Here is a 54895-nt window from a genome sequence, read left to right on the forward strand (position 1 = left end):
AAGGAAATGGCCGACAATCCCTATCTGATGGTCGCGCTCGACGCCGGTCACGCCCATGCGATCCCGATGACCGCGCAGCTCGACAAAGACAATGACGGCTATTTCCATTTTTTCCACGCCAAGAGTGGCCGTCTCGCCGCAGGCGGGCGCGCGATGGCGCAATATGTCGCCAAAGGCCATGACCTGTTCGCATGCGTCTCCGGCACGCTGACTCCGGTGACCGACCGTGCGACGATCGACAAATATTGGTCGAAGCCGGTCGAGGCCTGGTACGAAGGCGGCAAGGATGACCCGGACCTGCTGATGCTGCGCTTCGATCTCGACGATGCCGAAATCTGGACCGCAGAGGCCGGGATCAAGGGTCTGTTCCGCCTGATGACCGGATCGACGGTGAAGGAAGGCGAACTCGGCAGCCATGCCGAGGTGGCGCTTTAGGACGAAGAAGCCGCATCGCGCTCGCGGGCCTCGATCCCCATCTCGACCAGCGCATAGAGGACGCGGCGCGCGGCGGCGACGTCCTCGGCGCCGACCCGCGCCGCGAGCTTCGCGTCGATGGCATCGCGCGCCTGACCCTGGATCGTCGCCGCCTCGGCGCCGCGCTCGGTCAGGCGCACAGTCAGTCGGCGCCGGTCGGCGGGATCGGCCTGGCGCTCTAGATAGCCGCGCATGACGAGCGTATCGACAAGCTGCCCCGCCGCCTGCTTCGATATGCGCAGATCGCGGATCAGAGCCCCCAGCGGCACCTCCTCCGCCCCCAGCGCCAAACCGCCGATCACATAGAGCCCGTTTGCCGGGATGTCGTCAAATCCGGCGCGATCAAGCGCCCGGCGCATTGCTCCGCCATAGATGGTGCGCGCATGGCGCAGAAGGGCGGGCATAACGATCTCGCGGTGGCGGGCGGTGTCCGAATTGCTCATTCGGCGAATATTTCCCGCTTCGGCCATTTAGTCAATATAATTTACTATCATTAAAATGGACTAATTTCGCCATTGGCGAAGCTGAAGCCATCGGCGCGATCGCGCGCCAGCAAGGCGGGGCCGTCGAGGTCGACCCATCGCGCCCGCTGCGCGAGCAGATACGCCGGCGCGATCGCCAGGCTGGTCGACAGCATGCAGCCGACCATGATGCTCAGACCCGCCGCGTCGGCGGCATCGGCCAGCTTGAGTGCCTCGGTCAGCCCGCCCGCCTTGTCGAGCTTGATGTTCACGCCGTCGTAAAAGGCCCCGATGCGCGGCACATCCGCAGCGACATGACAGCTTTCATCGGCGATGAACGGCAGCGGGGCATAGATGCCGTCGAGCAGCACGTCGGTGCCGACCGGCACCGGTTGCTCGATCATTTCGACTCCGAGGTCGGCGAGCGCCTCGACCTCAGGAAGCAGGTCGAGCGCGCCCCAGCTCTCGTTCGCATCGACGATCAGGCGGGCGCCGGGCGCCGCGCCCCGCACCGCGGCAACGCGCGCGCGATCTTCGGCGTCGCCGGCCAGCTTGATCTTGAACAGGCGATAGCCCGCCATCACCGCTTCCTCGGTTCGCGCCGCCATCGTGCCAGGGCCGCCGAGCGAAATGGTGAAGGCGGTGACGCGCGGTGCCGGCGCTTCGCAGCCGGCGAGCTGCCACAGCGGGACGGCGCGCTGGCGCGCTTCGAGATCCCATAGCGCACAGTCGATCGCGTTGCGCGCCGCACCCGCCCCCATCAATTCCTGCACCGCTGCCCGCGCGGCCGCCGCGCCCAGTCCCGCGAGATGCGGCATGACGCGCAGCAGAGCGTCGCGGCAGCCGGCCGCATCTTCGCCCTGATAGTAGATCGGCGTTCCCTCGCCGCGCCCGGCGACGCCGTCTTCCTCGACTTCGGCGACGACGACATCGACATGGTCGCTTGCACCGCGGCTGATGACGAATTCGCCCGCGACGGGCCAACGCTCGACGCGTGCGCTTTTCAGTTGGATAGCCATGCAGGAAGACTAATGTGCGACGCGATGACGGGCAAATCCCTTTCCGAACGCATCGGCGATCTGGGCCATCGGCTTTCCGTCGAGGCGCACGCCGCGTGGCTCGCCGCGCGGGACCCGCGGACGCCACTGATTGCCAGGCTGCTGGCGGTCGCCGTCGCTGCCTATGCGCTGTCGCCGATCGATCTGATACCCGATTTCGTCCCTGTACTCGGCTGGCTCGACGATCTGCTGATCGTCCCAGCGGGTCTGTGGCTGGTCCGACAGATGATCCCCGATCCGCTGTGGAGCGAATTGCATGCAGCGGCGGAGCTTGCGAGCGAGCGCCCCTCGAGCCGCGCGGGCATGGCCTTCATCCTTCTGTTGTGGGCAGGGCTGCTCTACCTCGTCTATTGGGCGGTCCGGACCTCGCCTTGGCATTGATGGGCGGGATTCGAAGTCGGGAGGCGGCCGGCGTGCGCATCCTCCGCGCCCTGCGATGCTTCTGCCGCCCCGTTTCTTCGCTGCCATAGCTGGAGTAGGCTGGTCGTCATGGATGCCATCATGCTTGCCCTCGTCGCGGTATTGCTAGCCAACGCCGATGGCCGAACCGGACGTTTGCTGTCGCAGGTGATGGCGGCGCGCGGGGATCGCCGCGCCGTCGTCGCGATTGCCTTCGCCGCCTTTCTGGCCAATGCGACCATCGCGGCGGTCGCGGGGACGGCAGCAAACCGGGTGATCGGTCAGGGTATCGTAGCGCTGCTGCTCGCCTTCGCGTTGCTCGGTGCGGCGGTCGCGCTCGTCTGGCGGGGGCGCCTCGGCCCGGCGGTCCTAAGTCTGGAAGAAGCTCCGTTGCCCTCGCTCGCGGCACGGCTGTTTCTGGCTCAACTCGGCGACCGCAGCCATTTCCTGATCGGCGCGCTGGCGGCGACGAGTGGCGCCGGGCTGTGGGCGGCCGCGGGGGGGCTGATCGGCTGGACGCTCTCGCTGGTCCCGTTCCTCGCTTTTGGCGCCGCGCTCGCCGATCAGGCCGCGGCACGGATCGCCCGGTTGATGAGCGCCGCGATTCTCACGCTATGGGGCCTCAACGCCGCGATGCGCGCCTTCGGTCTCTGACAGAAAATCCGATTATGGCGCCGAGTAATCGATTTTATCGATCACAGCATCGAACAGGCTTCATGGGCAGCTTTGCCGCTACGGCACTATATTGGCCGGGAAGCAGAAAAAGGAGGCTTTCCCATGTCCAACAAGAATCAGCCTGCCGTTGCGGATGCGCTGAACGCGCTGCTCGCCGACAGTTTCGCGCTCTATCTGAAGACCAAAAATTATCACTGGCACGTCAAGGGCCCCAGTTTTCGCAGCCTGCACCTTCTGTTCGACGAGCAGGCAGCGCAGATCCTCGCGACGACCGACCTGATCGCCGAGCGTGTGCGCAAGAATGGCGCAGCGACGCTCCGCTCGATCGGCGACATCAGCCGTCACCAGTCGATCAAGGACGACGACGCAGCGAGCGTCGACGCCGAAACGATGGTGCGCAACCTTGCCGCCGACAACGAGACGCTGCTCGCCCAGCTCAAGGATGCCAAGACGGCGGCCGAAGCCGATGGCGACATTGCGACGAGCGGCCTGGTCGATGGCTGGGCGGACGAAACGCAGCAGCGTATCTGGTTCCTGAAGGCCACCCTCGCCTGAGGGGCTGCGCAGACCACCGGTAACGAAAAAGGGCGGCCCTTTGCGGGGCCGCCCTTCGTTCATCCGGTGGACGCCGAATCAGTCCTGCGTCGGCTGGAGGTTCACCGCGGCGAATTTGCCGCGATCATCCACCTCGATGTCGAAAGCGACGCGGTCGCCTTCTTCGAGGCCCGCCATGCCGGCGCGCTGCACCGCGCTGATGTGGACGAAGGCATCCGCCTGTCCGTCATCGCGCGCGATGAAACCGAAACCCTTGGTCGTGTTGAAGAATTTCACCGTGCCCGACGTGCGTTCGCCGGTCAGCTGACGCCGGCCGCGCGCACCGCCCGCAGCGGGACGATCCTCGCGCGGACGCGGGGCGAAGTCCTCGACAGGCATCGGTTCGCCATCGATCTTGAGATCGATGGCCGACACCTTGCCGTTGCGTTCGACGAGCGTGAAACCGAGCGGCTGACCCGATGCGAGGCCCTGCAGTCCCGCCTGTTCGACCGCGCTGATGTGCACGAACACGTCTTCACCGCCATCGTCGCGCGCGATGAAGCCAAAGCCCTTCGAGGGGTTGAAGAATTTCACTTGGCCCTGGCCTTCGCCGACGACCTGTGCCGGCATGCCGCCGCGGGCACCGCCGCCGCCACCGCCAAAGCCGCCGCGACCGCCGCCGGCGAAGCCGCCGCGATCGCCACCGCCGAAACCACCACCACGATCGCCGCCGGCACGATCGCCGCCACCGAAGCCGCCGCGATCACCGAAACCACCGCGGTCGCCACCGCCAAAGCCGCCGCCGCCATAAGGTGCCGGTTCGAAACTGTCGAAATTGCCGAAGTCGTCGCGCTTGCCGCGTCCGCGATGGCCACGGCGATCCTTGTTGAAACTCATTGCTTAGTAGTCGCTTTCGGTCGTCCACACCCGATTGAACCGGCTCCTTGCGCCGGACGGGGACGCAGTTCACCATGGGCACAGACTCGCCCCGTGCCGCTAACGGCGCAATATATAACCTATATGAACGGCATCTGCGAACAGAAAATTCAAAGCCGCGATCGGCGGATTTCCAAGCTTTGCCGTAGCGCTGGCGCCGAGGGGCGGTACCGCGAAAACCAGTCATTGAGCGGCGCCGCCGCTTCGCCTAAGGCAAGTCGATGACCGTATATTTCCACGAAGAAGATCTGCCGGAAGGCGCGATCGGCCCCGGCCCCGTCGCGATCGACACCGAAACCATGGGACTCAACCCGCTGCGCGACCGGCTGTGCCTCGTCCAGATCAGCGACGGCAAGGGCGACGAGCATCTGGTGCGATTCGGCCCCGGCAGCCGCTATGACGCACCGGTCCTCAAGGCGATCCTCACTGATCCTGACCGGCTGAAACTGTTCCATTTCGCCCGTTTCGATATTGCCGCGATGCAGCAGGCGCTCGGCGTTGTCACCGCCCCCGTCTATTGCACCAAGATCGCGTCGAAGCTGGTGCGCACCTACACCGACCGCCACGGGCTCAAGGAACTGGTCCGCGAACTGCTGGGACAGGATGTATCGAAGCAGCAGCAGTCGAGCGACTGGGGCGCTGCCGAACTGAGCGAGGCGCAGCGCGACTATGCCGCGAGCGATGTCCGCTTTCTGCACGCAATGAAGGAGGTGCTCGACGCCCGCCTCGCGCGCGAGGGGCGCACCGAACTCGCACAATCCTGCTTCGATTTCCTCCCGACGCGCGCCGCGCTCGACCTCGCCGGATGGCCCGAGGTCGACATCTTCGCGCATAGCTGACGGGGAGCCGCCGCGGGTGTCCGAACGCGCCGAAATCGACCGCACGATGCGCCGCCTGTGGGCGGCCAGCGGGTCGCGCCACGACCGCGTGGTGCGCATTTTGCGCTACGGCCTGCCGCTCGTTATCGGCGTCGTTGCGGCGGTGCTCGTCTTTTCGCCCTTCACCCAGCGCAGCGAGGTCAGCTTCCTGCTCGCCAAGGACAAGGTCGAGGTGGCGAAGGAGCGGATGAAGGTCGTGCGTGCCGAATATCGCGGCCAGGACACCAAAGGCCAGCCCTTTGCGCTCATCGCAGATAGCGCGGTGCAGAAAAGCTCGACCGAACCGATCGTGCGGATGAACGGACTGTCCGGGGCAATCAAGCTGGCCGACGGCCCGGCGACGATCGCCGCCGCGAACGGACAATATGACATGGACAGCGAACAGGTGACCGTGCCGGGACTGGTACAAGTCAAGGGCGCCGACGGCTATCGCATCGATGCGAACAATGTCGCCATCGACCTCAAGAATCGCAGCCTCGTCGGCACCGGCGGCGTCAATGGCGCGTTGAACATCGGTAATTTTTCGGCCAACGAACTGACCGCCGACCTTGACCAGCGGATCGTCCGCCTGTCGGGGAACGCCCATCTTCGGATCAACCAGGGAGCGCTCAAATGAAGGGGCTTTGGACCGTGAAGAGCCTGACGCTGGCCGGCGCCAGCTTCGTGCTGACCAGCCTCGCGATTCTGGCAAGCGGACATGGCGGCGGCGCGGCCTATGCGCAGGCGCTGGCGAATCACAACAGCAACGCCCCCGTCGATTTCGACGCGGGCAGCATCGAGGTGCAGGATCGCGCCGACCGCGTCGTACTGGCGGGCGGCGTGCGAGTAACGCAGGCGGGGTTGACCGTGGTCGCACCGCGCATGACCGTCGCCTATACCCGCGCCGGCAACACCGACGTCAACCGGCTCGACGCGACGGGCGGCGTCACCGTCACCAAGGGCAATGAAACGGCAAAGGGCAATGTCGCGATCTACGATCTCGACCGGCGGCTGATCACGATGGTCGGCAATGTCCAGTTAACGCAGGGCGCGAACCGCCTGTCGGGCGGACGACTTGTAATCGACCTCAACAGCGGACGCGCGACGGTCGACGGTCGCGGCGCTGCCCGCGGCCCCGACGGCAATCCGGTCACCGACGGTTCGGGCGGCCGCGTCAAGGGCACCTTCAGCGTACCGCAAAGAAACCAGTAACGCTGTCCGTTAAGCGTCGCGCAAGCCGCGCGCGCAAGAATGGTTTCGGGGACCAGACCCATTGCGGTGCCGGGGGGCGGCCGTGCGATCAAGGCGTGCTCCGATGCGTTATGCCCCCCTGCTTCCTGTCCGCCGCCCGATGTTCGGACGGCGCCACGCGACGCCCGAAACCGAGCCGGTCCGTCCGACCCGCGAGGAGCGAAAACTCGCGGAAGCGGTGATGCATCATGTCGGACCGACGCGACCCCGATAAACGGCCAGTTGCCACTTCAGTCCCGGCCGTTGAGGCCGCGAACCCCGATCAATCGCCCTCGGCTTCGACCTTGGGCTTGCGCATTTCGCTGACCAGCAGCTTGTCGATCTTGCGGCCGTCCATATCGACGATCTCGAACCTCCAGCCGCGATCGGTGAAGGCCTCCCCTTCCTCGGGCAGATGCTTGAGGATCGCGAGCGCGTGGCCCGCGGCGGTCGCATAGTCGCGGTCGTCGTCGAGTTCGATCCCCAGCCGCTCGGCCATCTGGTCGGCGGGCATCGACCCGGCGATCAGCAGGCTGCCATCCTCGCGTTCGACGACGAAGGGTTCGCTGCCGATATCCTGATCGGACGCGAACTCACCCGCGATCGCCGACATCAGGTCGGCGGGCGTCACCAGTCCATCGAAATGGCCATATTCGTCGTGAACGAGCAGCATCGGCACTTCGGCAAGGCGCAGCGCCGCGAGCGCGTCCATCGCATCGATCTGGTCGTGGATGACCGCGGCGCGGCGCATCAGCCGCTCGAGGTCTATCGGGTCGCCACGGAACAGCGCCGCCGCGATGTCGCGCGCTTGCACGACTCCGACGATATCGTCGACCGACCCGCGCGCGACCGGCAGACGGCTGTGCGGCGTTTCGAGCAGCTTGTCGCGCACACCCTTCGCGTCGAGCGTGATGTCGATCCAGTCGACATCCTTGCGCGGCGTCATCACTTCGCGCACCGGCCGGTCGGCAAGCCGCACGACGCCCGAGATGATCGCGCGCTCGCTCTCCTCGATCACGCCCGATTTCGACGCCTCGGCGACGATCAGGTGCAGTTCCTCGGCGGTCACCTGATCGTCCGATTCGCGCTTGAGACCGAGCAGGCGGAACACCAGACCCGAACTGTTGTTGAGCAGCCAGACCAGCGGAGCCGCAATGCGCGCAAGCCAAAACATCATCGGCGCGACGAAGATCGCAATCCGTTCGGGTGCGCGCAGCGCGAATTGTTTGGGGACAAGCTCGCCCGCGATCAGCGAGGCATAAGTCGTAAGCGCGATGACGAGGGCGAACGCAACCGTGCGCGCGGTGTCGGCATCAAGGCCGGTCCATGCCTGCAACCGTTCGGCGACGGGCTGGCCCAGGCTGGCCCCCGAATAGGCGCCCGTCAGCACGCCGATCAGCGTGATGCCAACCTGCACCGTCGACAGGAAGCGGCCGGGGTCGGAGGCAAGCTGACGCGCGATCCGCGCTCCACTGCTGCCGCGCTTCTCAGCGGCCTGCAACCGCGGGTCGCGCGCCGAAACGATCGCGAGTTCGGACATGGCGAAAACGCCGTTGAGCAGGATAAGGATCAGGATGATCGCCACATCCGCCCAGGGAAAAGGGGTCATTGGGCGGTCGTACGGCGCTGGCGCGCCCGGCCCCTGTCAGCTTCGGTCATGCCGGTCCTATAGGCCAAAGCCGCGGTGCTGCACAATGGCGACGACATCGGCACGCTCAGCCAGCGTTCAGCATGAATGACGGAACGGAAAGCGCGATCATATGTTATCCTTGTGGTCGTGGCATCGCATGGACCGGCGATGCCCAAAAAAGGGAGCCAGAAATGAACAAGAGGACGATCAAGCTAGCGGCCGTCGCCAGCCTTGGCGCGCTCACGCTGACCGGTTGCGTCACCGACCCCGAAACGGGCAAGCAGCGCATCTCCAAGGCCGCGATCGGCGGCATCGGCGGCGCGCTCGGCGGCTATCTGCTCGGCGATCTCGTCGGCGGACGCAATGACCGGACCGAAAAGATCCTTGGCGCGGGCATCGGCGCCGTCGCCGGCGCGGGCGTCGGCTATTATATGGATCAGCAGGAAAAGAAGCTGCGCGAACGCACCGCGGGCACCGGCATCGATGTCGAACGCCAGGGCGACCAGCTCGTGCTCAACATGCCCGGCGACGTGACATTCGACCTCAACAGCGCGGTCGTGAAGTCGCAGTTCCGGGGCGCGCTCGACAGCGTCGCCTCGACCCTGTCGGAATATCCGAGCACCTATATCGACGTTTACGGCCACACCGATTCGCAGGGCAGCGAAACCTATAATCAGGGGCTGTCCGAACGGCGCGCGGCGTCGGTCGCCGACTATCTGGCAGGTCGCGGCGTCAACCGCGCGCGCATGGCGACGATGGGCTATGGCGAAACGCAGCTCAAATGCGCACCCGAACGCACGCAGGCCGACTATCAGTGCAACCGCCGCGTCGAAATCCGCATTGCGCCGGTGACGCAGGCGGACGTGGCCGCCGCACGATAAAGTCCATTCCCGTGGAGGATGGAAAGGGCGTCGCCGGGTGGCGGCGCCCTTTACCGTGTCAGGCGAGGCTCGAGAAGCTCGCTTTCAGCCCGTCGATGACGAACTGCGCCGCGAGCGCCGCGAGCAGCACGCCGAGCAGGCGGGTGATGACGGCCTCGCCCTTGTTGCCGATCAAGCGCATGAACGGTCCGGCGAGCAGCAGCGCGGCGAGCGTCAGCAGAAGCACGAGCAGCAGTGCGCCGAAAATCACCAGCGCGCGGTCAAGCCCGCTGTTCTGCGACACCAGCAGCATCACCGACGCAATCGATCCCGGCCCCGCGAGCATCGGCATCGCCATCGGAAACACCGATACATCTTCGACCTCGGGCGTTGCCATCAGCTTTTCGGCGCGCTGTTCGCGGCGCTCGGTACGCTTTTCGAACACCATGTCGATCGCGATGATGAACAGCATGACCCCGCCCGCGATGCGGAAACTGTCGAGATCGATGTGCAGGAAACTGAGCAGCGCCTCGCCGAACATCGCGAAGAAGATCAGGATGAAACCGGCGATCAGTGTCGCGCGGATCGCCATCGACCGGCGCTGCGCCGCGCTGGCTCCCGTCGTCAGACTGGCGTAGATGGGCGCGCAGCCGGGCGGATCGATGACCACGAAAAGCGTCACGAAGGCCGAGATGAAAAGGTCGATCATGGCTGCTTCGGAGCCGCGATGCGGTCATCGATAACGGTCGTCATGTCATGCCCGTCCCACAGCCGCACGGTGATGCTGCGCGATCCGTCGGGGCGCACGACCGAAGTCCAGTTCAGAGTCTGGTCGCGCGACATGCCGACCATCATATCGTCACCCTCCGCGGCGGCGGTCACCGTGACGCCCGGCTTGCCGGTGCAGGTCGCCTGCTTCGATTCGATGAAGTCGGGCGCTACGCGCGGGGTCGCAAGCGCATCGCCCGAATCGAGCAGCCAGCGCATGTCGCCCTTCATCGGATCGCGCGACCACACGGTGGTGAAGAATCCCTGCGCCGCACCCTTCTGCCATGCGCCCGTCGTCACGCCGCTGTTGCCGTCACAGCTTACGAACACCTTGTGCGGTTGCCAGCGCACCGCCTCGGCCGGATCCTTTTGCGTCTTCAGCCAGTCGCGGGCGTTGACCCGCTGCGGCACGAACATCACCGCTTCGGGCGCCGCGGTTTCGCGAAAGGCCGTCCATTGCCCCTTTTCCTGCGCCAGCCGCGCGAAGGCGATTTCCGCCGCGATAAAGCCGCTCGGATTCGCCGAAAGCGGGCGCTTGCGCGCCTCCGGCCCCTGCTGCGCGCAACCGACGAGCGCGGTCAGCACAAGCCCGGCAAGGAGTAGTCGGCGCATCAGAACCCCTCCGGATCGGCGAGGCCGGCGCGGCGGTGCGCGGCGACCAGCGTGTTGCGCAGCAGGCAGGCAATCGTCATCGGGCCGACACCGCCGGGCACCGGGGTGATTGCGCCCGCCACCGTCGCCGCGCTGGCGTAATCAACGTCACCGACGAGCCGCCCCTTGGCCGCGCCCGCTTCGGGCGGCAGGCGATTGATGCCGACGTCGATGACTGCCGCGCCGGGCTTGATCCAGTCGCCCTTGACCATTTCGGGCCGGCCGACCGCCGCCACGACGATATCGGCGCGGCGGACCAGATCGGGCAGATCGCGGGTGCGGCTGTGCGCCATGGTCACGGTGCAATTGGCGCCGAGCAGCAGCGCCGCCATCGGCTTGCCGACCAGAATCGAGCGGCCGATCACCACCGCATCCTTGCCGCCAAGATCGCCGAGCACATCCTGCAACAGCAACAGACAGCCAAAGGGTGTGCAAGGCACCATGCCTGGGATGCCGAGCGCGAGCCGTCCGGCACTGACCGGGGTCAGCCCGTCGACGTCCTTTTCGGGATCGATCGTCGCCACCGCGCGCTGCTCGTCGAGATGACCGGGCAGCGGAAGCTGGAGCAAGATGCCGTCGACCGCGGGATCGGCGTTGAGCGACGCGAGCAGCGCCTCGACCTCGTCCTGGCTTGCGGTTGCGGGCAGGCGATGTTCGAAACTCGCCATCCCGGCGGCGACCGTCGCCTTGCCCTTGGAGCCGACATAGACGGCGCTCGCCGGATCGTCGCCGACGAGCACGACCGCCAGCCCCGGCACGCGGCCGGTCGCGGCTTCGAACGCCGGGACGGCGCCGGCAATGCGCGCGCGCAAACCCGCCGCGAAAGCCTTTCCGTCGATGATGCGCGCCTCGGTCGCGACGGACATCAGGCCATTCCGCTCGAATAGGCGAGGCGCGCGAGATAGCCCAGCACCGGCCCCTGAATGATGATGATCAGGATCAGGACGAGCATCGGCGTCAGGTCGAGCCCGCCAAAATCGGGCATGATGCGCCGGAACGGCCGGTAGAGCGGCTCGGTGATGCGGTCGAGCATCATCCACAGCTGCGCCACGAAGTCATTGTGGGTGTTGATGACGTTGAAGGCGATCAGCCACGACATCACCGCCTGCGCGATGATGAACCACCACAGGACCGTCAGGATGATGTCGACGATCTGGATGAGCATGAGAAGCAAGGCGGGTCTCCGTAAAGGGGGGTCTTGCAGGCCCTCTTAGCGGTGAATGAGCGTGCCTGCACCCCTTGCGGTGAAAATTTCGAGCAGCATCGCGTGCGGCACCCGGCCGTCGAGGATAACCGCGGCATCGACCCCCGCATCGACCGCCGCGACGCAGGTTTCAACCTTCGGAATCATGCCGCCGGTGATCGTCCCGTCGGCCTTCAGCCCGTCGATCGCCGGACGGTCGAGATCGGTCAGCAGAGCACCCGACTTGTCGAGCACGCCGGCCACGTCGGTCAGCAGGAAGAAACGCCGCGCGCCAAGCGCGCCGGCGATCGCCCCGGCCATGGTGTCGGCGTTGATATTATAGGTCGCGCCATCGGCGCCGAGCGCGACGGGAGCAACGATCGGAATAAAATTGTCGGCCGACAGCCGCTGCAGGATCGTCGGGTCGACCGCGACGGGTTCGCCCACGAAGCCGAGGTCGACGTGGCGTTCGATCCCCGAATTGGGATCGGGCTCGGTACGGTGGACCTTTTCGGCCAGCACCAGATTGGCGTCCTTGCCCGACAGACCGATCGCGCGGCCGCCAAGCCCGGCAATCCATCCGACGATTTCCTTGTTGATCTTGCCCGCCAGGACCATTTCGGCGACCTCCGCGGTCGCGGCGTCGGTGACGCGCAGCCCGCCGACGAACTGCGATTCGATGCCGAGTTGCTTGAGCATCGCGCCGATCTGCGGCCCGCCGCCATGGACGACGACAGGGTTGATCCCCACCGCCTTCAGCAGCACCACATCCTCGGCAAAATCGCGCTGCGCCTCGGGATCGCCCATCGCGTGGCCGCCATATTTGATGACGAAGGTTTCGCCCGCATAGCGCTGAAGATAGGGCAGCGCCTCGACGAGCGTTTCGGCCTTGGTCAGCAGATCGGGCATGGTCGTGGGATCGGTCATCGTCATCATTCCGCGGTCTTCGCGTCGAGGCTGCGGCCGAGCGCGACGAGGCCGGTGATCACCGCCGGAATGACGACGATCGACAGCGCGACCTTCGCCAGCATCTGTCCCGCCATCAGATTGGCGATCGGAAAAACGCCGTAAAAGGCGATGGTGACGAACAGCAGCGTGTCAACGATCTGGCTGAGCGCGCTGGCGACTGCGCCGCGGATCGCGAGCCAGGTCGACCCCGTCCCCGCGCCTTCACGGCCGCGCAGTTTGGAAAAGATGGTCACGTTCAGAAACTGCGACGTGCCATAGGCGACGATACCGGCTGCCATCAGGCGCGGCGTTTGTCCCAATATCATTTCGAACGATGCCAGCCGGGCCGGGTCCATCTCGGGCGCGGCGGGGACGAAATAGACGAGCGAGGTCAGCATGATCGACAGGATCAGCGGCACGAAACCCCACAGCACCAGCCGGTTCGCGGTCGCCTGTCCGTGCAGTTCGGACACGGTGCTCGAGAGCGCGACGAGGATCAGGAACGGGAAAATCCCGGCCTCAACCGCAAGACCGGCGCCCAGCGCGACCTGCTTGTTCCCGAGCACGCCGGCGAGCACGACCATGCCGCCATAGATGATCGTGAACAGGAAAAGCGAAGGGGTGATCGTGCGCGGCAGCGCGGTCGAGGTCGGTTCGGTCATCGGCGCCCGATAGTCGCTTTTGCGACGCGTGGAAAGATGCCGGTCAATCGGCGGGATTATACTTGGCGAGGAAGGATTCGATCGATTGCAGCAACATCAGGCGATCGGCCTCGCGCGTGAAATAATGATCGGCGAGCGGCAGCGAGACGAAGTCCACCGTCCTCCCCGCCTTGGTCATTGCCGCATACATGCGCGCTGACTGGCTGTGATCGACTGTCACATCCTTCTTGCCGTGGATCAGAAGCAGCGGCGTCTTGATCCGGTCGATGGCGTTGATCGGCGACACCGCCGCGAAGTCGGGGGTCATGCGCTTCCACTGCGTCCGGTACAGATTGGCGCGCAGCGTGCCGCCGAAATCATTGACCTCGCGCCGCAGATTGGCGACCCCGGCGATCGAGATCGCGCAGCGATACTGGTCAGGATCCTTGGCGATCCCCCACATCGCTGCATAGCCGCCATAAGAGGCGCCGACGATGCACACGCGCTTGGGGTCGGCGATCTTTTCGGTGACCGCCCAGCGCACGCCGTCGGTCACATCATCCTGCATCGCAAAGCCGAGCTGCCCCTCGCCGGCCTTTTCGAACTCGGCGCCATAGCCGGTCGAGCCGCGGAAATTGGGCTGCAATACCGCATAGCCGCGTTCGGCGAGGAACTGCGCCCAATAATCGTAGGTCAGCTCATCCTGGCCCCACGGTCCGCCGTGCGGCAGCACGATGAACGGCAGGTTGGTTGCCGCTCGGCCCCGCGGCATCGTCAGCACGCCCTCGATCTCCAGCCCGTCGCGCGCCTTGTACCGGACGAGCTTCGCGCGCGAGAGGCGCTTCGCTCCGATCCGTTCGTTCATTGCCGCAAGACGCGACAAATCGCCGGTCGTCGAATCATAATAATAGAGCAGCCCCGGATTGTCGGGGGTGCTGATCCGCACCAGCATTTTCTTCAGGTCGCGGCTATAGCTGTCGATCCGGACACGCGCCGCGCGGGCCGTCGCGTCCAGCGTATCCTGATGCGCTGCCATCGCCGGGTCGAGCCAGCGCACCGGTTTCAAGTCGTCGGCGACGTGAACGCCGAGCAGCCTCGATCCGTCGGGCGCGCGAATGGCGCCCAATATGTCGCCCGCGTCGGGCGCAACGACCGTGCGGACTTCGGCACCGGTAGCAAGATTGACCTCGGCAATCGCGGTCTTGCCATCGTCCCGGTCCTTGTACACCAATCCGTTGTCGGTGCCGTCGACGAAGAGGATCGGCACCGTCAGCCGCTCGTCATCGCGTAGCGAAGCGCGCTCGATCGACCGGAAAGCCCCTTCTCCGGCGCTACGATAGAGCAGCGTGGCCCGGGTCGTATCGTCGCGATAGCCGATGCCGTAGCGCACCCGGCCGAGATGGTCGGCGCCCCAGTCCATAACCCCGGTGCGCGACCGCAGTTCGGTCTTCTTGCGCCCCGTCTTCACATCGATGCGGTATACAGCCGGCCAGAAATCGGCGTTGTCATATATCGAGTCCTGACCCGCGACCAGAATTTCGCTGCTGCCGTCTTTGGGCAGCCAGACGACATCGGACGCATTCTGGCCCTTGAGATCCCATAACAGCCGCGTGATCTTGCCCGAGGCCCGGTCGATGGCGATGATGCGGGTAACGTACCAATTGTCGGCCTCCACCGGCATCAACGCCCGCAGGCCGACGAGCAGATGTTCGTCGTTGACCCAGGTCAGCCAATCGATTTCGGTCTGGTCGGGAACCGCAATAATGACCGATTTGCTCTGATCGCCCAGCACGGGAAGGATGCCGATCCGCTGTTCCCCACGGACCGCGAACAGGCCCGCCATATGCGTTCCGTCAGGCGATAATTCGGTATTTTCCGCAAAGGGAAGCTGCGCAAAGGCGGCCGTGGGCAATGGCGGAGCGGGGGTCGATGCGGTCGTGGCGGGCGCCTGCGCCGCCGCGGGCACGGCCGCCTGCACCAGCGCGCATATCGCCAAAATTACATGTCCCGCAACGCCAGTCCGCATCATATTCCCCCTGTTTCAGCGCTGCCTATCAAGCCGTCACGGAGCCGCCAAGCAGGATCGCTGCCGTTATGGATGACTGCAATGCTCCGCCGCCCCCCTTGCCCGATCCGCAAAGCCCGCTAGACAGGCGCAATAAACTTGCGGGGGACGCAAAACACTTATGGGACATCTTATCGGCCTGCTCGGAATCGTTGCATTGCTTGCGATTGCCGTGCTGTTTTCTTCGAACCGTCGCTGGATTCGCCTGCGCGTCGTCGTGCCGGCCTTTCTGTTGCAGGCCGGGTTCGCGCTGCTGGTGATCGGTACGCCGTGGGGCCGCGCGATCATTCAGGCGATGTCGACCGGCGTCGCCAATCTTCTGGGTTATGCCAAGGCGGGAACCGACTTCATTTTCGGCCCGCTCGCCGGACCCGAAATGGGCGGCCACAGCTTTGCGATCGCCGCGCTGCCGGTGATCATCTTCTTCGCCTCGCTTATCTCGATCCTCTATTATCTCGGCATCATGCAATTCGTGATCAAATGGGTCGGCGGGGCGATCCAGAAGATTACGGGAATCACCAAGGTCGAAAGCCTGGGCGCCGCGGCGAATATCTTCGTCGGCCAGAGCGAGAGCCCGCTCGTCATCCGTCCCTATCTCGCCGGTCTTACCCCGTCGCAGCTCTTTACGGTGATGACGGTCGGCATGGCCGGGGTCGCGGGGACCATCCTCGGCGCCTATGCCAGCATGATCGGCGAACAGCTGCTGCCCTATCTGCTCGCCGCCAGCTTCATGTCGGCGCCGGGCGGCATCCTGATGGCCAAGATCATGATGCCCGACGACCCCAAGGATTTGGGTATCGAACCCGTCATCATGCCAGAGGCAAGCCATGACGAGGAAAAGCCGGCGAACATCATCATGGCAGCGGCGCAGGGCGCGCAAACCGGCGTCAAGCTGGCGGTCGCGGTCGGCGCGATGGTGCTGGCCTTCGTCGCGCTCGTCGCGCTCGCCAACGGGCTGCTCGCCGGGATCGGCGGCTGGTTCGGCTATCCCGATCTGTCGTTCCAGGCGGTCATCGGCGCGATCTTCCGCCCGGTGATGTGGCTGATGGGCGTGCCGTGGGACGAAAGCGCCGCGGTCGGCGGCCTGTTCGGTACCAAGGTCGTGCTCAACGAATTCGTCGCCTTCATCGACCTTGGTAAAATCCAGGGGGGGATGTCGATGGTGTCGGTTGCGATCGCCACCTTTGCGCTGTGCGGTTTCGCCAATTTCAGCTCGATCGCGATCCAGATGGCCGTGACCGGCGGTCTCGCCCCCAATCAGCGGCCGATGATCGCCCGGCTGGGGCTGAAGGCGCTGCTTGCGGGCAGCCTGTCGAACCTGATGTCGGCGGCGCTCGCCGGCCTTATGCTCAGTTTCACCGCGCCGGTCGCCACACCGCCGCCCCCGACCGCCGCGCCGGTTGCGGCGGCGCCGCTTCCCGGTGCGCCGCCCGCTGCCGCCGATACCGCTGCCCCCGCCGCGGCCAAGGCACCTTGACGCGCGGGCAGCGCCGGGCCGCACAAGGCCCGGTCGGCACGGGATAATTTGCAAGTCCCCCTGTTGTGGCGTAGTTTCGGCCCCGGAAAAACGAGTCCCGGGGTCGCGTTCGCCAAACAGGGAGGTTGTTGATGAAATCCATCCATCGCTGGTCGCTCTTCGCTGCTGCCGCCGCAGCGCTCGGCGGGGGTTTCCTTGCCGCGTCGCAGGCGCAATCGCCCGAGGACAGGATGATGCGTCCGACCGAGGCGACCATCTATCGCGACGCCGCCTACAAGGGGCCGGCGGTGTTCATTGGCGAAGCGAAGCCCGATCTGGGCCTGTCGTGGCCGGTCAATTCGATCCGCGTGACCAGCGGTCGCTGGGAACTGTGCGAGAAGACGCGCTATCGCGGCAATTGCCGGACGGTCGAACGCGACACCCCGATATTGGGCAATATCCTGCGCGGCATCAAGATCCAGTCTATCCGCCCCGTCGGATCGGGCGGCGGCTGGCATCCCGGCCCGGTCGCCAACGATCAGGTTGCGCGCGGCAATTTCGCCGAATTCCATACCCAGCCCGCCACCGCAAATTATCGCATTCTCGCGTGCCAGAGCGGATCGGCGACTGCCGCCTGCGCGGCGCGGACTGCCGACACATGGTGCCGCTCGATCGGCTGGAACGGATCGGCCCGCGAACATATGGAGACGGTTTCGGGCCGCATATATCTGGCCGACGTGCTGTGCGTCCGTTCGGGCTATTGAGGGGAATGGAGATGATCCGAATCGCGAAGCTGGCCGCCGCGGGCGCGGCCATTCTTGTCGTTGCGGGCTGTGCCTCCTACCCGCAAAACACCGGCACGCTTTACGAATGCAATCGCGGCACGCAGTTGCAGGTCGATTATATCGCCAACGGCGCAATCGTCCGCGTCGACGGCCGCCGCAGCATGGTGCTCAAGGCCGCGCCGACCAACATGGGGCAGGCCTATGAAAACAAGAGCGGCGCGCGGTTGTACCGCAGCGGCAATGAGGTGACGTGGAACACCGCCGCGCGCACCGCGCCCGAGAGCTGCCGCCCCGTCAATCGGCCAATGTAGGCGGGGCGCCTCTCCCCCGTTACAGCGTCATTTGCGCAAGCGCCGCCCGGACCTCGCGCGCGAAAAGGGCGGGCTGCTCCCACGCCGCGAAATGGCCGCCGCGGTCGACCTCATTCCAATAGACGATATTGCGATAGCGCTTTTCGGCCCAGCGGCGCGACAGGCGCATGATCTCGTTCGGGAACAGGCTGCCGCCGGTCGGCACCTCGATCTCCCCTGCCGCGAAACTGCGGAAACTGTGCCAATAGAGCCGCGCCGACGACGCGGCGCTGGCGGTAAACCAATAGAGGCTGACGGTGTCGAGCATGGTGTCCTTCGACAGCGCGCGTTCGGGATGGCCGCCGATCGACTGGCCGCCCGGCTGATGCCCGCAATCGGTCCAGCCGTGGAATTTCTCGACGATCCAGCACATCTGCCCGACGGGTGAATCGGTAAGCGCATAGCCGATGGTCTGCGGCCGCGTCGCCTGCTGCGTCGAATAGCCACTGTCCTTTGCCTGATACCAGCCGAAACGCGCGAGATAGAGTTTTTCGGCGTCGGTCAGATCGGCCATCAGCGCCGGGTCGGGCTGGCCGACGATCATGTTGACATGGATGCCCGCGCAATGGTCGCCATGGTTCGTCCCGATGGCGCAGGTAACCGCACTGCCCCAGTCGCCGCCCTGCGCGAAATAGCGATCGTAACCGAGCGCGCGCATCAGCGCGTCCCAACCCGCAGCTATATGTTCGACGCTCCATTTCGCGGCCGCGGGCTTGCCCGAAAAGCCGTAGCCCGGCAGCGACGGGATCACGAGATGATAGTCGGCCGACAGCGGCGCGATCACGTCGAGAAATTCGAGCACCGACCCCGGCCAGCCGTGCGTCAGCACCAGCGGCCGCGCCGCCGGATTGTCCGAGCGGATATGAAGGAAATGGATGTCAAGGCCATCGACCGTGGCCAGAAAATTGGGCAGCGCGTTGAGCCGCGCCTCGACCGTGCGCCAGTCATAATCGTCGCGCCAATAGGCCGCGAGTTCCTGCGCATAGGCGAGCGGGACGCCCTGGTCCCAATCGTCGACGGTCTCCTTTTCGGGCCAGCGCGTGCGCGCCAGCCGGTCCTTCAGATCATCGATCGCTGCCTGCGGAACCTCGGCGCGGAACGCGCGGATATTTTCGACCTTCATTCGGCCTCTCCCCCACCTGACTGCTTCGGCTTTGTGTCAGGGCCGCGCCGGCGCCTTGCAACCGCGCTGCAACCCGACGCCCTTCAGGAAGCCGCGACGCACCGTGCCAGCATAGACCGCCTCTGCATAGCGCCGACGTTCGGCGTTGGCACCCGTGACCTCGCCGATAAGGCTACGAAAGGGAATGATCGACCCGGCGACGCTGCCCGCGACGCGGCCGACGGTTTCCTCGCGCTTTTTCGCTGCGCTCTTGTCGGCAGGTTCGTTGACGTCGGGGCCGAGCACGTCGTTCAGTTCGCTGACCTCGCGGATGATCGCGGAACATTTGCGCAAGCCCGCGAGTGAATAGGGATTGTCCTGGATCGCTTTCAGCTTGTCGGGCACTTCCTTGCCGTCGAAGGGCTCGGTCACGCTGTTCGCGGTCGATTTCAGCGTCGAATCCTCGGGCGCGCCTTCCTGCGCCTGCACCGCACCATTGACCGATAGCGCGGCGATTATCGCCAGCGGCAGCCATGCTCTCCGCATCATCCCTGTCCTCCTGTTATCCGCAGGCGCCCGCACCGGCGCCAGCGGGATAACGAACGAGGACCGATTCGGCTCCCGCCGGATCAGCGCGTGGGAACGGGCGCCACGCCGGTCCAGTCGTAGAAGCCGCGTCCGGCCTTTTTGCCGACCCAGCCCGCCTCGACATATTGGACGAGCAGCGGCGCAGGACGGAATTTGGGATCGCCGGTGCCGCTGTGCAGCACGCGGATAATTTCAAGGCAGGTATCGAGCCCGATGAAATCGGCAAGGGTGATCGGCCCCATCGGGTGATTGAGGCCGAGCCGGCATCCGGTGTCGATGTCCTGCATCGTCGCCACCCCTTCGCCAAGCGCGAACACCGCTTCGTTGATCAGCGGCATCAGCACGCGGTTGACGATGAAGCCGGGCGCGTCGTTGGCATGGACGATTTCCTTGCCGAGTCCGCGGCCGAAGGCTTCGACGCTGGCAAGCGTCGTGTCGCTGGTCGCAAGGCCGCGGATCAGTTCGATCAGGCCCATGACCGGCACCGGGTTGAAGAAATGGACGCCGATGAAGCGCGCCGGATCGGGGGCCGCCTGCGCCAGTCGGGTGATCGGAATCGAGCTGGTGTTAGAGGCGAGGATCGCGCTGTCCGAAAGATGCGCGCCGACGCTGGCGAAGATCGCGCGCTTGATCTCCTCGCGCTCGGTCGCGGCCTCGATCACCAGCGCAGCCGGGGCGAAGGCGGCGTGGTCGGCGACGGGGGTGATCCGGCCGAGCAGCGCGTCGGCATCGCCCTGCGTTATCTTGTCCTTGGCGACCAGCCGCCCGAGTGCCTTGCCGATCCCGGCCTTGCCGGCTTCGGCGCGGGCGATGTCGATGTCCGACAGCAGCACATCGTGGCCGGCGCCTGCCGATACCTGCGCGATCCCCGCGCCCATTTGCCCTGCCCCGATAACGCCGACGATCATTATATGCCCTTTCGCTGGAAATCGCAGCTCTGCCCCTAGGGACTGGGCAAGCGTCGTCAAGGCCGAGAGTCGGGAGCGCGCGTCAGGGCGCGGAGCGCACCTCGGTCGCTTCGGCGAGGATCAGTGCGAAGGCGGGATCGACATCGTCCCACGCCGCGATCGGCGTCCAGCCTCCGGCGCGGAGGAGCAGGCTGGCGTCGCGCGGCCCATATTTATGGCTGTTCTCGCTGTGGATCGTTTCGCCCTTCGCCATCGTATAAGGACGGCCATCGACCATGAATTCGAGGTCGCACGCCGCCACCAGATGCATTTCTATACGCGCATGAACATCGTTCCAGCAGGCGCGGTGGTCGAAATTGGCAACGGGGATCGTGCCGTCCAGTTCGCGGTTGATCCGTTCGAGCAGGTTGAGGTTGAACGCCGCGGTGACACCGGCCGAATCGTCATAAGCGCGTTCGAGGGTGCCGATCTCCTTGATCCGGTCGACCCCGATCAGCATCAGTGCGCCGTCGCCGAGCGCGCTGCGCCAATGGCGGAGCAGATCGATCGCGCTGCGCGCCACCATGTTGCCGATCGTCGAGCCCGGAAAGAAGCCGAGTTTGGCAAGGCCGCAAATCTCGCGCGGGAGCGCCACCGGCTGGGTGAAGTCGGCCTCGACCGGATAGACCGGAAGATCGGGAAAGCGTGCCGAGAGGGCGGCCGCGCTATCGCGCAGGAAATCGCCCGAAATATCCACAGGCACATAGGCGCCGGGGGCAATGGCATCGAGCAGCAGCGGCGTCTTCGTCGAGCTGCCCGATCCCAGTTCGACCACCGCGCGGCCCGGCCCGATCGCCGCCGCCAGTTCGCCCGCATGGCGGGTGAGCAGCGCCACCTCGCTGCGCGTCGGATAATATTCGGGCAGCCCGGTGATATCCTCGAACAACGCCGATCCGGTCGCGTCGTAGAACCAGCGCGCCGGAATCGCCTTTTGCGCCTGCGACAATCCCGCATGAACGTCGGCGCGAAAGGCGATATCGACGCCGCTGTCATCGGCATCGACCTGCCGCAATTGGCGAACAACGCCCATGATCACAAATCCTTGGCAAGGCGCAGGCCGGTGAACTGCCAGCGCTGGTGGGGGTAGAAGAAATTGCGGTAGGAGGCGCGAACATGGCCGCGCGGGGTCGCACAGCTGCCACCGCGCAGCACGAACTGGCCGCTCATGAACTTGCCGTTATACTCGCCGACCGCGCCCGGCGCGGCGCGAAAACCGGGATAGGGGCGATAGGCGCTGCCGGTCCATTCCCAGACCCCGCCGAACATCCCCGCAAGCGCAGCGCCGTCCGATGCGGAGCCGTCCGCCGCCGCCGGATGCACCGGGCCGGCGGCATCGAGCTGCTGCCCCGCGCGCGGATCATATCCCGCCGCCGCCGCTTCCCATTCAAATTCGGTCGGCAGCCGCGCGCCCGCCCAACTGGCGAAGGCGTCGGCTTCGAAAAAACTGATGTGCGTCACGGGAGCGGCGGGGTCGATCCCCTGCCATCCGGCAAGGGTGAACTGGCGATCACCCTCCCAATAAGCGGGGGCGTCGACGCCTTCGGCCTGGACCCATGTCCAGCCGTCGCTGAGCCACAGCGACGGGGTGCGATAGCCGCCGTCGGCGATGAAGTCGCGCCACTCGCCGTTCGTTACCGGTCGATTGGCGAGCGCATGCGGCGCAAGAAGCGCCGAAAAGCGGGGAAGTTCACAGTCGAACGCGAAACCCTCGCCCTCATGCCCCACGGCAACGATCCCCTCGGTACCCGCGATCCAGCGCAGCGGCCCCGCCGCGACAGACGATGCCGAAGAACCGGCGGAAAACTGCGCAACTTCATTCGCGATTGCACTGTCGGAGGCGTCCCAGACGGCGGGCCCGAGCGGGTTCTGCGCGAACAGATGCTTGATGTCGGTGAGCAGCAATTCTTGATGCTGCTGTTCATGATGGATGCCAAGCTCGACGAGCGCGCGTGCAGCCGGCGACAGCGTCGGCAGCGCCTTCACGATCGCCGCAGCGACATGCGCGCGCCAATCGCGCACCGCATCGAGCGACGGCCGCGTCAGCAGGCCGCGGCGCGGGCGCGCATGGCGCGGCCCCTCTGCCTCATAATAGCTGTTGAACAGATAGGCGAAGCGGTCATCGAACAGCGAATAGCCGGGGCAATGATCGCGCAGGACGAAGGTTTCGAAAAACCAGCTCGTATGCGCCAGATGCCATTTGGCGGGCGATGCGTCGGGCATCGACTGTACGCTAGCGTCGGCGTCGGACAGGCGCGCGACAAGGTCGAGCGAGAGCTGCCGCGTCGCAGTGAAGCGCCGGGTCAGGTCGTCCGCCGAAGGAGCGGTCGTGGGCGAAGCATCGGTTCGGCTGGCCATGGTTTGACAATCCCCCGAAGAGCGATTCGGTTTCGTCGCCTGCCCCAATATGGTTACAGGACGGAGAATTGTACAGAACAAACAAAGAACAATAAGGCGATCGGGCCTAGCGCGTCGCGCCGGGTTTCCACAGGATGTCCCCGCCCGCCGCGGCGTTGAGGTGGCGCGTCGCGACGAACAGATGGTCGGACAGGCGGTTGAGATAGGCAAGCGCCAGCGGGTTGAGCGGCCGCGTCGCCGCCGCGGCGACCGCCGCCCGTTCGGCGCGGCGCGCGATCGCGCGCGCGAGGTGGAGGCGCGCCGCGGCTTCGGTGCCGCCGGGCAGGATGAAGCTGGACAGCGGCGCGAGCCTGTCGTTCATCGCGTCGATCTCCGCCTCCAGCCGCGCGATCTGGCTCGCGACGATGCGCAGCGCCATTTGGTGCGGGCCGAAGCCATGCTGCGGATCGGCAGGCGTCGCGAGATCGGCGCCAAGGTCGAACAATTCGTTCTGAATGCGCGCGAACATCGCCGCTGCCTCGCCGCCCGCAGGCAGCGCCGTGACCGCGATGCCGAGGGCGCTGTTCGCCTCGTCGACATCGCCAATCGCTTCCATCAGCGCGTCGGACTTGGCGATGCGCGACCCGTCGACGAGGCCCGTCGTGCCGTCATCGCCGGTGCGCGTATAGATTTTGTTGAGCTTGACCATAAGCGAGGGGCTGCGGGCGGACGCGCCGCGATCAGCTACCCGCGGCGAGAAGGCCGATGAGCACGATCAGGATGATCGTCACCGCCTGCCACTTCACGCGCGCCATCATCATCCGGTTCTGCATGAGCTGATTTTCATGCTCATTGCCCTCCATCGCGGCGCGGTGACCCTGCGCGAAATAGAAGAGCCCGCGCGCGAGCGCGAAGAGGACGAGGCCGGCCGACGCAACGACCGCAAGGATGAGAAGCACCTGCATGTCTTCTATTTAGGGCATTTGCAGCGAATATCCAGCCGGAAGCCGCCCGGCGCGCAAATCATCGGCCAGCGCGCGCCCGTCCGCGCCCGCAGCGCGCAGCGCGGCAAGCGCCGCCGCGCCGTCGCGCTTGGCGAGCCGCTTGCCGTCGGCGCCGCAGACAAGCGCATGGTGGCGGTAGACCGGGGGCCGAAAACCGAGCAGCGCCTGGAGCAGCCGGTGGACGTCGGTCGAGGCGATCAGATCTGCGCCGCGAACCACCAACGTCACCCCCATCGCGGCGTCGTCGATCGTGCTCGCGAGATGATAGCTGGCAGGGGCATCCTTGCGCGCGAGGACGACGTCGCCATGCGCGGCGGGATCGGCGGCGCGCGGCCCCTGCCCCTCCTCCTCCCAGACGAGCGGGCCCGCAATCGCGACCGCGCTTGCCATGTCGAGCCGCCAGCAATGTGGCTCCTGCGCCAATCGCCGTTCGCGCTCGGCCGCGCCGAGGTGGCGGCAGGTACCGGGATAAAGCGGCGCGCCGTCCGCCGGTGCTCCGTGCGGCGCTGCGAGGCTGGCGGCAATATCGGCGCGGGTGCAGAAGCAGGGGTAGACGAGCCCGCGTTGGCGAAGATCGGCGAGCGCGGCGGCATAATCGCCCAGATGTTGCGACTGGCGAACCGGGGCGCCGTCGAATGTCAGGCCGAGCCATTCGAGATCGGCGAGCGCAGCGCCGACAAACACCTCGCGCGAACGGCTGCCGTCGATGTCGTCGATGCGGAGGTGGAACCCGCCGCCAGCGGCGCGCGCGGCATCATGCGCGAGGATCGCGCTGAACGCGTGGCCAAGGTGCAGTTCGCCGGTCGGGCTGGGGGCGAAGCGGGTCAGCATGGCTCAGCGACCGAATCCATATGCTGTGGGGCTCTCGATCCATCCATTCCATATATTGCGACACATCCCCCCTTGACGCCAGATTCTGATGCGTCATGTAATGATGGTGTCACGCGAGGAAGGCAGTGGCGCGCCATCCCGAGCAGCATAGGGGGCAGCGTTACCAAGCCATGTTCCATCCCGATCTTGCCCGGCATCCCGATAATTGTCCGGCTCTCGTCCTCAATGCAGATTATACGCCGCTGAGTTATTACCCGCTGAGCCTGTGGCCGTGGCAGACCGCGGTCAAGGCGGTATTCCTCGACCGCGTCACGATCGTCGAGAATTACGAGCGCGAAATCCATTCGCCGACGCGGACAATGCCGATCCCCAGCGTCATCGCGCTGCGCCAATATGTGAAGCCGTCGCAATATCCCGCCTTCACGCGCTTCAACCTGTTCCTGCGCGATCGCTTCGCCTGCCAATATTGCGGGTCAGGCAAGGACCTGACCTTCGATCATGTCGTGCCGCGGCGGCTGGGCGGACGGACGAGCTGGGAAAATGTCACCACCGCCTGCGCGCCGTGCAATCTGCGCAAGGGCGGGCGGACGCCGGCGCAGGCGCATATGCCGCTGCACCAGAAGCCGTGGCGTCCGACGAGCTGGCAGCTTCAGGACAATGGCCGCGCCTTTCCGCCGGGCTATCTGCACGAAAGCTGGATCGACTGGCTTTACTGGGATGTCGAACTGGAGGGCTGACAGGCCCGATTCAGCCGGAGGATGCCAGGCGATTGCCAGATATTTGGTCAACAGGAGTATCGCCATGAACCGCGCCATCGCCTCGCTCGCCATCGGCATCGCCGCCCTGCCCCTTGCCGCCTGCGCAAGCTTCGCGCCCGCCGAGCAGCCCGTGTCGGTGACCGGCGCGATAACCTATCGCGAACGCATGGCACTGCCGCCGACGGCGCAGGTCGAGGTGACGCTGGCCGACGTCAGCCTGATGGATGCGCCCGCGTCGGTGATCGCACGCCAGAGCTTCACCGCCGACGGCCGGCAGGTGCCCTTCGCCTTTTCGCTGACTGTCGACCAGCGCCGTCTCGACCCGCGCCACAGCTATGCCGTGGCGGCGAGGATCACCGATGCGTCGGGCAAGCTGATGTTCATCACCGACACGCGCAACAGCGTGACCTTCGACGGTGCGCCGCGGATCGACCTGGGCACGCTGGTGATGGTGAAGACGCGCTGACCTCAGCCGTCACAGTTGAGCTCTGTGCGCACGCCCATCTCGTGCAGCATCTTTTCGACTCTCGGAAAGTCGAACTGCCATTCGTCATAGGAATCGGTCCGGCGAAGCGCGGGAGTCATGCCGACACCTTGGCAGCAGTAGCAGACCTGAATCTCGCCGAGCTGACGCCCCGATCCGTCATAATATCGAAAGAAGTGATGCGGAATAAAGCAAGCCGCATGGACCCGCTCAGCCCATTCCTTCTTTGTCAGACGGTAAAGAAATACCGATCCGTCGAGAATATCCCGCTGCGCCTTTGTCAGGCGAATGCCTTCGGGTCGCGACGTCCATTTCCCCATCTTTTCTTGATCGTCATAAGATAGATCTTCAACGAACAGGCGGACCTCGGCGGCTTGCGGCCACGGCCTGACCGGCGTGGCTCCGGCCGAAGGCCTGGAGGGCGGCGACATGATATATTCGTCGCCCGACACCTCCGATCCCATGGCCAGCGACAAAACGACGCCCACGGAAAGGAGCAGTGCTGTGCCGACGGCAATCATGGCGCTTCGTTGCTTCATATTGCCTCCCTCAGCCCAAGCCATTTCAATAGCTTTAACAGACACGTAATAAAGGCATAGCTATGCGCCGCTTGACCCGGCGCCTGTTGCGGTGCAGCAAGCTGCGTCCATGGGCCCACCAATCCAGATCTCGCAAAATCCCGACATCCGCTATCTCGGGCGAATCCTCGGCGACGTCATTCGCGCCTATGGCGGCGAGAAGCTGTTCCGGCAGACCGAATATATCCGGTCGTCGAGCGTCGACCGGCATCGCGGCATTGCGGGCGCCGAGACGATCGATCCGGGGCTGGAGGCGCTGAGCCTCGACGATACCATCGCCTTCGTGCGCGGCTTCATGCTGTTTTCGATGCTCGCCAATCTGGCCGAAGACCGGCAGGGCATCGCCGCCGAGCCCGAGGCGACGGTGGCGGCAGCGCTTGCCCGGCTGAAACAGGACGGTATCGATGGCGATGCGGTCGCGGCGCTGCTCGGCGCCGCGCTGGTCGCGCCGGTGCTCACCGCGCACCCGACCGAGGTGCGCCGCAAGTCGATGCTCGACCACAAGAACCGCATCGCCGAGCTGATGCGGCTGCGCGATGCCGGCGTCGAGGAAACCGCCGAGGGCGATGTCGTCGAGGAAGCGATCCGCCGCCAGATCGTGCTGCTGTGGCAGACGCGGCCGCTGCGCACCGAAAAATTGTTCGTTGCCGACGAGATCGACAATGCGCTGACCTATTTGCGCGACGTGTTCGTGCCCGTGATCCCCAAGCTTTATGCGCGCTGGGAACAGGAACTTGGCGCGCGCCCGGCAAGCTTCCTGCGCGTCGGGAGCTGGATCGGCGGCGACCGCGACGGCAATCCTTTCGTCACCGCCGAGACGCTGCAAATGGCAACGAGCCGCAACGCCGCCGCGGTGCTCGGCCATTATATCGACGCGGTGCATGCGCTCGGCGCCGAACTGTCGGTGTCGTCTTCGCTCGCGACAGTCTCCGAAGCGGTCGAGGCACTGGCCGCGGCGAGCGGCGATACCGCGCCGAGCCGCAGCGACGAGCCCTATCGCCGCGCACTGTCGGGCATCTATGCTAGGTTGTGCGCAACCTATGCCGGCATCGTCGGGCGCGCGCCGCCGCGGCCGTCGGCACTGGCCGGCGACGCCTATGCCGCCCCCGCCGATTTTCGCCGCGACCTCGTCACCATCGCCGCCGGCCTGTCGGCGAGCGGCGAGGGCCAGCTTGGCGGCATCGGCGCGCTCGGCCGGTTGATCCGCGCGGTCGAGGTCTTCGGTTTCCACCTTGCGACGCTCGACATGCGGCAGAACAGCGCGGTGCACGAACGCGTGCTCGCCGAGCTGCTCGCGGTCGCGGGCGTCGAAGGCGATTATCTCAGCTTGGGCGAAGATGCGCGCGTCGAGCTGCTGCGCCGCGAACTGGCGACCAACCGCCCGCTTGCCGCGCCGTGGCACAAATGGAGCGAAGAAACCGCCGGCGAACTCGCGATCGTCCACGCCGCCGCCGCGATCCGCGCCAGGCTGGGCGTCGAGGCGATCGTCCAGTGGATCATCAGCAAGGCCGAAAGCCTGTCCGACCTGCTCGAAGTCCATGTCCTCGCCCGCGAAGCCGGATTGTGGTCGGCCGAGGCGCAGGACAATCTGATGGTCGTGCCGCTGTTCGAAACCATCGCCGACCTCGACGAGGCGCCGGGGATCATGGCCGCCTATTTCGCGCTGCCCGAGATTGCGCCGCATGTCGTCGCGCGCGGACATCAGGAAGTGATGATCGGCTATTCGGATTCGAACAAGGATGGCGGCTATCTGACCTCAACATGGGGGCTCTACCAGGCATCGGAAGCGTTGACCCCGGTGTTCGAGGCCGCCGATACCGCGATGCAGCTGTTCCACGGTCGCGGCGGTGCGGTCGGGCGCGGCGGCGGCAGCGCTTTCGCTGCGATCCGCGCGCAGCCCGCGGGGACGGTGCAGGGCCGCATCCGCATCACCGAACAGGGTGAAGTGATCGCGGCCAAATATGGCACCGCCGACAGCGCCGCGACCAATCTGGAGGCGATGGTATCGGCAAGCCTGCTCGCCAGCCTCGAGCCCGAGCCGATGAGCGCGGACGACGCCGGGCGCTTTGCGGGTGCTATGACCGCGCTGTCGAACGACGCCTTCGCCGCCTATCGCGGCCTCGTTTACGACACGCCCGCCTTCAAGGACTTCTTCCGTGCAATGACGCCGATCGCCGAGATCGCGACGCTGAAGATCGGATCGCGGCCGTCGAGCCGCACCAAATCGACCGCGATCGAGGACCTGCGCGCGATCCCCTGGGTGTTCAGCTGGGCGCAGGCGCGCACCATGCTGCCCGGCTGGTACGGCACCGGCGAGGCCTTTGCGGCGTTCGCGGACCAGGCGCTGCTCGCCGATATGGCGCAAAGCTGGCCCTTCTTCGGCGCGCTGCTCGGAAATATGGAAATGGTACTGGCAAAATCGGACATCGGCATCGCCGCGCGCTATGCCGAACTGGCCGGGGATGTGGGCGGGCATGCGGCGATTTTTTCGCGCATCCGCGACGGCTGGCACCGCGCCCACGACGGGCTTTTGACAATCACCAGCCAGTCGCGGCTGCTCGAGAATAATCCAGCGCTCGAGGCATCGATCCGCCTGCGCCTGCCCTATATCGAGCCGCTCAACCTGCTGCAGATCGAATTGATGAAGCGCCACCGCGCGGGCGAAACCGACCCCCGCATCGCCGAGGGCATCCAGTTGACCATCAACGCGATCGCAACCGCGCTGCGCAACAGCGGGTAGACCCGAACACCGTCATGGCGAGGAGCAAGGCGAAGCAATCGCTTCGCGCCTCGCCATGACGAGGGGTCAATTCTTGACGATCCGCACCTCGCCCTTGCTCGTCTCGCCCGCGGGTTCGAAGCTGATCGTGAAATCGGCGCCGTCCTTGTCGGTTCCGCGCAGCGTGTCGCCGGCGCGCTGGACCTGGATATTCTTCTTCGCAAATTCGCCGGCCATCCAGTCGGCTGCCTTGGCGGGCGCCGCCGGCGAGGTGAAACCGAGGCGCACCCTCGCCTTGTCGGCGCCGCCCTTGTCACTCGCATTGACGTCGATGCTTGCGATCTTGCTGCCCGGATAGAGCTTCACCCCGTCGATATCGAAATCGCTATCGACGTCGATATTGGCGAAATCGGGGAGCTTGAAGCTCATCGAGCCGTGGTCGCCATCGATGCTGACCTTGCCGCCGTCCTTGCCGGCGGTGATCCGGACATTGCCGCCGTCGCCATCGGCATTCACCGTGATCTCGGCCTTATCGCTCTTGTCTTCGGCGTGGCCGCAGGCGCCGAGCAACAGCATCGGGGGAATCAGGAAGGCGAAACGCATGGACTGTCTCCTTGGTGCATTATCTGAATAATACACCTGCGCGCGCGGCGAGTCAATTTCCTGTCGGCTCGCCACAACGCGGTTACGGTTCGACAGGGATGCCCCCCTGATCAAGTCCGGGGTGGCCAACAAGAAGCGGCCTAAGCGTCGATGCTGGTCTTGAGGTCGCCATGGACGAGACCGCCGTCGACCGCGATCGTTTCGCCGACGACATAATCGCCCGCCTTCGATGCGAGAAAGATCGCTGCGCCGGCCATATCCTCGGGCACGCCGATGCGCTTGGTCGGGATGCTCTTGGCAACTGCGTCGCCATGGTCGCGCGCCGCCTTGTTCATGTCCGACTGGAAGGCGCCGGGTGCGATCGCGGTGACGATGATATTGTCCTGCACCAGCCGCGCCGCCATGCGCTTGGTCAGATAGAGGATCGCCGCCTTCGACGCATGATAGCTGTAGGTTTCCCATGGGTTGAGGCGCATGCCGTCGATCGATCCGATGTTGATGACCTTTGCCGGCTGCGCGGGCGTGCCCGCCGCCTTCAGCAGATTGTGCAACGCCTGGGTCAGGAAGAAGGGCGATTTGACGTTAATGTCCATCACCTTGTCCCAGCCGGCTTCGGGGAAATTCTCGAAGGGCTCGCCCCAGGCGGCGCCCGCATTGTTGACGAGGATGTCGAGCTTTTCCTCGCGTGCTTCGAGTTCCTTGGCGAGCGCGCGGCAGCCTTCGACGGTCGAAAGATCGACGGGAAGGCCGATGACCTTGCCCGGATAGCGCGTTTCGAAATCGGCGACGGCTTCCTCGATCTGCGCCGTTTTGCGCGCTGAGATATAGACGCGCGCGCATCCCGCGGCGAGATAGCCTTCGACGATCATCTTGCCGATGCCGCGCGAACCGCCGGTGACGAGCGCGATGCGGCCGTTGAGGCCGAACATATCATTGAGGTTCATTGTTTTTCTCCGATCACTCCCCTCCCGCAGGCGGCAGGGGGTTTGAGTCGTTTCAGTATCCGTTCATCCGGGCGACCTGGTCGATATGGTAATGCACATCGCCCATGAATTCGGCGAGCGCGCGGTCGCGTTTCATGTAGAGGCCGATGTCATATTCGTCGGTCATGCCGATGCCGCCGTGCATCTGAACGCCTTCGCGCACCGCAAGGTTGGCGGCGCGGCCGGCCTTGGCCTTGGCGACCGAGACCATCAGCTTCGCGCCTTCGCTGCCTTCGTCGAGGAGCTGCTGCGCCTTCATCACCGTGGCGCGCGCGACTTCCATCTCGCCATAGAGATGCGCGGCGCGGTGCTGGAGCGCCTGAAACTCGCCGATTAGCTTGCCGAACTGCTTGCGTTCCTTGAGGTAATTGACGGTCATGTCCATCGCGCCCTGCCCGACGCCAACCATTTCGGCGGCAGCGCCGGTGCGGGTGGCGGCCAGCAGCGCGTCGAGGATGTGGCCGCCGGCATCGACTTCGCCGATCACCGCGTCGGCATCGACCTCGACGCCGTCGAGGGTGACATGGCTTGCAAGCGAGGAGTCGACGAGGCGGCGCGGATCGGCGGTCAGCCCCTTTGCATCCTTCGGCACCGCGAACAGGGTGATACCGCCGTCGGTTTTCGCCGCGACGATGCTCATGTCGGCGATATGGCCGTGGAGGACGAAGCTTTTCTTGCCGTCCAATCGAAAGCCGTTGCCGGCGCGTGTCGCGGTGGTCGCGATGCGGTCGGGGCGGTGCTTGGCACCCTCGTCGATCGCGAGTGCGACGATCGCCTCGCCGCTGGCGATGGCGGGAAGCCAGCGGCCCGCCTGCGTTCCGCCCGCCTTCGCCAGCGCGGCGACCGCGCCGACGCTGGTCGCGAGGAAGGGCGACGGCGTCAGGTTGCGGCCGATTTCCTCGAGCACGATGCCCGCTTCCATATGCCCCATGCCGAGCCCGCCATGCGCCTCCGGCACCAGCATGCCGGGCAGGCCCATTTCGGTGAACTGCGCCCACAGGTCGCGCGAGAAGCCGGTGGCGTCGGCCTCGTCGCGCAGCTTGCGGAGGTGCGAGACGGGGGCCTGTTCGGCCACAAAGGGCGCGACGCTGTCCTTGAGCATCGCCTGATCGTCATTGTGATACAAGGGCATGGGTCAGGCTCCGGGCAAATCGAGGATACGCTTGGCGATGACGTTGAGCATCACTTCGCTCGTGCCGCCTTCGATCGAATTGGCCTTGGTGCGCAGCCACGCGCGCGGGCGGGCGCCACCCTTTGTTTCGGGGCTGTCCCATTCGAGCGCTTCGCTGCCACCGCCCGACATGACGAGTTCGTGGCGGCGCTTGTTGAGCTCGGTCCCGACATATTTCATCATGTTCGGCGAGGCGGGGTGCGCGCGGCCGGTCTTCCACATGTCCATGAAGCGTTCGCCCATCGCGCGATAGGCAAAGACATCGACGTCGAACGCCGCCATTTCGGCGCGCAGGATCGGATCGTCGAGTTCGCCATGGTCGTTCTTGCCGATCGCCTTGGCAAAGGCGCCGCCGATGCTGACCATGTCGCCGCCCGCACCGCCGCCCGAAATCATCTCGCGTTCGTGGCCGAGGAGATATTTGGCGACGTCCCAGCCCCGGTTGATCTCGCCGACGAACTGCGTCTTGGGCACTTCGACATCGTCGAAGAAGGTTTCGCAGAAGGGCGAATTGCCCGAAATCAGCAGGATCGGCTTGGTCGTGACGCCCTTGCTCTCCATGTCGAAGAGCATGAAGGTGATGCCCTGATATTTGTTCGCCTTGTCGGTGCGGACGAGGCAGAAGATCCAGTCGGCCTTGTCGGCATAGCTGGTCCAGATCTTCGATCCGTTGACGACCCAGTGATCGCCCTTGTCCTCGCCGAAGGTCTGCAGGGAGACGAGGTCGCTGCCCGAGCCGGGTTCCGAATAGCCCTGGCACCAGCGGATTTCGCCGCGCGCGATCTGGTTCAGATAATGGACCTTCTGCTCTTCGGTACCGAATTTGAGCAGCGCGGGGCCGAGCATCCAGATGCCGAAGCTGTCGAGCGGCGAGCGCGCGTTGATCCGCTTCATTTCCTGTTTCAGGATCTTGGTCTGTTCGGGGGTCAGCCCGGCGCCGCCATATTCCTTCGGCCAATCGGGAACGGTGTAGCCCTTTGCGGCGCAGGCTTCGAGCCATTGTTTCTGGGCGTCATTCTTGAAAACCCATTTGCGGCCGCCCCAGCACACATCGCCTTCGTCGCGGACGGGTTCGCGCATTTCGGGGGGACAATTGGCTTCCAGCCAGGCGCGCACTTCGGCGCGAAAAGCGTCCTGATCGCTCATCTTTCGGGCTCCTCTTCTGGCGCGCAAACTAAGGGGAGTCGCCCGGTTTACGCAAGCGTCAACTTGGCTGTGCCGCGCTGCCGTTACGGCGCCGTAGCGTCCGATTGCGGGCCGTTGACGCGCCCTCCCATGCGCCTAAGCTAAGTGGCAAAAGAAAACGGGAGAGCAGGAAATGCGATTCGCAGGCAAGGTCGCCGTCGTCACCGGCGCAGCATCGGGTATTGGCAAGGCGGCCGTTCTGAAACTCGCGGGCGAAGGCGCCCATGTTTTCGCCGCCGACATCGACGAGGCGGGCGGTCAGGCTCTTGCCGCGGCGTCGAACGGCCGGATCGAATTCATCCGGTGCGACGTCACCGTCGCGTCGGACATCGAAGCGCTGATGGACGAAGCCGCGAAGCGCGGCGGCGGCATCGACATCGTGTTCAACAATGCTGCCGCAGGCGGCGACCGCGCCCCGATCGACGAAATCACGCCCGACGGATGGGACTGGACGATGAACCTCGTCCTCAAATCGGTCGCGATGGGCATCCGCTATGCTGCGCCTCATATGAAGGGCCGCAAAGGCGCCGCGATCGTCAACACTGCGAGCGTCGCGGCGCTCGGCGCTGGCTATTCGCCGACCGCCTATGCCGTCGCCAAGGCGGGCGTGCTGCATCTGACCAAGGTCGCGGCGACCGATCTTGCCCAATATGGCATCCGCGTGAACGCGATCTGCCCCGGCTTCATCAACACCAATATCTTCACCACCTCGCTCGAGGTGCCCGACGAAAGCAAGGATGCGGCCAAGGCGGTGATCGCCGAAATGAGTGCGCATGCGCAGCCGGTCGCGCGCGGCGGACAACCCGACGACATCGCCAATGCCGTCGCCTATCTGGCGAGCGAGGAGGCGAGCTTCATGACCGGCACGCATATGCTGGTCGACGGCGGTCTGACGATCGGCCAGCGCCACGCCTGGGATCCCGAAGCGCCCGGCCTGTTCGACGCCCTGATAGCCATGGAGGATGCGGCCAAGGCCGGAGCCGCGGCGTGACCGCCGAGACCCCGGCGCAGGCGCGCCTGCCGCTCGGGCTCAAATTATTCCACGGCCTCGGCAGCGTTGCCTATGGGGTCAAGGACAACGGCTTTTCGACCTTCCTCCTGATCTTTTACAGCCAGGTGGTCGGGCTCGATGCGAGCCTTGTTTCGCTGGCGCTGATGTTCGCGCTGCTCGCCGATGCCTTCGTCGATCCGCTGATCGGCTATTTTTCGGACCGCACCTATACGCGCTGGGGCCGCCGCCATCCGTGGCTCTATCTCGCGCCGCTGCCGCTCGGGCTCGCATGGATGCTGCTGTGGTCGCCGCCCGACGATCATACGCACATCTTTGCCTATCTGGTGGTCGTCGCGGTGTTGGTGCGCACGCTGGTATCGTGCTGCGAAGTGCCGTCGCAATCGCTCGTCGCCGAACTGACAAGCGATTATGACGAGCGCACCGCGCTGGTCCGCTTCCGCTTCCTCTTCGCCTGGGGCGGCGGGCTGCTCGTCTTCTTCCTCGCCAACACCGTCTTCCTGCGGCCCGACGCGACGCACAAGTTCGGGCAGCTCAATCCTGCGGGCTACTGGCTCTACGGCCTGTGCGGGGCGATCATCATGGCGGTGACGGTTTTCATCTCGGCGCTCGGCCAGCATCGGCGCATAGCGCATCTGCCCGCGACGAAGCCCGAACCCGGAACGCCCCGGCGCGCCTTTGCCGAGATTTGGGAATCGCTGCGCCACCCGGCGGCGCTGATCCTGCTCGGCGCCTCGCTGATCGCGATTTCGAGCACGCAGATGACCTTCACCATCTCGAACTTCCTTTATCTTTATGTCTGGCGCTTTTCCGATGGCGCCTTCGCGGCGCTGCCATGGCTGCTGATGGTCAGCGTCCTGCTGTCCTTCGTGTTTGTGCAGCCACTCCACCACCGGTTCGGCAAGAAGCGCGTCGCGGTGATCTGCGGGATCATCAGCACGACGTTCTGGGTGGCGCCATTCGGCCTGTTCCTTTCGGGCCATTGGCCGGGAACCGGCTCCGCCTTTTCGAGCAATCTGCTGATGGGCTTCATCCTCGTTTCCAACGTCAACGCGGTGATGGTGATGATCTCCGCACAGTCGATGCTCGCCGACGTCGTCGAAGCCTCGCAGGTCGAAACCGGACGCCGCACCGAAGGCGTGTTCGCCGCCGGCTGGATGTTCGTCCAGAAATGCGCCACCGCCGTAGGGATCGGCCTCACCGGCCTGCTGATCAGCCTGTCGGGCCTGCCGGCGAAAGCCGTTCCCGGCGAGGTTGCACCGCAAGTGGTCGACCGGCTGGTCGTCAGCTACAGCCTGATCGTGATCGTCGCGACAATCCTGTCGACGTGGATCTTCGCGCGCTTCCCGATCAACCGCGCCGACCACGAAGCCCGCGTCGCCGCGCTGTCCGCATCCGAAACGATCGGGCTGCAATGAGCGCCAATATTCTCCCGGGCGCGCTGCCGACGCGCATCAAGGTGGCGCATGGCGTGGGTGCCGTAACGCTCGGAATCAAGGAGTCGGGGCTCACCACCTTCTTCATGATCTATTACAACCAGGTACTCGGTTTCGATCCGCGCGTCGTGTCGCTCGTGTTGATCGGCGCGATGCTTGTCGATGCTATCGTCGATCCGATGATCGGTCGGCTGTCGGATGCTACGCGAACCCGGCTTGGGAGGAGGCTGCCCTGGCTTTACGCCGCCGCTCTGCCGATGGCAATCGTGTGGACGCTGCTGTGGGTGTCGCCCGATATCGCAAAACATTCGACGTTGGGCCTGTTCCTCAATGTCGTGGCCGTGCGGATATTGGTGTCGGCGTGCGAAATTCCGTCGATCTCGCTCGTCGCCGAACTGACGCGCGATTATGACGAGCGCACCGCGCTGATGCGCTATCGCTTTCTGTTCGGCTGGCTGGGCGGCCTCCTTGCCGTGGCGCTTGCCTATAATGTCTTTCTGGTCTCCGACGATCCCGCGCGCAGCGGCTTGCTCGAGACATCCGGCTATACCGCCTACGGTCTGTTCGGCGCCGCCATGATCTTGCTGACGACGCTGGCGTCGGCATTCGGTCAGCAACGCCGCATCCTGTCGCTGCCGCCTCCGCCGCGCAGGCCGCACGGCCATTCGATGCTCGCCGACATCCTGCTTGCCTTTCGCAACCCGGCATTTCTTGCCCTGGCGTCCGGCGCGCTGTTCGTCACGGGCGCCTATGCGACGACGATCGCGTCGACCAATTATATGATGCTCTATGTCTGGCAACTCAGCGATGCACAGCTGCGTTTCTATCCTGTCGGGCTCGCCGTCGCGGTCTTCGGCGCTTTCGCGGCGGTCGGCCATGCGCACCGCCGCTTTGGCAAGCGCGACAGCGCGATCGGTGCCGCGCTCGCGAGTGGCGTGATCGCCTTCCTGCCCTATGCCGCACGCAATCTGGGCTGGTGGCCCGATCTGGGCGGATGGCCTTCGGTGATGCTTTTGCTGTCGTTGCAGACCCTGTCGCTGTTCGGGTTGGTGGTGGCAACCATTTCCACCTCGTCGATGGTTGCCGAAATCGTGGAAGCGCATGAGGTCGATCATGGCACGCGGATCGAGGGCGTCTTCTTCGCCGGCTATCTGATGGTCCAGAAATTCGGGCAGGCGCTCGGCATCTTTCTCGTCGGCCAGCTTGTCGCCTTTGCAGGGTTGAGCGATCAAGTGCGGCCCGAGGACTGGCCGGCCAGCACTGCCGCGGCAATGGCGTGGATTTTCGCCGGATTGATGATTTTGATTTCGGTCATGGCGGCCATTGGCCTGCGGCGGTATCCGATCGACCGGGCCAGCCACGAGGCACGGCTCGCCGCCCTCGCCTCGACGGGCGGCGCGGCGGCCGATAGCCAGGGGCCGCGGCCGTAACGGAAGATTGCGCAGGCAGCGATGCCGGGGCAATTTTCTGCGCCGCGGGTCTTGGCAAAGGGGGGCGAATCGGTCCAAAGGCTTACGTGAACGTAAAGGGAAAGGATGCAGTGATGGATTTCGACTTCACCGACCGGCAGGTGCACTGGCGCGACCGGGTGCGCGAGTTCATCGACCGCAAGATCCGCCCCGCCGTTGCGACCTACAAACAGCAGGATGCGAGCGGCGATCGCTGGAAAGTCATCCAGGTCGTCGAGGATCTGAAGGCCGAGGCGAAGGCCGCCGGCATCTGGAACCTGTTCATGCCGCCGCGCAGCAGCGCGCACCATCATGTCGACGAGACGTTCGAATTCGAAGGTCCGGGGCTCACCAACCTCGAATATGCGCTGTGCGCCGAGGAAATGGGCCGCGTCGGCTTTGCGAGCGAGGTGTTCAACTGCTCGGCGCCCGACACGGGCAATATGGAAGTCTTCCATCGCTATGGCACCCGCGCGCAGAAGGACAGATGGCTCGCCCCGCTGATGAATGGCGAGATTCGATCGGCCTTTCTGATGACCGAACCCGCGGTCGCCTCGTCCGATGCGACGAACATCGAAACGCGGATCGAACGCGACGGCGACGACTATGTCATCAACGGCGTCAAATGGTGGTCGTCGGGCGCGGGCGATCCGCGCTGCAAGGTCGCGATCGTCATGGGCAAGACCGATTTCGGCGCCAAGCGCCACGCGCAGCAGTCGATGCTGGCGGTCCCGATGGACGCGACGGGCATCAATATCCTGCGCCACCTGCCCGTCTTCGGCTATGACGATGCGCCGCACGGCCATATGGAAATCGAGCTCAAGGACGTTCGCGTCAAGGCCGAGGACGCGATGCTGCTCGGCGAAGGCCGCGGCTTCGAGATTGCGCAGGGCCGCCTCGGGCCGGGGCGTATCCACCATTGCATGCGGACGATCGGCGTCGCCGAAGAAGCGCTCGAACGGATGTGCAAGCGGCTCCAGTCGCGCGTCGCCTTCGGCAAGACGGTGGCCGAACACAGCATCTGGGAACAGCGCATCGCGCGCGCGCGCATCGACATCGAAATGACGCGCCTCCTGTGCCTGAAGGCCGCCGACATGATGGACAAGGTCGGCAACAAGTCGGCCGCGGCCGAGATCGCGATGATCAAGGTGCAGGCGCCGAACATGGCGCTGCAGATCATCGACGATGCGATCCAGGCGCATGGCGGCGGCGGCGTCAGCGAAGATTTCGGCCTCGCCAAAATGTATGCCGGCCAGCGCACGCTGCGCATCGCCGACGGTCCCGACGAAGTCCACGCCCGCGCCATCGCGCGCATCGAGCTGGCGAAACATTCGCCCGCCGCGCAGGACGATCGTTTCTCGTCGGGCGACATCGGCGTTACGCGTTAAACCGTCCCACGTCCGTTCGTGTCGCGCGAAGTCGAGACACGAACGGCCACAACCGGTTCTCGATGTCGCTCGAACCGAACGGAGAAGATACATTGACCAAAGCCGCCGTCCTGATCGAACCCGGCAAGCCCCTCGTCATCGAGGAGGTCGTCGTCGACAAGCCCGGCCCGCACGAGGTGCGCATCCGCACCGCCGCCTGCGGGCTTTGCCATTCGGACCTGCACTTCATCGACGGCGCCTATCCGCACCCCCTGCCCGCCATCCCCGGCCATGAAGCCGCCGGGATCGTCGAGGCGGTGGGCAGCGAAGTCCGCACGGTGAAGCCGGGCGATGCGGTCGTCACCTGCCTCAGCGCCTTTTGCGGCCATTGCGAGTTCTGCGTTACCGGGCGCATGTCGCTGTGCCTTGGCGGCGAGACGCGCCGGCCGGTCGGATCGGCGCCGCGCATCACGCGCCCCGACGGATCGCCGGTCAACCAAATGCTCAACCTCAGCGCCTTTTCGGAGGTGATGCTGGTCCACGAACATGCGTGCGTCGCGATCGATCCCGAAATGCCGCTCGACCGGGCGGCGGTGATCGGCTGCGCGGTCACGACCGGCGCGGGCACCATCTTCAACGCGTGCAAGGTGACGCCGGGCGAAACGGTCGCGGTCGTCGGTTGCGGCGGCGTCGGGCTCGCGACGATCAACGCCGCCAAGATCGCGGGCGCGGGGCGCATCATCGCCGCCGACCCGGTTCCCGAAAAGCGCGAACTGGCGATGAAGCTCGGCGCAACCGATGTCGTCGACGCGCTCGCCGACGATGCCGCCAAACAGATCGTCGAAATGACCAAGGGCGGCGTCGACCATGCGGTCGAAGCGGTCGGGCGTCCTGCCTCGGCCAGCCTCGCCGTCGCCTCGCTGCGCCGCGGCGGCACCGCGACGATCCTGGGCATGATGCCGCTGTCCGAAAAGGTCGGGCTGGGCGCAATGGACCTGCTTTCGGGCAAGAAGCTGCAGGGCGCGATCATGGGCGGCAACCGCTTCCCCGTCGACATTCCGCGGCTCGTCGATTTCTACCTGCGCGGCCTGCTCGATCTCGACAGCATCGTTGCCGAGACGATCCCGCTCGACCGGGTCAACGAAGGCTTCGACAAGATGCGAAAGGGCGATGCCGCGCGGTCGGTGATCGTGTTCGGCCAATGACGGAAACAATCGACGCGCAAAAGGCCTTCAGCGGCACCGTCGCGCCCGAGGGGGCCGACGTCCTCGACGAGGCGAAGCTGACCGCCTGGATGGAAGCCAATGTCGAAGGGTTTGAAGGCCCGCTGACGCAGAGCAAATTTGCCGGCGGCCAGTCGAACCCGACCTACAAGATATCAGCGCCGTCGGGCAATTATGTGCTGCGGCGCAAACCTTTCGGCCCGCTGCTCCCGTCGGCGCACGCCGTCGACCGCGAATATAAGGTGCAGGCTGGCCTCCATAAGATGGGCTATCCGGTCGCGCGCCAATATGGGCTGTGTACCGATGACAGCGTGGTCGGCAGCTGGTTCTATGTGATGGGGATGGTCGACGGCCATACCATCTGGGACGGATCGATGCCGGGGTCGACCCCCGAAAACCGCCGCGCGACCTATTTCGCGATGATCGACGCGCTCGCGGCGCTGCACAGTGTCGATGTCGAAGCCGCCGGGCTTTCGGACTTCGGCAAGCCGGGCAATTATTTCGGGCGCCAGGTCGATCGCTGGACCAAGCAGTACCGGCTGTCCGAGACCGAGACGATGGACGAGATGGAGCGGCTGATCGAATGGCTGCCCGCGACCTTGCCCGAACAGACGCGCACCAGCGTCGTCCACGGCGATTACCGGATCGACAATATGATCTGGGCCAAGGACCGGCCCGAGGTGCTGGCGGTGCTCGACTGGGAATTGTCGACACTCGGCGATCCGCTCGCCGATTTCACCTATGTCGCAATGGCGTGGGTGACCGAAAACGGCGGCCGTTCGGGGGTGATGGACCTCGACCGCGCGGCGCTCGGCATTCCGGAGCTCGACGAGGTGGTCGATCGCTATTGCGCCGCGACCGGGCGCGACAGCGTTCCCGACATGAACTGGTATTTCGCCTATAATTTCTTCCGCCTCGCCGGCATCATGCAGGGGATCAAGAAGCGGGTCATCGACGGCACCGCATCGTCGGCCCATGCCAAGGCGATGTCCGAACGCGTCCTGCCGCTGGCGCAAAAGGCGTGGCACTTCGCGCAGCAGGCCGGCGCATGAGCCTGTTCGACATGACCGGACAGGTCGCGCTGATCACCGGATCGTCGCGCGGCATCGGCAAGGCGACCGCCGAAGCGATGGCCGAACAGGGCGCCAAGGTCGTCATCTCGAGCCGCAAGCAGGATGCCTGCGATCAGACCGCGGCGGCGATCAACGCGCGCTTTGGCGAAGGCACCGCGATTGCGGTTGCCGCGAACATCTCGTCGAAGGAGGATCTGCAGCATCTCGTCGACGCGACACGCGCCGCCTTCGGCAAGATCACCGCGCTCGTCTGCAACGCGGCATCGAACCCCTATTATGGTCCTGGCCTCGGCATCAGCGACGACCAGTTCCGCAAGATCATGGACAATAATATCCTGTCCAACCACTGGCTGATTTCGATGGTCGCACCCGAAATGCTCGAACGCGGCGAAGGATCGATCACGATCATCAGTTCGATCGGCGGGCTCAAGGGATCGCCGATCATCGGGGCCTACGGAATTTCCAAGGCGGCGGACATGCAGGTGGCGCGCAATTTCTCGGTCGAGTTCGGCCCCAAGGGCGTCCGCGTCAATTGCATCGCGCCCGGCCTGATCCGCACCGACATGGCGCGCGCGCTGTGGGAAAATGAAGAGAATCTTCGGCGTTCCACCGCGGCTTCGACGCTGAAGCGCATCGGCGAACCGCACGAGATCGCCGGCGCGGCGGTCTTTCTTGCCAGCAAGGCGGGGGCATTCACAACCGGCCAGACCATCGTCTGCGATGGCGGAGCCACGATATCGGGAGGCGCATGATGGGCGCATTGGACGGCAAGATTGCGATCATTACCGGCGCGGGCAGCGGCATCGGCCGGGCAAGCGCGCTGCGCTTCGCCGCCGAAGGCGCGAAACTCGTCATCGGCGACAAGAGCGCGGCGGTGCATGACACGGCGCAGGAAGTGAAGGACGCAGGCGGCACCGTCGTCGCGCTGGAAGTCGATGCCGGTGTCGAAGCCGATGTTGCGCGGCTGGTCGCGACCGCACAGGAAAATTACGGTGGGGTCGACATCGCCTTCGCCAACGCCGGGATCATCGGCGACATGGGCGGCATCTTCGACATCTCGCCCGAGGCCTGGGCCGAAACGCTGCGCGTCAATCTGATCGGCCCGGCGCTGATGGTGAAGCATGCGGGCAAGGCGATGGTCGATCAGGGCCGCGGCGGCGCGATCCTGCTGACCGCGAGTGTCGCGGGGATCAATTCGGGCGCCGGCCCGGCCGCCTATTCGGCGTCGAAGGCGGGGGTCATCAACCTTGCCAAGACCGCGGCGCAGCAGATGACGTCGGCCAATGTGCGCGTCAACGCGATCTGCCCCGGCCTCACCGAAACCGGGATGACCAAACCGACCTTCGACTATGCAAAGGAGAAGGGCGTCACGCACAAGATCGGCCAGCTCAACCCGCTAAAGCGCGCCGGCCAGCCCGAGGAGCTCGCCAATGTCGCGCTCTTCCTGCTCAGCGACCAGGCAAGCTACGTCAACGGACAGGCGATTGCGGTTGACGGGGGCCTCACCAGCTCGCACCCGGTGACGCGCCAGCTTCTCGGCCAGACATCGCACTAAGGACGACGCCCCATGGGTCACGGATTCGATACCGCGCGGCTAGACCGCATTCCAGCCTTTCTCGGCGCGAAATATGTCGCCGCCGGCCGCCTGCCGCATGCGGCGACGATGGTGTCGCGGCGCGGCGAGATCGCGCATCTGTCGTGCATCGGCGAGGCGCGTCCGGGCGAGGCGCTGAAAGAGGATGCGATCTTCCGCATCGCCAGCATGACCAAGCCGATCACCAGCACCGCCTTCATGATGCTGGTCGAGGAGGGCAAGGTCGCGTTGTCCGATCCGCTGGTAAAGTTCTGCCCCGAGTTCAAGGACACCGGCGTCTTCGTTGCGGGCGGCGGCAATGTGCCCTTCCTGACCCGGCCGCCGGTGCGCCCGATCCTGATGGTCGACCTGCTGCGCCATACCGCCGGCCTCACCTACAGCTTTCAGGAGCGTACGCCGGTCGACGCCGCCTATCGCAAGACCAAGATCGACGATTTCGACGCCGATTATACGATGGACAGCTTCATCGCGGGGCTCGCGAAAATCCCGCTGCAGTTCGATCCCGGCGCGCACTGGAATTATTCGATGGCGACCGACGTCCTTGGCGCGGTGATCGAGCGGATCGAGGGCAAGCCCTTTGCCCAGGTGCTGCAGGAGCGCATCTTCGGCCCCCTCGGCATGGTCGATACCGGGTTCAAGGTGCCTGCGGACACACAGCATCGGCTGACCGACTGCTACGCCTTCGACCCGAAGGAGAAGATGAAGGGCTTCGACAGCGGCGACCGCAGCCGCTGGGCAAAGGACCGCAGCTTTCATTCGGGCGGCGGCGGGCTCGTCTCGACGCTGGCCGATTATCACCGTTTCTGTCTGATGCTGCTCGGCGGCGGCAAGCTGGACGGCACGCGAATCATCAGCCGCAAGACGCTCGCCCTGATGACCGCGAACCACCTGGTCGGCGGCGGCGACCTGACGCAGCATAGCGTCGGCATCTTTTCCGAGGACGAAAATGCCGGGGTCGGCTTCGGGCTCGGCTTCGCGGTCACGCTCGACCCGGCGGCGGCGGGCATCCCCGGCTCGGCGGGGGATTTTTATTGGGGCGGCATGTTTTCGACCGGCTTCTTCGTCGATCCGGTCGAAGAAATCTGCATGGTGTTCATGACCCAGCTCATGCCCTCGTCCACCTATCCCGTGCGGCGCGAGGTCAAGACGCTCGTCCACGCCGCGATCGACGACTGAAATGATGTATATGTTCGAATAAAAAGGGCCTGTATCCCCGCGAAGGCGGGGACCCATCTCCTGCCGGTGCCAGATCGTGCCGTCCGGTGATGGACCCCCGCCTTCGCGGGGGCACAAGGCTTTTCTGACAGGCTTTAGATTGAGAGGAGCTTTCCCATGTCCGATGAAACCCCCGTATCCGTCACGATGCAGAAGGATGGCGAGATCGCCGTCGTCATCGTCAACAACCCCCCGGTCAACGCCCTGTCGTGGCATGTCCGTCAGGGGTTGAAGGATAATTTCGAAGCCGCGCTCGCCGATGACGGCGTCAAGGCGATCGTGCTGCGCTGCGATGGCGCAACCTTCATCGCCGGCGCCGACATCAGCGAATTCGGCAAGCCGCCGCGCGGTCCCGATTTCAACGCCGTGCTCAACATGATCGAAGCCGCGACCAAGCCGGTCGTCGCTGCCATCCACGGCACGGCGCTCGGCGGCGGCCTCGAAACTGCGCTCGTCTGTCATTATCGCGTCGCGGTCCCGTCGGCGAAGCTCGGCGTGCCCGAGGTGAAGCTGGGGCTGCTGCCCGGCGCGGGCGGCACGCAGCGCCTGCCGCGCGTCGTCGGGGTCGAAGCCGCCGCGACGATGACCTCGCTCGGCGACCCCGTCCCCGCGCCACGCGCGAAGGAGATGGGCCTCGTCGATGCGCTGGCGGGTGAGGACAGCCTTGCCGCCGACGCAATCGCCTTCGCCCGCGCCAAGATCGCCGACGGCCCGCGCCCGACCCGCGAACGCGCCGTGTTCGGCGACGTCGGCGTCATCGAAAAGCTGAAGACCGCGAACGCGAAGCGCTGGCGCGGTTTCGAGGCGCCTTACGCGAACCTCGCCTGCGTCGAGGCGGCGACGCGCCTGCCCTTCGACGAAGGGCTCGCCTTCGAGCGCCAGGAATTCATGAAGCTGATGATGGGCAGCCAGTCGGCGGCGCAGCGCCACATCTTTTTCGCCGAACGCCAGGCGGCAAAGATCGACGGCCTGCCCAAGGACACGCAGCTGCGCGACATCAAGAAGGTCGGCATCATCGGCGCCGGCACGATGGGCGGCGGCATCATGATGAACTTCCTGCAAAAGGGCTTTCCCTGCACCATCGTCGAGATGCAGCAGGAAGCGCTCGACCGCGGCCTGGGCGTGGTGCGCAAGAATTATGATGCCAGCGCCGCGAAGGGCCGCTTCAAGCCCGAACAGGTCGATCAGATGATGGGGCTCATCACCCCCGCGCTCGAACTCGACGCGCTCGCCGACTGCGACCTCATCATCGAGGCGGTCTACGAGAATATGGACGTCAAGAAAGACATCTTCGGCAAGCTCGACAAGATCGCAAAGCCCGGCGCCATTCTGGCGTCGAACACCAGCTACCTCGACGTCAACGAGATTGCAGCGTCGACGAGCCGCCCCGGCGACGTGCTCGGCATGCACTTCTTCTCGCCCGCCAATGTGATGAAGCTGCTCGAAGTGGTGCGCGGCGACAAGACCGCCCCCGACGTGCTGGCGACCGCGATGGCGATCGGCAAGAAGATCGGCAAGGTCGCCGTCGTCGCCGGCGTCTGCCACGGCTTCATCGGCAACCGCATGCTCGCACCGCGCCAGATCGAGGCACAGAAGCTGTTGCTCGAAGGCGCGACCCCGGCGCAGGTCGACAAGGTGCATGTCGATTTCGGCATGCCGATGGGACCGTTCCAGATGAGCGACCTTGCCGGCGTCGACATCGGCTGGCACCGCGACCCGAACCGGATCGAAAGCATCCGCGACGCGCTGTGCGCCGAAGGCCGCTGGGGCCAGAAGAAGCAGGCGGGCTTCTATGACTATGACGACAAGCGCAATCCGTCGGAAAGCCCGCGCGTTGCCGAGATCATCGAGGAGTTCCGCCAGAAGGCGGGCATTCAGAAGCGCGAGATCAGCGATCAGGAAATCGTCGAACGCACGCTCTATCCGATGGTCAACGAAGGTGCCTTGATCCTCGCCGAAGGCAAGGCACAGCGCGCGAGCGATATCGATGTGGTGTGGATCTACGGCTATGGCTGGCCGGTCTATCGCGGCGGTCCGATGTTCTGGGCGGGCCTTGAAGGCACCGACAAGATCGCCGCGGCGCTGGAAAAGCACGGCTTCACGGTGGCACCGCTGCTCGCCGAGAAGGCCGCGGCGAAGGCGGGCTTCTAAACCAGCGCGAAACGAAGAAAGGGCAGCCTGTCCCCGCTTGGGTCAGGCGGCCCTTCTTTTGTCAAAATCACGGCGACCGGCCGTAAAAACAGCGGCGATTCAGGGTTAAGATCATGGCGGCATCGGCCGTTAGGGCAGAGCATGAACGCCATGTCCTTTGCCCTCGCCCTGCTCGTCGCTGCGGGCGCACCGACGGCAGCGCAAGCTCCGCCGCCGCAGGCAAGCGCCGTGGGCGTCGCCCGCGCGCGCATAGTGGCCCCGGCCGAGGTGCGGCGGGTGAACGGCCGACTGGAAGTGCGCTCCGGCGACAGCAAAGCGCCCACGCAAGTGCATCGCACCAAAAGGCTCAATGGCGGCGAGACAGCGGATTTCTATTGAACTGGTGCCGGACCGCGGTGGGTTCGGTTATCGACCGATTGCGGACATGGTTGTTTGTCCATAATGTCGATCATCGCGCGGCCAAACTCGCGCATGGCGATGAAATCGGTTTAACCTCGAGGGACATTTATGGGCGGCTCGGCTGCATTATTCTTTTTGCCGGTCCTTATGTATGCAGTTGTGCAGACCGCCAGAGATGTGCGCTCTAAAGCCTGGCTTTTGTCAACGTGGGGCCTGCTAACTATCTTGATCGTCGCTTGGGCGACTCTCCTGTTGTTGAGCGGTCCGCAGCACTGAGCCTCCGTGTCGCAATCCATTCTTGCACGAACGTGAAACGTCCGCTCCCCTCCCCAAAGTCGTCGTTCGCCGTCGATCTGGGTCGTATGACCGGAATCGACCCCAAACGGTCACGGGCGGCGTTGCGGCTCAATCCTGCAATGTCTTGATGATCGCGGAAAAATCATGTCCGCCTTCATCGGCGGCGACGAACGCTTCATAGAGTTCGCGGGCCTTCGACCCCATCGGGACCTCAGCCTCGACGCTCGCTGCCGCTTCCATCGCGAGGCGGAGATCCTTGAGCATCAGGGCCGCGGCGAACCCGCCCTTGTAATCATTGTCGGCGGGAGTCGTCGGCCCGACGCCCGGGAGCGGCGCATAGCTGGTGAGCGACCAGCATTGCCCCGACGACACGCTGGCGATGTCGAAGAATTTCTGCGGGTCGAGCCCGAGCTTCTGCGCAAGCGCAAGCGTTTCGCACGTCGCGATCATCGAGGCGCCGAGCAGCATGTTGTTGCAGATCTTCGCGCCCTGCCCCGCACCCGCGTCGCCGGCGTGGATCACCGCCTTGCCCATTTTCGCGAGGATCGGTTCGGCGCGCGCGAAACCTTCGTCGGTGCCGCCGACCATGAAGGTAAGCGTGCCCGCATTCGCAGCGGCGATCCCGCCCGAAACCGGCGCGTCGACCGCGACGAGGCCCTTCGCCGTCGCCGCTTCGATGTTCGAGCGCGCGGTTGCGACGTCGATCGTCGAGCAATCGAGCAGCAGAGTGCCGGGCGCGGCATTGGGAAAGACCTCGGCGTCATAAACGCCCGCGACATGCTTGCCCGCAGGGAGCATGGTCACGACAGCCTCGGCGCCGGTCACCGCCTCGGCCGCCGATGCGGCGCGGGTGCAGCCCGCTTCTACCGCCCGCGTCAGCGCCTCTTCGCTGAGGTCGAAGGCGCGGACGTCGTGGCCCGCCTTCGCAAGGTTCGCGGCCATCCCGCCGCCCATGTTGCCTAGTCCGATAAAGGCGATTTTCATATTTCTCTCCACAAACCTCAATGACTTGTGTGTCCCCGCGAAGGCGGGGATCCATCATCCGGCAGTTTGAATTGCGCCGTCCGATGATGGGCCCCCGCCTTCGCGGGGGCACACAGCTTTTCACTCAAAAGATGGATTATGTTCGAGACGATCACCGCCCCTTCCACACGCCTTCGCGTTTTTCGATGAACGCGGCCATGCCTTCGACCTTGTCCTCGGTCGCGGCGAGGATCTGGAACAGGCGGCGTTCGTAGAGAAGGCCCTGGTCGAGCGTCGTTTCGAACGCCGCGTTGACCATATCCTTGTTCACCATCGCAGCCATCGGCGGCATGCCTGCAATCGTGGTCGCGGTCTTCACCGCTTCGTCGACGAGCGTTTCATGCGCAACCACGCGTGCAACAAGGCCCGAACGCTCGGCTTCGGCGGCGTCCATCATCCGGCCGGTGAGGCACATTTCCATCGCCTTCGCCTTGCCCACCGCGCGGGTCAGCCGCTGCGACCCGCCCATGCCGGGGGCGACGCCGAGCTTGATTTCGGGCTGGCCGAATTTCGCTTTTTCCGACGCGATGATGAAGTCAGCCATCATCGCCAGTTCGCAGCCACCGCCCAAGGCAAAACCGTTGACCGCGGCGATCCACGGCTTCCTGACCTTCTTCGCGAAGTCGCTCGTCCATTTCGAGAAGAAGTCCTCGAGATAGAAATCGGCGGCGGGCTTGTCGGCCATTTCCTTGATGTCGGCGCCCGCGGCGAACGCCTTGTCGCCCGATCCGGTAAGAACGGCGCAGCGCTGGCTGTCATCGGCCTCGAAAGCCGCGAATGCGGCGATAAGGTCGTTCAGCACATCGGAGTTCAGGGCATTGAGCGCCTGCGGGCGGTTGAGCGTGACGAGCGTGACGGCGCCGCGCTGTTCGACGAGGAGGGTTTCGTAAGTCATTCGGTATCTCCTTCGTCATTCCGGCGAAGGCCGGAATCTCAACGGTGAGACCCCGGCCTTCGCCGGGGTGACGGTTAGGCTAGAGGGGTCCATTTCTCATTCTCGGGCAGCGGCGCGAAGATCGCGTCGATCCAGTCGTCGGTGACTGCCTCTGGTGTCGGCGGGTCCCATTTCGGGCTGTTGTCCTTGTCGATGATCAGCGCGCGGACGCCCTCGATGAAATCGTGCATCTGCACCACCCGGCTGCCGATCGCATATTCCTGCGTCATCTGCGCGGCGAAGTCGTGCATCGCACCGCCTTCCTTGAGCTGGCGGAGCGCGACCTTGCAGGTTTGCGGCGATTTGCCGTGGAGCGTCGCCAGTTCCTTTTCGGCCCATTCTCCGCCATCGGCTTCGAGCGCGGCAAGAATCTCTTCATAGCTGTCGCTGGCGAACAGGCGGTTGATCCGGTCGATATGCTGCATGATCGCGGCGGGCGGCGCGGTGACCGACAGCTCGCCCAATATGCCGCCAATGCGGTCGGGGTGCTGCGCGATGCGCGCCTTTGCCTCGGCGAGCTTTTCGGACGGCAGATAGTGGGTCGCGAGGCCCAGCGCGAGACATTCGGCCCCGTCGAGCCGCGCGCCGGTGAGCGCGAGATACGCGCCGACGCGCCCTTCCAGCCGCGGCAGATACCAGCCGCCGCCGACGTCAGGGAACAGGCCGATCCCGGTTTCGGGCATCGCAAAGCGCGTATGTTCGGTCGCGACACGATATTTCGCCGGCTGCGAAATGCCGACCCCGCCGCCCATGGTAATGCCGTCCATGAAGGCGACGACGGGCTTCGCATAGGTGAAAAGCAGATGGTTGAGGCGATATTCGGTGTGGAAGAACTGCCGCGCCTCCATTCCGTCCTTGGCGCCGCTTTCCGCAAGCATGCGAATGTCGCCCCCGGCGCAGAAGCCGCGGCCTTCGCTATGGTCGATAATGACCGCCTCGACGGCCTCGTCATCGCGCCATCCGAGCAGCGCATCGATCATCGCCCGGCACATCGGCAGGTTGAGCGCGTGGATCGCCTTCGGACGATTGAGCGACAAGCGGCCGGCATGGCCGTCGATCGAAATCAGAACATCTTCGGTCATTGGCGCAGCAAATCCCTTCCCACGATCATCCGCATGACCTGATTGGTGCCTTCGAGGATCGAATGGACGCGCAGGTCGCGCCAGAAACGCTCGATCGGATAATCCTTCAGATAGCCGTAACCGCCGAACAATTGCAGCGCGTCGTTGACGATCTTGCTGCCGTTGTCGGTCGCAAGCCGCTTCGCCATCGCCGAGAAGCGCGACTTGTCGGGCGCGTTCGCGGTGACCTTTGCCGCCGCCATATAGAGGAGGGCACGCGCGGCTTCGAGGTCGGTTGCCATGTCGGCAAGCATGAACTGGGTGTTCTGGAAATCCGAAATCGGCTGGCCGAACTGCTGGCGGTCCTTGGTATAGGCGATCGCCTCGTCAAGGCAGCGCTGCGCCCCGCCGAGCGAGCAGGCGCCGATGTTGAGGCGGCCGCCGTCGAGCCCCGCCATCGCAAAGCGGAAGCCGTCGCCTTCCGCACCGACGCGGTTTTCGACCGGCACCTTCACATTGTCGAAGATCACCTGCGCGGTCGGCGAGGCGTTCCAGCCGAGCTTGCGTTCCTTCGCGCCGAAGCTGACACCGGGCATGTCCTTTTCGATGACGAGGCAACTGATCCCCTTCGGTCCCGGCTGGCCGGTGCGCACCATCGTCACATAAAGGTCGTTGACGCCGGCGCCCGAGATGAACTGCTTGGTGCCATTGACGACATAATGGTCGCCGTCGAGCGTCGCGGTGGTCTTGAGCGCCGCAGCGTCGGACCCCGAACCGGGTTCGGTGAGGCAGTAGCTGGCCATGCGGTCCATGGTGACGAGATCGGGAAGATATTTCGACTTCACCGCAGCGCCGCCGAAGCTGTCGATCATCCAGCTCGCCATATTGTGGATCGAGATGAAGGCGCTCGTCGCCGGGCAACCGTAGGACATCGCCTCCATGATCAATGCCGCCTCGAGCCGGCCGAGGCCGATACCGCCCGATTCCTCGCTGACATAGATCGCCGCAAAGCCGAGTTCGGCCGCCTGCTTGATCACGTCGCGCGGGAAATGCGCCTTTTCGTCCCATTCGGCCGCAAAGGGCGTGATGGCGTCGGCGGTGAACTTGCGCGCCATGTCCTGGATCGCGCGCTGGTCGTCGGTAAGCTGGAACTGGTCGGTCATATCCCTGTCTCTAAAATGGCCTCGGCCTCGATTTCGACTTTCCATTCGGGGCGGATCAGCGCCGGAATGACGAGCATCGTGGCGGCCGGGCGGATCGCGCCGAATATGGCGCCATGCGCCTGTCCGACGCGATCGGCATCGGCGGCGTCGGTGATATACATGCGGGTGCGCACGACGTCGGCGAAGCTGCCGCCCAGGGCTTCGAGCGCTTCGCCGATGATCGTCAGGCAGCGCGCGGCCTGCACTCCGGCGTCGCCGACGGTCGACGAACCGTCGGGCTCGATCGGCGCGCAGCCGGCGACGTCGATGCGATTGCCGACCCGGACCGCGCGGCTGTAACCGTACACGGGCTCAAAGGGCGACGCCGAGCCGTGATTGCGCCGCCAACCGTCAGCCACACGTAACCTGCGTGATCTTGTAGGCGTCGTCGTACATGACGTTCACCCGGTCCTGCCGATAATCCATCGTCATCGCGCTGCGCGGCGGGCCCCAGCGCAGCGTGCGCGCGCCGGTCGCTTTCAGGATGGCGCCGCCCAGCTCGGGGCTCGCGGTCTGGCCGACATAGCTTTGCGCCGCATCGGCGCTGCACGTCATCGCGGCCGGCGGCGGCGCGGCATCGGAGGGAGAACCGTCCCCGGCGCTGGCGCAGGCGGCGAGCGGCAGGACGGCGGTGAGGGTCAGAAAACGGATATCCATCATATATCTCCCTTTCTTCGCAAGTCAGGCGCAGCGGGTATAGCGCATCGCGTCGGGCGCGGCACCATCGCCATAATCGCGGCGAACGAGCGTCTTGCCGCCGTCGGCGAGGCCGAGCAGCATCAGCCGGTCCCACTGCTGCCCTTCGCCGCTGAATTTATAATCGGCGACGATGCGGTTTACATCGCGGTCGCGCACCCGCGCCAGATCGCCCGCCGATTCGAAGAAGCGCAGCGTCTTTGCGTCGATCACCAGCGCGGTCAGGTCGGTGCCGGGACGCGCGCCGCAATCCTCCGCCTTCAGCGCCCAGCGACCGCGGATGGCAACCGGAATCGCCTGCTCGCCGATACCGACCCCCGCTTCGGGTGCCTTCGGCGGGGCCACCGACGGATCGGCAACATAGGCGAGGTCGGCATCGCTGGCGCCGCCCGCGGCGGGCGCCGGTTGAGCAGGCGCGTTTTGCGAAGGCCCGGCCGGCGCATCGGCCGCCTGTTCCTCAGCGGCGGGTGCCTTGTCATCGGTGCCATCGGTGCCGTCGCTGCCGCCGCTGCACCCGGCAAGCAGCAGCAAGGGAGCGGAAAACAGCCAGCGCGTCATCATTCGATCTCCTGCACGGCGCCAGCGACCGGCCGGCGCCCCAACAGGAAATGCCCGATGACGGGGGCCGGTTTCATCGCCAGCGCGCCGTCAGCCCATGGTCGGGATGACGAAGGCGTTGCCGCCGTCAGGCGACCCATCGGGCCAGCGCGCGGTCACGGTCTTGACCTTGGTCCAGAATTTGACCCCCTCCATGCCGTGCTGGTTGGTATCGCCGAACGCCGAGCGCTTCCAGCCGCCGAAGGTGTGATAGGCGACGGGCACCGGAATCGGCACGTTGATGCCGACCATGCCGACATTGACGCGCGCGGCAAATTCGCGCGCGGCGTGGCCGTTGCGCGTGAAGATGGCGACGCCGTTGCCATACTGATGCCTCGACGGCAGTTCGAGCGCGGTTTCGAAATCGGGCGCGCGGACGATCTGCAGCACCGGGCCGAAGATTTCTTCCTTGTAGCTTTCCATCTCGGGGGTGACATGGTCGAACAGCGTCGGGCCGACGAAGAAGCCCTTTTCATGCCCCTGCAAGGTAAAGCCGCGCCCGTCGACGACCAGCTCGGCGCCTTCGTCGGCACATTTCGCGATCCAGCCTTCGACCTTTTCCTTGTGCGCCTGCGTCACCACGGGGCCGTAATGCGCGTCGGGATCGGTCGATACGCCGACGCGCAGCGCCTCGATCGCCGGGACCAGCTTGTCGCGCAGTCGCTGCGCCGTATCCTCGCCCACCGGGACGACGACGGGCAGCGCCATGCAGCGTTCGCCCGCCGAGCCGAAGGCGGCGCCGGTCAGGTCGCTGACCACCTGGTCCAGATCGGCGTCGGGCATGACGATGCCGTGATTCTTCGCGCCGCCCATCGCCTGCACCCGCTTGCCCGCGCGCACGCCGCGTTCATAGACATAATGGGCGATGTCCGACGAGCCGACGAAGCTGACCGCGGCGATGTCGGGATGATCGAGGATGGCATCGACCATTTCCTTGTCACCGTGGACGACCTGGAAAATCCCCTCGGGCATTCCGGCTTCGAGGAACAGTTCGGCCAGGCGGACGGGAACCGACGGGTCGCGTTCGCTGGGCTTCAGGATGAAGGCATTGCCGACCGCGGTGGCGACCGCGCCCATCCACAACGGAATCATCGCGGGAAAGTTGAACGGCGTGATGCCGACGCCGATGCCGAGCGGCTGGCGCATCGAATAGACGTCGATGCCGGGGCCGGCGCCCTGCGTATATTCGCCCTTCAGCACATGCGGGATGCCGCAACAGAATTCGACGACCTCCAGCCCGCGCTGGATGTCGCCCTTGGCATCGGCGATCACCTTGCCATGTTCGGCCGAGAGCATCTGAGCAAGCTCGTCCATATTGGCCTCTACCAGCCGCTTATATTCGAACATCACCCGCGCGCGGCGCTGGGGATTCACTGCGGCCCAGGCCGGCTGCGCCGCCTTGGCCGCCGCGACCGCGCGATCGAGGAGCGCCTTGTCGCCAAGCGCCACCTGCGCCTGAACGCCGCCATTGTTCGGATCGAGCACGTCGCCGAGCCGTCCCGTATTGCCGCCGGCACCGCCGACGATGTGATGATCGATCTGTCGCATGAGGGTCGAGTCTCCCGTTTCTGACGTGTCGCAGCCACAAACCAAAACCAGCGCGATTGCAAGGGATAGACTTGCAGCCATATCCTGCATATTTGCAGCATATGGATTGGGACAGCCTGCAATATTTCCAGATGGTTGCGCGTCATGGCACGCTGGCGCGAGCCGGCCAGGCGCTCCACGTCGACGCCACGACGGTCAGCCGCCGCATCAGTGCACTGGAAAGCGCCTTGCAGCAGACGCTGTTCGAACGCGCGCCGACGGGTTTCGTTCTGACCGCCGCCGGTCGGGCGCTCGTTCCGCATGCCGAAGCGATGGCGGCAGCGGCCGCGCGCATCCATTCGGCAGGCGATGGCGGCACGGCGCTTTCGGGGCAATTGCGGATCAGCGTCTCCGAAGGTTTTGGGGGCAGCTTCATCGCGCCGCGCCTCGCCGCCTTCGTCGCGGCGCACCCCGAGCTCGAGATCGACCTTGTCGCTTCGTCGGGTTTCCTCAACCCCTCGCGGCGCGAGGCCGATATGGCGGTGCTGCTCGCGCGGCCCCGCAAGGGCCCGCTGATCACGCGCAAGCTCGCGGACTACAGCCTCGGCCTCTACGCCCCCGCCGACCGCCGCGACTGGCATCGGGCGGTCGAAGCGGCGCCCCTCTCGCGTACCGGTATTCCCGTCGTCGGCTATGTCCCCGACATCCTCTATGCCCCCGAACTCGACTATCTGGGCGAGATCGAACCGGGGTTGCGCGCTGGCATCCGATCCTCTTCGATCCTCGCGCAGCGGCGGATGATCGCGGGCGGTGCCGGAGTCGGCGTCCTGCCCTGCTTCCTTGCTGCGGGTGACCCCGCGCTCGTCCGCGTCCGCCGCGACCAGACGATCGCGCGCGCCTTCTGGCTGGCGCTGCATCGCGACATCGCGCCGCAGCCGCGGATTCGCGCCTTCATCGACTGGCTCGACGCCGAAGTGCAGGCCGCACGCACGCTGTTCGTCCCCGAGCCAGGAAAATTGTCGTAATTTGTCGCAATGCAGCCTCGGGGCTTGCATGGTGCGGCGCAATAGGTTGAATAGGCGCCCTTCCCCCCGCCCTCCCCGGCGGTTTCGACACGAGACAACAGACTATGCTGCACAAGAAGCCGCTGCTCCTTGCCGGAGCGCTGTGCGCGATGACGCTTTCGCTGGGCGCCTGTTCGGGCAAGGACGACAAGGGCGGCAACCGCGCCGCGCAGGTCGGCTTTGTCGTGGTGCGCGAGGAGGCCGTGCCGATCACCACCGCGCTCGGCGGCCGCACCGTCGCCTTCGGGACGAGCGAAGTCCGGCCGCAGGTAAACGGCATTGTCCGCCAGCGCCTGTTTACCGAGGGCGGGACGGTGCGCGCCGGCCAGCC

At 65.3% G+C, this 54895-nt stretch carries 59 protein-coding genes (2 of these 59 only partly in view); 27 read left to right on the forward strand and 32 right to left on the reverse strand.

Features of this window, described 5'->3' with window-relative positions:
* Positions 1-435, forward strand: partial view of a pyridoxamine 5'-phosphate oxidase family protein gene (locus ACT17R_RS06075; protein WP_062901689.1) — the 3' portion only. Its footprint begins 30 nt before the window's first position; only the last 435 of its 465 coding nucleotides appear in the window; its start codon lies beyond the left edge, outside the window; the stop codon is at positions 433-435.
* On the opposite strand, the gene ACT17R_RS06080 is transcribed toward ACT17R_RS06075, so the two are convergent.
* Positions 432-917, reverse strand: coding sequence for a MarR family winged helix-turn-helix transcriptional regulator (locus ACT17R_RS06080; protein WP_186402870.1), 486 nt, complete (start codon positions 915-917; stop codon positions 432-434). The genes ACT17R_RS06075 and ACT17R_RS06080 overlap by 4 nt on opposite strands.
* A gap of 50 nt (positions 918-967) precedes the next feature.
* On the reverse strand, positions 968-1954 hold the full coding sequence (locus ACT17R_RS06085) for a dipeptide epimerase (protein ID WP_062901687.1): 987 nt from the start codon (positions 1952-1954) through the stop codon (positions 968-970).
* A gap of 24 nt (positions 1955-1978) precedes the next feature.
* Between ACT17R_RS06085 and ACT17R_RS06090 the strand changes: the two genes are divergently transcribed.
* From ACT17R_RS06090 to ACT17R_RS06100, 3 genes are all read left to right on the forward strand, one after another.
* On the forward strand, positions 1979-2374 hold the full coding sequence (locus tag ACT17R_RS06090; protein WP_062903106.1) for a YkvA family protein: 396 nt from the start codon (positions 1979-1981) through the stop codon (positions 2372-2374).
* 108 nt (positions 2375-2482) lie between these two features.
* Positions 2483-3046 (forward strand): hypothetical protein, encoded by a 564-nt coding sequence (locus ACT17R_RS06095; protein WP_444809143.1) that lies wholly within the window; start codon positions 2483-2485, stop codon positions 3044-3046.
* A 123-nt stretch (positions 3047-3169) separates the two neighbouring features.
* Positions 3170-3622 carry a Dps family protein gene (locus tag ACT17R_RS06100; protein WP_062901685.1) on the forward strand — a complete coding sequence of 151 codons (453 nt, stop codon included), beginning with the start codon at positions 3170-3172 and terminating at the stop codon, positions 3620-3622.
* Positions 3623-3700: 78 nt separating this feature from the next.
* Here ACT17R_RS06100 and ACT17R_RS06105 read toward each other — a convergent pair whose 3' ends face one another.
* Positions 3701-4498, reverse strand: a complete 798-nt coding sequence (locus ACT17R_RS06105; protein ID WP_444809144.1) for a cold-shock protein — start codon at positions 4496-4498, stop codon at positions 3701-3703.
* A 260-nt stretch (positions 4499-4758) separates the two neighbouring features.
* Here ACT17R_RS06105 and ACT17R_RS06110 point away from each other — a divergent pair, with 260 nt between their 5' ends.
* From ACT17R_RS06110 to ACT17R_RS06120, 3 genes are read left to right on the forward strand one after another with little or no spacing between them, the layout of a single operon-like run.
* Positions 4759-5376 (forward strand): ribonuclease D, encoded by a 618-nt coding sequence (locus tag ACT17R_RS06110; RefSeq protein ID WP_003041249.1) that lies wholly within the window; start codon positions 4759-4761, stop codon positions 5374-5376.
* 16 nt (positions 5377-5392) lie between these two features.
* Positions 5393-6031, forward strand: a complete 639-nt coding sequence (locus tag ACT17R_RS06115; RefSeq protein ID WP_186402868.1) for an LPS export ABC transporter periplasmic protein LptC — start codon at positions 5393-5395, stop codon at positions 6029-6031.
* Positions 6028-6606 carry an LptA/OstA family protein gene (locus ACT17R_RS06120; RefSeq protein ID WP_062901682.1) on the forward strand — a complete coding sequence of 193 codons (579 nt, stop codon included), beginning with the start codon at positions 6028-6030 and terminating at the stop codon, positions 6604-6606. Before ACT17R_RS06115 ends, ACT17R_RS06120 begins: the two co-directional genes overlap by 4 nt.
* A gap of 301 nt (positions 6607-6907) precedes the next feature.
* On the opposite strand, the gene ACT17R_RS06125 is transcribed toward ACT17R_RS06120, so the two are convergent.
* A complete protein-coding gene (locus ACT17R_RS06125) occupies positions 6908-8233 on the reverse strand; it encodes a hemolysin family protein (RefSeq protein ID WP_186402867.1) in 1326 nt (441 codons plus the stop codon).
* Between the two features lie 212 nt (positions 8234-8445).
* Here ACT17R_RS06125 and ACT17R_RS06130 point away from each other — a divergent pair, with 212 nt between their 5' ends.
* A complete protein-coding gene (locus ACT17R_RS06130) occupies positions 8446-9135 on the forward strand; it encodes an OmpA family protein (RefSeq protein ID WP_062901680.1) in 690 nt (229 codons plus the stop codon).
* A 58-nt stretch (positions 9136-9193) separates the two neighbouring features.
* On the opposite strand, the gene ACT17R_RS06135 is transcribed toward ACT17R_RS06130, so the two are convergent.
* From ACT17R_RS06135 to ACT17R_RS06165, 7 genes are read right to left on the reverse strand one after another with little or no spacing between them, the layout of a single operon-like run.
* The gene (locus ACT17R_RS06135; RefSeq protein ID WP_003041264.1) at positions 9194-9823 is read right to left on the reverse strand and encodes a MarC family protein; all 630 of its coding nucleotides are present in this window, start codon (positions 9821-9823) and stop codon (positions 9194-9196) included.
* On the reverse strand, positions 9820-10494 hold the full coding sequence (locus ACT17R_RS06140) for a hypothetical protein (protein WP_444809145.1): 675 nt from the start codon (positions 10492-10494) through the stop codon (positions 9820-9822). Before ACT17R_RS06140 ends, ACT17R_RS06135 begins: the two co-directional genes overlap by 4 nt.
* Entirely contained in the window at positions 10494-11399 is a 906-nt protein-coding gene (gene folD, locus ACT17R_RS06145; RefSeq protein WP_186402865.1) for a bifunctional methylenetetrahydrofolate dehydrogenase/methenyltetrahydrofolate cyclohydrolase FolD, read from the reverse strand. Before folD ends, ACT17R_RS06140 begins: the two co-directional genes overlap by 1 nt.
* Positions 11399-11698 carry a YggT family protein gene (locus ACT17R_RS06150; protein ID WP_003041270.1) on the reverse strand — a complete coding sequence of 100 codons (300 nt, stop codon included), beginning with the start codon at positions 11696-11698 and terminating at the stop codon, positions 11399-11401. Before ACT17R_RS06150 ends, folD begins: the two co-directional genes overlap by 1 nt.
* Before the next feature lie 45 nt (positions 11699-11743).
* Positions 11744-12652 (reverse strand): acetylglutamate kinase, encoded by a 909-nt coding sequence (argB, locus tag ACT17R_RS06155; protein WP_186402864.1) that lies wholly within the window; start codon positions 12650-12652, stop codon positions 11744-11746.
* Positions 12649-13326 carry a queuosine precursor transporter gene (locus ACT17R_RS06160; RefSeq protein ID WP_003041276.1) on the reverse strand — a complete coding sequence of 226 codons (678 nt, stop codon included), beginning with the start codon at positions 13324-13326 and terminating at the stop codon, positions 12649-12651. The genes argB and ACT17R_RS06160 overlap by 4 nt, the downstream gene beginning before the upstream one ends.
* A 43-nt stretch (positions 13327-13369) precedes the next feature.
* On the reverse strand, positions 13370-15334 hold the full coding sequence (locus tag ACT17R_RS06165; protein WP_082819890.1) for an alpha/beta hydrolase family protein: 1965 nt from the start codon (positions 15332-15334) through the stop codon (positions 13370-13372).
* A 157-nt stretch (positions 15335-15491) separates the two neighbouring features.
* On the opposite strand from ACT17R_RS06165, the gene ACT17R_RS06170 reads away from it, so the two are divergent.
* From ACT17R_RS06170 to ACT17R_RS06180, 3 genes are all read left to right on the forward strand, one after another.
* Positions 15492-16847, forward strand: a complete 1356-nt coding sequence (locus tag ACT17R_RS06170) for a NupC/NupG family nucleoside CNT transporter (protein ID WP_186402862.1) — start codon at positions 15492-15494, stop codon at positions 16845-16847.
* A gap of 131 nt (positions 16848-16978) precedes the next feature.
* Positions 16979-17590, forward strand: coding sequence for a beta/gamma crystallin family protein (locus tag ACT17R_RS06175; protein ID WP_263587793.1), 612 nt, complete (start codon positions 16979-16981; stop codon positions 17588-17590).
* A gap of 5 nt (positions 17591-17595) precedes the next feature.
* A complete protein-coding gene (locus ACT17R_RS06180) occupies positions 17596-17922 on the forward strand; it encodes an MliC family protein (RefSeq protein ID WP_263587794.1) in 327 nt (108 codons plus the stop codon).
* A gap of 19 nt (positions 17923-17941) precedes the next feature.
* Here the strand turns inward: ACT17R_RS06180 and ACT17R_RS06185 are convergent, their stop codons facing one another.
* The 8 genes from ACT17R_RS06185 to gluQRS form a co-directional block, all read right to left on the reverse strand.
* The gene (locus tag ACT17R_RS06185) at positions 17942-19084 is read right to left on the reverse strand and encodes an epoxide hydrolase family protein (RefSeq protein ID WP_062901673.1); all 1143 of its coding nucleotides are present in this window, start codon (positions 19082-19084) and stop codon (positions 17942-17944) included.
* A gap of 36 nt (positions 19085-19120) precedes the next feature.
* Positions 19121-19612, reverse strand: a complete 492-nt coding sequence (locus tag ACT17R_RS06190) for a hypothetical protein (protein ID WP_263587795.1) — start codon at positions 19610-19612, stop codon at positions 19121-19123.
* 80 nt (positions 19613-19692) lie between these two features.
* Positions 19693-20559 carry a 3-hydroxyacyl-CoA dehydrogenase NAD-binding domain-containing protein gene (locus tag ACT17R_RS06195; RefSeq protein WP_217372721.1) on the reverse strand — a complete coding sequence of 289 codons (867 nt, stop codon included), beginning with the start codon at positions 20557-20559 and terminating at the stop codon, positions 19693-19695.
* A gap of 82 nt (positions 20560-20641) precedes the next feature.
* The gene (gene egtD / locus ACT17R_RS06200; RefSeq protein ID WP_062901670.1) at positions 20642-21628 is read right to left on the reverse strand and encodes an L-histidine N(alpha)-methyltransferase; all 987 of its coding nucleotides are present in this window, start codon (positions 21626-21628) and stop codon (positions 20642-20644) included.
* Positions 21629-21630: 2 nt separating this feature from the next.
* Entirely contained in the window at positions 21631-22953 is a 1323-nt protein-coding gene (gene egtB / locus ACT17R_RS06205; RefSeq protein WP_217372722.1) for an ergothioneine biosynthesis protein EgtB, read from the reverse strand.
* Between the two features lie 106 nt (positions 22954-23059).
* Positions 23060-23641 carry a cob(I)yrinic acid a,c-diamide adenosyltransferase gene (locus ACT17R_RS06210; protein WP_062901668.1) on the reverse strand — a complete coding sequence of 194 codons (582 nt, stop codon included), beginning with the start codon at positions 23639-23641 and terminating at the stop codon, positions 23060-23062.
* A 31-nt stretch (positions 23642-23672) separates the two neighbouring features.
* Positions 23673-23897 carry an HIG1 domain-containing protein gene (locus ACT17R_RS06215; RefSeq protein ID WP_003041307.1) on the reverse strand — a complete coding sequence of 75 codons (225 nt, stop codon included), beginning with the start codon at positions 23895-23897 and terminating at the stop codon, positions 23673-23675.
* A 9-nt stretch (positions 23898-23906) separates the two neighbouring features.
* Positions 23907-24767: a tRNA glutamyl-Q(34) synthetase GluQRS gene (gluQRS, locus tag ACT17R_RS06220; RefSeq protein ID WP_234178478.1), complete on the reverse strand. Its 861-nt coding sequence runs from the start codon at positions 24765-24767 to the stop codon at positions 23907-23909.
* Between the two features lie 170 nt (positions 24768-24937).
* On the opposite strand from gluQRS, the gene ACT17R_RS06225 reads away from it, so the two are divergent.
* Together ACT17R_RS06225 and ACT17R_RS06230 are read left to right on the forward strand one after the other, a co-directional pair.
* On the forward strand, positions 24938-25504 hold the full coding sequence (locus ACT17R_RS06225) for an HNH endonuclease (RefSeq protein WP_003041310.1): 567 nt from the start codon (positions 24938-24940) through the stop codon (positions 25502-25504).
* A gap of 64 nt (positions 25505-25568) precedes the next feature.
* On the forward strand, positions 25569-25991 hold the full coding sequence (locus tag ACT17R_RS06230) for a YbaY family lipoprotein (protein WP_186402853.1): 423 nt from the start codon (positions 25569-25571) through the stop codon (positions 25989-25991).
* A gap of 2 nt (positions 25992-25993) precedes the next feature.
* Here ACT17R_RS06230 and ACT17R_RS06235 read toward each other — a convergent pair whose 3' ends face one another.
* Positions 25994-26548, reverse strand: a complete 555-nt coding sequence (locus ACT17R_RS06235) for a hypothetical protein (RefSeq protein ID WP_444809146.1) — start codon at positions 26546-26548, stop codon at positions 25994-25996.
* Between the two features lie 109 nt (positions 26549-26657).
* Here ACT17R_RS06235 and ppc point away from each other — a divergent pair, with 109 nt between their 5' ends.
* Positions 26658-29327 (forward strand): phosphoenolpyruvate carboxylase, encoded by a 2670-nt coding sequence (gene ppc / locus ACT17R_RS06240; RefSeq protein WP_444809147.1) that lies wholly within the window; start codon positions 26658-26660, stop codon positions 29325-29327.
* A 66-nt stretch (positions 29328-29393) separates the two neighbouring features.
* Here ppc and ACT17R_RS06245 read toward each other — a convergent pair whose 3' ends face one another.
* The 4 genes from ACT17R_RS06245 to ACT17R_RS06260 form a co-directional block, all read right to left on the reverse strand.
* The gene (locus ACT17R_RS06245) at positions 29394-29909 is read right to left on the reverse strand and encodes a hypothetical protein (RefSeq protein ID WP_062901664.1); all 516 of its coding nucleotides are present in this window, start codon (positions 29907-29909) and stop codon (positions 29394-29396) included.
* Positions 29910-30049: 140 nt separating this feature from the next.
* Positions 30050-30853 carry an SDR family oxidoreductase gene (locus tag ACT17R_RS06250; protein ID WP_062901663.1) on the reverse strand — a complete coding sequence of 268 codons (804 nt, stop codon included), beginning with the start codon at positions 30851-30853 and terminating at the stop codon, positions 30050-30052.
* Between the two features lie 52 nt (positions 30854-30905).
* On the reverse strand, positions 30906-32024 hold the full coding sequence (locus tag ACT17R_RS06255; RefSeq protein WP_444809148.1) for an acyl-CoA dehydrogenase family protein: 1119 nt from the start codon (positions 32022-32024) through the stop codon (positions 30906-30908).
* Between the two features lie 3 nt (positions 32025-32027).
* Positions 32028-33209: an acyl-CoA dehydrogenase family protein gene (locus ACT17R_RS06260; RefSeq protein WP_444809149.1), complete on the reverse strand. Its 1182-nt coding sequence runs from the start codon at positions 33207-33209 to the stop codon at positions 32028-32030.
* Positions 33210-33381: 172 nt separating this feature from the next.
* On the opposite strand from ACT17R_RS06260, the gene ACT17R_RS06265 reads away from it, so the two are divergent.
* From ACT17R_RS06265 to ACT17R_RS06315, 11 genes are all read left to right on the forward strand, one after another.
* A complete protein-coding gene (locus ACT17R_RS06265; RefSeq protein ID WP_062766081.1) occupies positions 33382-34239 on the forward strand; it encodes an SDR family NAD(P)-dependent oxidoreductase in 858 nt (285 codons plus the stop codon).
* The gene (locus ACT17R_RS06270) at positions 34236-35675 is read left to right on the forward strand and encodes an MFS transporter (RefSeq protein WP_444809150.1); all 1440 of its coding nucleotides are present in this window, start codon (positions 34236-34238) and stop codon (positions 35673-35675) included. The genes ACT17R_RS06265 and ACT17R_RS06270 overlap by 4 nt, the downstream gene beginning before the upstream one ends.
* Positions 35672-37123: an MFS transporter gene (locus ACT17R_RS06275; protein ID WP_444809151.1), complete on the forward strand. Its 1452-nt coding sequence runs from the start codon at positions 35672-35674 to the stop codon at positions 37121-37123. The genes ACT17R_RS06270 and ACT17R_RS06275 overlap by 4 nt, the downstream gene beginning before the upstream one ends.
* A 113-nt stretch (positions 37124-37236) precedes the next feature.
* Positions 37237-38529 (forward strand): acyl-CoA dehydrogenase family protein, encoded by a 1293-nt coding sequence (locus ACT17R_RS06280; protein WP_444809152.1) that lies wholly within the window; start codon positions 37237-37239, stop codon positions 38527-38529.
* Between the two features lie 92 nt (positions 38530-38621).
* The gene (locus ACT17R_RS06285) at positions 38622-39713 is read left to right on the forward strand and encodes a Zn-dependent alcohol dehydrogenase (RefSeq protein ID WP_062903104.1); all 1092 of its coding nucleotides are present in this window, start codon (positions 38622-38624) and stop codon (positions 39711-39713) included.
* Positions 39710-40783, forward strand: a complete 1074-nt coding sequence (locus ACT17R_RS06290; protein ID WP_263587801.1) for a phosphotransferase family protein — start codon at positions 39710-39712, stop codon at positions 40781-40783. The genes ACT17R_RS06285 and ACT17R_RS06290 overlap by 4 nt, the downstream gene beginning before the upstream one ends.
* Entirely contained in the window at positions 40780-41556 is a 777-nt protein-coding gene (locus ACT17R_RS06295; RefSeq protein WP_003041355.1) for an SDR family NAD(P)-dependent oxidoreductase, read from the forward strand. Before ACT17R_RS06290 ends, ACT17R_RS06295 begins: the two co-directional genes overlap by 4 nt.
* On the forward strand, positions 41556-42359 hold the full coding sequence (locus ACT17R_RS06300) for an SDR family NAD(P)-dependent oxidoreductase (RefSeq protein WP_444809394.1): 804 nt from the start codon (positions 41556-41558) through the stop codon (positions 42357-42359). The genes ACT17R_RS06295 and ACT17R_RS06300 overlap by 1 nt, the downstream gene beginning before the upstream one ends.
* Positions 42360-42371: 12 nt before the next feature.
* Positions 42372-43574: a serine hydrolase domain-containing protein gene (locus ACT17R_RS06305; RefSeq protein WP_444809153.1), complete on the forward strand. Its 1203-nt coding sequence runs from the start codon at positions 42372-42374 to the stop codon at positions 43572-43574.
* 156 nt (positions 43575-43730) lie between these two features.
* Positions 43731-45764: a 3-hydroxyacyl-CoA dehydrogenase NAD-binding domain-containing protein gene (locus ACT17R_RS06310; RefSeq protein ID WP_217372727.1), complete on the forward strand. Its 2034-nt coding sequence runs from the start codon at positions 43731-43733 to the stop codon at positions 45762-45764.
* Positions 45765-45905: 141 nt separating this feature from the next.
* The gene (locus ACT17R_RS06315) at positions 45906-46142 is read left to right on the forward strand and encodes a hypothetical protein (RefSeq protein ID WP_062901653.1); all 237 of its coding nucleotides are present in this window, start codon (positions 45906-45908) and stop codon (positions 46140-46142) included.
* Positions 46143-46568: 426 nt separating this feature from the next.
* Here the strand turns inward: ACT17R_RS06315 and mmsB are convergent, their stop codons facing one another.
* The 8 genes from mmsB to ACT17R_RS06355 form a co-directional block, all read right to left on the reverse strand.
* Positions 46569-47444, reverse strand: a complete 876-nt coding sequence (gene mmsB / locus ACT17R_RS06320) for a 3-hydroxyisobutyrate dehydrogenase (protein WP_062901652.1) — start codon at positions 47442-47444, stop codon at positions 46569-46571.
* A gap of 151 nt (positions 47445-47595) precedes the next feature.
* Positions 47596-48378: an enoyl-CoA hydratase-related protein gene (locus tag ACT17R_RS06325; RefSeq protein WP_062901651.1), complete on the reverse strand. Its 783-nt coding sequence runs from the start codon at positions 48376-48378 to the stop codon at positions 47596-47598.
* Positions 48379-48452: 74 nt separating this feature from the next.
* On the reverse strand, positions 48453-49499 hold the full coding sequence (locus ACT17R_RS06330) for an enoyl-CoA hydratase/isomerase family protein (protein ID WP_062901650.1): 1047 nt from the start codon (positions 49497-49499) through the stop codon (positions 48453-48455).
* On the reverse strand, positions 49496-50641 hold the full coding sequence (locus tag ACT17R_RS06335; RefSeq protein ID WP_062901649.1) for an acyl-CoA dehydrogenase family protein: 1146 nt from the start codon (positions 50639-50641) through the stop codon (positions 49496-49498). Before ACT17R_RS06335 ends, ACT17R_RS06330 begins: the two co-directional genes overlap by 4 nt.
* Positions 50638-51039, reverse strand: a complete 402-nt coding sequence (locus ACT17R_RS06340) for a RidA family protein (RefSeq protein ID WP_062901648.1) — start codon at positions 51037-51039, stop codon at positions 50638-50640. Before ACT17R_RS06340 ends, ACT17R_RS06335 begins: the two co-directional genes overlap by 4 nt.
* Positions 51032-51340, reverse strand: a complete 309-nt coding sequence (locus ACT17R_RS06345; RefSeq protein ID WP_062901647.1) for an I78 family peptidase inhibitor — start codon at positions 51338-51340, stop codon at positions 51032-51034. Before ACT17R_RS06345 ends, ACT17R_RS06340 begins: the two co-directional genes overlap by 8 nt.
* A 21-nt stretch (positions 51341-51361) precedes the next feature.
* A complete protein-coding gene (locus ACT17R_RS06350) occupies positions 51362-51937 on the reverse strand; it encodes a hypothetical protein (protein ID WP_238929623.1) in 576 nt (191 codons plus the stop codon).
* An 87-nt stretch (positions 51938-52024) separates the two neighbouring features.
* Positions 52025-53521 (reverse strand): CoA-acylating methylmalonate-semialdehyde dehydrogenase, encoded by a 1497-nt coding sequence (locus ACT17R_RS06355; RefSeq protein ID WP_186402835.1) that lies wholly within the window; start codon positions 53519-53521, stop codon positions 52025-52027.
* 101 nt (positions 53522-53622) lie between these two features.
* On the opposite strand from ACT17R_RS06355, the gene ACT17R_RS06360 reads away from it, so the two are divergent.
* Entirely contained in the window at positions 53623-54525 is a 903-nt protein-coding gene (locus ACT17R_RS06360) for a LysR family transcriptional regulator (RefSeq protein ID WP_186402834.1), read from the forward strand.
* 104 nt (positions 54526-54629) lie between these two features.
* Positions 54630-54895 carry the start of an efflux RND transporter periplasmic adaptor subunit gene (locus tag ACT17R_RS06365; protein ID WP_444809154.1) on the forward strand. The gene runs 925 nt beyond the window's last position, so 266 of the gene's 1191 nt are visible here — the first part of the coding sequence; the start codon lies at positions 54630-54632; its stop codon lies off the right edge, out of view.

This window comes from Sphingopyxis sp. Q841 (genome assembly GCF_052384365.1).
GTDB classification, from domain to species: domain Bacteria; phylum Pseudomonadota; class Alphaproteobacteria; order Sphingomonadales; family Sphingomonadaceae; genus Sphingopyxis; species Sphingopyxis terrae_A.

What these genes read in the sequence shown, in the direction of transcription:
- ACT17R_RS06080 (WP_186402870.1), bottom strand. Translation starts at nt 917, where the DNA reads ATGAGCAATTCGGACACCGCCCGCCACCGCGAGATCGTTATGCCCGCC.
- ACT17R_RS06085 (WP_062901687.1), bottom strand. Translation starts at nt 1,954, where the DNA reads ATGGCTATCCAACTGAAAAGCGCACGCGTCGAGCGTTGGCCCGTCGCG.
- ACT17R_RS06090 (WP_062903106.1), top strand. Translation starts at nt 1,979, where the DNA reads ATGACGGGCAAATCCCTTTCCGAACGCATCGGCGATCTGGGCCATCGG.
- ACT17R_RS06095 (WP_444809143.1), top strand. Translation starts at nt 2,483, where the DNA reads ATGGATGCCATCATGCTTGCCCTCGTCGCGGTATTGCTAGCCAACGCC.
- ACT17R_RS06100 (WP_062901685.1), top strand. Translation starts at nt 3,170, where the DNA reads ATGTCCAACAAGAATCAGCCTGCCGTTGCGGATGCGCTGAACGCGCTG.
- ACT17R_RS06105 (WP_444809144.1), bottom strand. Translation starts at nt 4,498, where the DNA reads ATGAGTTTCAACAAGGATCGCCGTGGCCATCGCGGACGCGGCAAGCGC.
- ACT17R_RS06110 (WP_003041249.1), top strand. Translation starts at nt 4,759, where the DNA reads ATGACCGTATATTTCCACGAAGAAGATCTGCCGGAAGGCGCGATCGGC.
- ACT17R_RS06120 (WP_062901682.1), top strand. Translation starts at nt 6,028, where the DNA reads ATGAAGGGGCTTTGGACCGTGAAGAGCCTGACGCTGGCCGGCGCCAGC.
- ACT17R_RS06125 (WP_186402867.1), bottom strand. Translation starts at nt 8,233, where the DNA reads ATGACCCCTTTTCCCTGGGCGGATGTGGCGATCATCCTGATCCTTATC.
- ACT17R_RS06130 (WP_062901680.1), top strand. Translation starts at nt 8,446, where the DNA reads ATGAACAAGAGGACGATCAAGCTAGCGGCCGTCGCCAGCCTTGGCGCG.
- ACT17R_RS06135 (WP_003041264.1), bottom strand. Translation starts at nt 9,823, where the DNA reads ATGATCGACCTTTTCATCTCGGCCTTCGTGACGCTTTTCGTGGTCATC.
- ACT17R_RS06140 (WP_444809145.1), bottom strand. Translation starts at nt 10,494, where the DNA reads ATGCGCCGACTACTCCTTGCCGGGCTTGTGCTGACCGCGCTCGTCGGT.
- folD (WP_186402865.1), bottom strand. Translation starts at nt 11,399, where the DNA reads ATGTCCGTCGCGACCGAGGCGCGCATCATCGACGGAAAGGCTTTCGCG.
- ACT17R_RS06150 (WP_003041270.1), bottom strand. Translation starts at nt 11,698, where the DNA reads ATGCTCATCCAGATCGTCGACATCATCCTGACGGTCCTGTGGTGGTTC.
- argB (WP_186402864.1), bottom strand. Translation starts at nt 12,652, where the DNA reads ATGATGACGATGACCGATCCCACGACCATGCCCGATCTGCTGACCAAG.
- ACT17R_RS06160 (WP_003041276.1), bottom strand. Translation starts at nt 13,326, where the DNA reads ATGACCGAACCGACCTCGACCGCGCTGCCGCGCACGATCACCCCTTCG.
- ACT17R_RS06165 (WP_082819890.1), bottom strand. Translation starts at nt 15,334, where the DNA reads ATGATGCGGACTGGCGTTGCGGGACATGTAATTTTGGCGATATGCGCG.
- ACT17R_RS06170 (WP_186402862.1), top strand. Translation starts at nt 15,492, where the DNA reads ATGGGACATCTTATCGGCCTGCTCGGAATCGTTGCATTGCTTGCGATT.
- ACT17R_RS06175 (WP_263587793.1), top strand. Translation starts at nt 16,979, where the DNA reads ATGAAATCCATCCATCGCTGGTCGCTCTTCGCTGCTGCCGCCGCAGCG.
- ACT17R_RS06180 (WP_263587794.1), top strand. Translation starts at nt 17,596, where the DNA reads ATGGAGATGATCCGAATCGCGAAGCTGGCCGCCGCGGGCGCGGCCATT.
- ACT17R_RS06185 (WP_062901673.1), bottom strand. Translation starts at nt 19,084, where the DNA reads ATGAAGGTCGAAAATATCCGCGCGTTCCGCGCCGAGGTTCCGCAGGCA.
- ACT17R_RS06190 (WP_263587795.1), bottom strand. Translation starts at nt 19,612, where the DNA reads ATGATGCGGAGAGCATGGCTGCCGCTGGCGATAATCGCCGCGCTATCG.
- ACT17R_RS06195 (WP_217372721.1), bottom strand. Translation starts at nt 20,559, where the DNA reads ATGATCGTCGGCGTTATCGGGGCAGGGCAAATGGGCGCGGGGATCGCG.
- egtD (WP_062901670.1), bottom strand. Translation starts at nt 21,628, where the DNA reads ATGGGCGTTGTTCGCCAATTGCGGCAGGTCGATGCCGATGACAGCGGC.
- egtB (WP_217372722.1), bottom strand. Translation starts at nt 22,953, where the DNA reads ATGGCCAGCCGAACCGATGCTTCGCCCACGACCGCTCCTTCGGCGGAC.
- ACT17R_RS06210 (WP_062901668.1), bottom strand. Translation starts at nt 23,641, where the DNA reads ATGGTCAAGCTCAACAAAATCTATACGCGCACCGGCGATGACGGCACG.
- ACT17R_RS06215 (WP_003041307.1), bottom strand. Translation starts at nt 23,897, where the DNA reads ATGCAGGTGCTTCTCATCCTTGCGGTCGTTGCGTCGGCCGGCCTCGTC.
- gluQRS (WP_234178478.1), bottom strand. Translation starts at nt 24,767, where the DNA reads ATGCTGACCCGCTTCGCCCCCAGCCCGACCGGCGAACTGCACCTTGGC.
- ACT17R_RS06225 (WP_003041310.1), top strand. Translation starts at nt 24,938, where the DNA reads ATGTTCCATCCCGATCTTGCCCGGCATCCCGATAATTGTCCGGCTCTC.
- ACT17R_RS06230 (WP_186402853.1), top strand. Translation starts at nt 25,569, where the DNA reads ATGAACCGCGCCATCGCCTCGCTCGCCATCGGCATCGCCGCCCTGCCC.
- ACT17R_RS06235 (WP_444809146.1), bottom strand. Translation starts at nt 26,548, where the DNA reads ATGAAGCAACGAAGCGCCATGATTGCCGTCGGCACAGCACTGCTCCTT.
- ppc (WP_444809147.1), top strand. Translation starts at nt 26,658, where the DNA reads ATGGGCCCACCAATCCAGATCTCGCAAAATCCCGACATCCGCTATCTC.
- ACT17R_RS06245 (WP_062901664.1), bottom strand. Translation starts at nt 29,909, where the DNA reads ATGCGTTTCGCCTTCCTGATTCCCCCGATGCTGTTGCTCGGCGCCTGC.
- ACT17R_RS06250 (WP_062901663.1), bottom strand. Translation starts at nt 30,853, where the DNA reads ATGAACCTCAATGATATGTTCGGCCTCAACGGCCGCATCGCGCTCGTC.
- ACT17R_RS06255 (WP_444809148.1), bottom strand. Translation starts at nt 32,024, where the DNA reads ATGCCCTTGTATCACAATGACGATCAGGCGATGCTCAAGGACAGCGTC.
- ACT17R_RS06260 (WP_444809149.1), bottom strand. Translation starts at nt 33,209, where the DNA reads ATGAGCGATCAGGACGCTTTTCGCGCCGAAGTGCGCGCCTGGCTGGAA.
- ACT17R_RS06265 (WP_062766081.1), top strand. Translation starts at nt 33,382, where the DNA reads ATGCGATTCGCAGGCAAGGTCGCCGTCGTCACCGGCGCAGCATCGGGT.
- ACT17R_RS06275 (WP_444809151.1), top strand. Translation starts at nt 35,672, where the DNA reads ATGAGCGCCAATATTCTCCCGGGCGCGCTGCCGACGCGCATCAAGGTG.
- ACT17R_RS06280 (WP_444809152.1), top strand. Translation starts at nt 37,237, where the DNA reads ATGGATTTCGACTTCACCGACCGGCAGGTGCACTGGCGCGACCGGGTG.
- ACT17R_RS06290 (WP_263587801.1), top strand. Translation starts at nt 39,710, where the DNA reads ATGACGGAAACAATCGACGCGCAAAAGGCCTTCAGCGGCACCGTCGCG.
- ACT17R_RS06295 (WP_003041355.1), top strand. Translation starts at nt 40,780, where the DNA reads ATGAGCCTGTTCGACATGACCGGACAGGTCGCGCTGATCACCGGATCG.
- ACT17R_RS06300 (WP_444809394.1), top strand. Translation starts at nt 41,556, where the DNA reads ATGGGCGCATTGGACGGCAAGATTGCGATCATTACCGGCGCGGGCAGC.
- ACT17R_RS06305 (WP_444809153.1), top strand. Translation starts at nt 42,372, where the DNA reads ATGGGTCACGGATTCGATACCGCGCGGCTAGACCGCATTCCAGCCTTT.
- ACT17R_RS06310 (WP_217372727.1), top strand. Translation starts at nt 43,731, where the DNA reads ATGTCCGATGAAACCCCCGTATCCGTCACGATGCAGAAGGATGGCGAG.
- ACT17R_RS06315 (WP_062901653.1), top strand. Translation starts at nt 45,906, where the DNA reads ATGAACGCCATGTCCTTTGCCCTCGCCCTGCTCGTCGCTGCGGGCGCA.
- mmsB (WP_062901652.1), bottom strand. Translation starts at nt 47,444, where the DNA reads ATGAAAATCGCCTTTATCGGACTAGGCAACATGGGCGGCGGGATGGCC.
- ACT17R_RS06325 (WP_062901651.1), bottom strand. Translation starts at nt 48,378, where the DNA reads ATGACTTACGAAACCCTCCTCGTCGAACAGCGCGGCGCCGTCACGCTC.
- ACT17R_RS06330 (WP_062901650.1), bottom strand. Translation starts at nt 49,499, where the DNA reads ATGACCGAAGATGTTCTGATTTCGATCGACGGCCATGCCGGCCGCTTG.
- ACT17R_RS06335 (WP_062901649.1), bottom strand. Translation starts at nt 50,641, where the DNA reads ATGACCGACCAGTTCCAGCTTACCGACGACCAGCGCGCGATCCAGGAC.
- ACT17R_RS06345 (WP_062901647.1), bottom strand. Translation starts at nt 51,340, where the DNA reads ATGATGGATATCCGTTTTCTGACCCTCACCGCCGTCCTGCCGCTCGCC.
- ACT17R_RS06350 (WP_238929623.1), bottom strand. Translation starts at nt 51,937, where the DNA reads ATGATGACGCGCTGGCTGTTTTCCGCTCCCTTGCTGCTGCTTGCCGGG.
- ACT17R_RS06355 (WP_186402835.1), bottom strand. Translation starts at nt 53,521, where the DNA reads ATGCGACAGATCGATCATCACATCGTCGGCGGTGCCGGCGGCAATACG.
- ACT17R_RS06360 (WP_186402834.1), top strand. Translation starts at nt 53,623, where the DNA reads ATGGATTGGGACAGCCTGCAATATTTCCAGATGGTTGCGCGTCATGGC.